The sequence below is a fragment of the Leuconostoc sp. DB-1 genome, from assembly GCF_013414845.1.
GTDB classification, from domain to species: Bacteria; Bacillota; Bacilli; order Lactobacillales; family Lactobacillaceae; genus Leuconostoc; species Leuconostoc mesenteroides.
The window spans coordinates 1,432,501-1,490,171 of record NZ_JABFNJ010000001.1 but is presented as its reverse complement, the minus strand read 5'-3'; the positions used below and the strand labels follow the sequence as shown (position 1 = coordinate 1,490,171).

The window sequence follows — 57,671 nt, the reverse complement described above, 5'->3', positions numbered from 1 at the left end:
ACTATGAACGTATGCAAAACGTTGGATGGGCTTATTCAATGATTCCTGCGATCAAAAAATTGTATAAGTCAAAAGAAGATCGTGCGCTAGCCTTGCAGCGCCATTTGGAATTCTTCAATACGCATCCTTATGTTGCTTCACCAATTCTTGGTGTGACACTAGCTTTGGAAGAAGAACGTGCCAATGGTGCGCCAATTGATGATACTGCTATTCAGGGTGTTAAGATTGGTATGATGGGTCCTTTGGCAGGTATTGGTGATCCGGTCTTTTGGTTCACAATCCGACCAATTCTGGGTGCACTGGGTGCATCATTGGCAATTAGTGGTAATATTCTGGGACCAATTTTATTCTTTGTTCTTTGGAACATTATTCGTATGGCATTCTTGTGGTATACACAAGAATTTGGTTATAAAGCTGGAAGTGCCATTACGCAAGATTTGTCTGGTGGGTTATTGAAGGACATTACAAAGGGTGCTTCAATACTTGGTATGTTCATCTTGGCTGTCTTGGTTGAGCGCTGGGTATCGATCAAATTTATTCTTGAACTGCCAGCAAAGAAGTTGGCAAAGGGTGCCTACATTAATTTCCCAAATGGGAATGTTACCGGCGCACAGTTGCAGAAGATCTTAGGTGAGCAAGCTTCCGGATTATCATTGACAAAGTTAGCCCCTAATACGTTACAGAGTAACTTAGACAGTTTGATTCCTGGGTTGATGGGACTCTTACTGACATTCTTGGCAATGTGGTTGTTGAAGAAAAAAGTATCACCAATCGTTATGATTATTGGTATCTTTATCTTTGGTATCGTAATGCATGCCTTAAACATAATGTAATAGCATTCATGTTAAAAGTGCTTGTCAATCTGGCAAGCACTTTTAATGGTACATAGAAAATAATAGGGGAACATATTCATGGTACAGTCTTTAAACGCAAAAGCAGAATATACAACGCAAGGCATTTCTTATCTAGGTATTGGGGCGAAGTATGGTAAGATTCTAGTAGGAGATCAGGCGTTCGAGTTCTTTAATGATAATAATGTTGAAGATTATATTCAAATTCCTTGGGAAAACATAAGCGCTGTCTACGTACACGTCACAGGGAATCGAGTTAGTCGCCGATTTAAAATTAAAACAGATAAAATTGATTTAGATTTTTCTGCTAAGTCGTCGGGCAGTTTACTTAAAGTGATGCGTGAGCATCTAGGAAACGACAAAATATTACGAACTGCATCCTTATGGGATACTATTCGGTCACGATTCAAACGCAAATAAATGAATGCCACAAACAATGAGGATATTAAATGAAAATACTTAAAAACTATCAAGCACTACGTTATATTGTTATTGTAATGGCACTCGAAATCGTAGCAATCAGCATTAACTTTTTTTATGCACCGGCAAAAGTTGCTGCTGGTGGCGCAACTGGATTGGCTATTTTAATTAACGAATTGGTGGGTTTTGATCGAGCAGCTACTGTGTTGATCGTCAATTTGATTATGATTGTTTTGGCAGCTGTTTTTTTGGATCGTGGTACCACAGCGCGAATTGCTTTTGGCAGTATTGTTTTGCCGGTGTTATTGAAAGTTACACCAAGTTTTCAAGTTTTACAAGATCGAACCTTTGCGGTGCTTGTTGGTGGTAGTATTTTTGCTGTTGGTGTAGCATTACTTTATCGAATTGATGCTTCTAGTGGTGGAACTGCAGTGCCTCCGATGATTTTTAAGAAGTATTTTCGCATTTCACCAGCTTTATCTCTGCTGGCAATTGATACAGTTGTTTCGTTAGGGAACTTGGTAACGCAAGGGTTAGAAGCACTGATTTTGGCGCTTTTTTCATTAGTTATTACTGCGGTTGTGATGAACTATATCGAAACTGGTTTGGATCGTCGTAAAATGGTCCACATTACAACAAATGATCGCATTGATGATTTGAAAAAATATTTGCTCGATGGTGACAAGGGCTTCACAATTATGGATGTTCGTGGCGGTTATATGGGTGATGGACGTGAAATGTTGATGGTGGTCCTTGATAATCATGAGTATAATCATTTTTTGCGTGGCATTCATCAAGTTGATCCGGAGGCTTTTACGATCGCTTATGATATTTCTGAGGCGCATGGAGGGACTTTTCTTTGATGACGTGACAACTAGATCACGTCTTTTTTGTTGACATTTTTGATGATAGTGTTATACTTAAAATTGTAATTAGCACTCACGTTTAAAGAGTGCTAAAAAAGAAAATCTCGGAGGTATGAATCCATGTTGAAGCCATTGGGTGATCGTGTGATTATTGAAGTAACGGAAGCTGCAGAAGAAACTGTCGGTGGGATTGTTTTGGCAAGTAATGCCAAGGACAAGCCTGTTACTGGTAAAGTTGTAGCTGCGGGTACGGGTTATGTCTTAAATGATGGCACAGTCCGTGATTTGACAGTTAAAGTCGGTGATGAAGTCTTGTTTGATAAGTATGCAGGACAAGAAGTGTCATTTGAAGGGCAAGATTACTTAGCATTGCACGAAAAAGACATAGTTGCAGTTGTCGAATAATTATCAAATCAAAGGAGATATTTAAATCATGGCTAAAGAATTAAAGTTTTCAGAAGATGCACGTGCAAAGATGAAGGCCGGTGTTGACAAGTTAGCTGATACAGTTAAAACGACTATTGGACCAAAGGGTCGTAATGTTGTTTTGGAACAATCATATGGTGCACCAACCATTACCAATGATGGTGTAACAATTGCTAAAGCAATTGAACTAGAAGACCATTTTGAAAATATGGGCGCTAAGCTTGTCGCTGAAGTTGCTTCAAAGACAAATGATATCGCAGGTGATGGTACAACAACCGCTACTGTTTTGACTCAAGCAATTGTCGGTGAAGGTTTGAAGAACGTGACTGCTGGTGCCAACCCAGTTGGGATTCGAACAGGCATTGAAAAAGCAACTGCAGCAGCCGTTGCAAAGCTGCATGAAATGTCACACACAGTTAATACTAAAGATGAAATTGCTCAAATTGCATCAATTTCAGCCGCCAATGAAGAAGTTGGTGAATTGATTGCTGAAGCAATGGATAAAGTTGGTAATGACGGTGTGATCACCATTGAAGAATCAAAGGGTATCGAAACAACACTTGATGTTGTTGAGGGTATGCAATTCGATCGTGGTTACATGTCACAATACATGGTGACTGACAATGACAAAATGGAAGCTAACCTAGATAATCCATACATCTTGATTACTGATAAGAAGATTGGTAACATTCAAGATATTTTGCCAGTATTGCAAAGTGTTGTTGAACAAGGACGTGCTTTGTTGATCATTGCTGATGATATTACCGGTGAAGCCTTGCCAACATTAGTTTTGAACAAGATGCGTGGTACATTCAATGTTGTTGCGGTTAAGGCACCAGGATTTGGTGATCGTCGTAAGGCACAATTGGAAGATATCGCTATCTTAACTGGCGGTACAGTAATTACTGAAGATCTTGGTTTGAATTTGAAGGATGTTACAATTGATCAACTTGGTCAAGCTTCAAAGATTAACATCACAAAGGATAACACAACAATTGTTGAAGGTTCAGGTGATAAGGGTGCTGTCGCATCTCGTGTTGACACAATCAAGCAACAAATTGCTGAAACAACTTCTGATTTTGATCGTGAAAAGTTGCAAGAACGTCTTGCAAAGTTGGCTGGTGGTGTCGCTGTTATTAACGTTGGTGCAGCCACAGAAACTGAATTGAAAGAACGTAAGTACCGCATTGAAGATGCTTTGAATGCAACGCGTGCTGCTGTCGAAGAAGGTTTCGTTGCCGGTGGTGGTACAGCCTTGGTAAATGTTATTGCTGCTGTTTCAGCTTTGTCAGAAGAAGGCGACGTTCAAACTGGTATCAATACTGTTATTAAAGCATTGGAATCACCTGTTCGTCAAATCGCTGAAAATGCTGGCTTAGAAGGATCAGTGATTGTTAACAAGTTGAAGGAACAAAAAGAAGGATTTGGTTACAACGCTGCTACTGATGAGTGGGTAGACATGATTGCCGCTGGTATTGTGGACCCTACTAAGGTAACACGTTCAGCATTGCAAAATGCCGCCTCTGTTTCAGCATTGTTGTTGACAACAGAAGCTGTCGTTGCTGAAGAGCCAAAAGATGATGCACCAGCCGCTATGCCACAAGGTGGTATGCCAGGTATGATGTAATATTATTAGTAAAATTAAAAGACCGATCTTGTAATAGATTGGTCTTTTTGTATTCCTTATTTTTTAAAGAATTTGGTTATATATATTTGAAACGCTGGTAATTTTGTTTAATTGTGCAATTGACTAACGAAACTAATTTATTCGAATCTGGGTACGCTATTAATAAATGTGCTTGTAACTTGATCATGAAAAGTGAAACATTACTATAAGCATTGAAGTTATCAACTTTGAGGTCATTAAGCAAAGTAATCCAATTATTAAGCTCATCATCGGATATTATATTTTTATTAATCAAATGCAGAACTGGAACGACCATTCGACCAGGTTCATCAGCTGTGAATAGAAATGAATTGTGTAAAATATTTTTGATGGCGTTAATGACAAGGATGCTGTCATTGTGTGTAAAAGTAGTGAAATCAACAACTTCATCGAGCAAATCTGCAATATGGGCAATGCCATGAGCCCAACCATCATTTGTTAGACCACGAAAATCATGTTCGTTCTGAATATAATCAATACTTTGTTCAATAATCTGACGTTGTTGACTTTGAGATAAAAATGAATGATTATTATGACGGTATGATAGTGAGGCTAGAAAAAGTGCTGTAAAGCTACGAGTAAAGATACTTAGTTTATCGTTTTTATTATCGATATTTTGTAATAGATAACTGTTATCAAGCAAGAAACTCGACACCTTTTGTTCTTGATTTACTGATAACTTCCCGGTTGTAGTCCAGTCAGAAAAGAGACTGTAGATGAGTGTGTCTCGTAATTCAGAATCTAACGAGCCAATGTTTTCAACCATTTCAAAAAGTAGTTTGTTAGAAATAATCGAAGGGCTATTTTGTTTAATCTGAAGAAGCTGTTCTTTTAGAGTCATATTTAAATTGACGCCTCATCTTTTTCTAAGCTAATGCACCCATTGGATCCCATGGAGACAACAATGTTGGCTTTGAATTATCATAAATATTGACTAGTTCTGAGCTTAGATATTCCTTCTTGACAACAATTTGATAAGCATATTCGCTCATCCAATCGTCTGACATTGTGAAGTAGCCTTTCTTACCAACTTTCTCGCCCCAAGAATTCTCGACTTTCCACTTTGTTGGTTGGTCATTTTCATCTAAATCTACACCTGTCAAGACCATTGCGTGTGTCATTAGACTTTCGCCGTAGTCAAGACGCTGTGCTTTGGTCATCGTTGAGTCAACGTTAAATAAATCATCGGAAGCAAAAATACCGCTGGCCATGAGACCACTCTCTCGATCAACTTGAGGACCCATATCTACACCAAACCAGACACTTTGACCATCTTTGAGTTGTGAAATGGCGAATGCTTTCATTTTGTTGATATCCACATTAAGGTGTTTGACGTCACGACCACCAACAACATTACCCAACATGTCAACATTATAAGTGGCATCAAATGGTTTGTCAGCAGTTGGTGCGTTAATGACAGAAATATACTCATCTAAGTCCCAACTAACAAATTTTTGGTAATAACCCTGTGGTGTTAATTGACGTTCAACGTGGAAGTTGTGCAGCTCATCTCGGTATTCAAAGTCGAATTGAACAGGTGGCTCACCCAAAGTTAGTGACAACAAGCGGTAGACGTTAGCTAACATTTCATTGCGTGCATTAGAGATCTTGTCTTTTGATGCTTGCTGGGCTACTAGCCCACGCAGGACAGTTGCATCGTGCCTTAGAAGCGTATTGAGCGTGTTGTTGAGTTCTGCAGTGGCAGAAGAAGCTTTTGATTCAGGATAAATGCTTTGTGGCACCAGACCGTATTTTTCAATGATAGAGACAATCATGTCCCACTGTCCACCGTCTTGTTGAGGCGTAGTCAATAAGAAGGCAACACGACGTGAGTCAAGAGGCTCAGTTGCCGTTTTGAGAACATTTTCATAAAAATAATTGGCTTTTTCAAACTTGTCCCAGAACAACGTGTAGCTTTGGGAAAGTTGAAATTCATCACTAATGTGAAACCTATCTTTAATATCATGGCGCATCGTGTTTAAGGCGGCAAACATCCAGCAACGCCCCGATTGCTTTTGGTTAGCAACTTTTCCAGTGTCTAGATCAATTGAGAATATTGGTGTGTTAATATTTGCAATCTCTTGGTCAAAACTCGCGCTGTGAATACCATTTTTGGTAACAGCTCGACGAATAATATTGTTGTGTTTATCGTCTGTTGCTGTACGAAAATCTTTAATTTGTTGATTTGTAATTTCTGTTGACAAGATAGCAGCTCCTTTTATTTATATGAGTATAATATAAATAATATATCGCTTTTTGATAGTTGCTTCAAGCATTGTGAATTCGATTCAATGGCTTTTTAGAGATATGGTATGATAATTAACGAGGTATTTTGAGATGAATTTTTATTCCGTTGACTATTTAATAAAACAAACAAATATAAACGACACTATTGGTAAATATTTAATGGTTGTTGTTTTTGTTTTGATGGCAGTCGGTGCGGTGGCTTCAGTTAGAAATCGTTTGCAAACTCGCTATCGCGAATTAAGCATTATAGCGTTGTTGCTTTTTTTATTCCTAGCTGGTGCACGTTATACAGATTATCAGCAAGCTAAATCGCAGGACGATCAGAAGACACAAATGGCTGCTTTTGTAACTAAGTTTGCCAAAACGCAAGGTGTTTCTAAAGATAAATTATATTTTAATTCGACAACAGTGAGTGATGGTATGTTAGTAAAAATGGACAAAAAGTTCTATCGGCTCACAATTAGTGCTGATCAACAGTCTTATAGCCTGACACGTGCATACCTAATTAACTCGAAAGTGAAGGTGGTCAAATGAGTATTTATCTACCCATATTAACTAAGCTAGCAATTGGGTTGGTAGCTTTAATAATTCAGATTAATGTTATGGGAAAGGGCAACTTAGCACCGACAAACGCGTTAGATCAGGTTCAAAATTATGTTTTGGGTGGTATTATTGGCGCAGTTATTTACTCAGACACCATCACAGTTTTTCAATTTACGATTGTATTGATTATTTGGACAATGTTAGTAATGACATTCAAGTTTTTAAAAGAACATAATCGTTACGTTAAACTATTAATTGATGGTCAGCCTAAGGTTGTCGTTGAACGAGGAAAAGTGAACATCAAAAACGTCCTGTCTTCTGGCTTATCAGCGAATGATTTAATGTTTAAATTGCGATCACAAAGTGTCTATGATTTGTCTCAAGTTAAAAGAGCTGTGCTTGAAATAAATGGACAGCTGACAGTAATCTTAGCCGGTGAGGAGAATATGAAATATCCTATTATATTTGATGGGCAAATCAACATGGATGTATTGGACATCATTGATCGTGATGAGTCATGGTTAACTGATATTGTACAAAATCAAGGTTATGACAGTATTAATGACATATTCGTTGGCGAGTACATCGACGGAAAAGTTCGCTTAACACCGTATGAAAGTAAGTGATAGTACACACTAATTCAAAAGTTAACATTTATTGTAACGACACGATGCGGTGTCGTTTTTTGTTTTCTGATACAATAAATGTCAGAGGATTTATAAAATGATGACATATAAGCAGTTTTTAGACTTGGTGGAGATTCGGGTTGTTGTACCGAGTATTGCACCACTATTGGTTGGTTTAGCATATAGCCGGTGGCAGTATGCTCGTGTTAATTGGGTGAATACACTATTGTTAATTATTGCGACGGTTGCAGTACATTTAGCCGTTAATACTTTCAATCGTTATGAGGATAATAAACGCCAAAAAGAGAACTCTTTTTTGAGGGAGTCTGATGATGTTGAAGCAATTACTGATAAACAAGTATTGCATGTTGCAGAAGGCCTGGCATTGATAGCAGTGCTTGCAGGAGTTATTGTCGCTTTGCGAACGGATTATATAACTTGGATTATTGGAATTGTTAGTTTTTTAATTGGTTATTTTTATTCTGCCGGACCAAAACCGATCACAAATACACCATTTGGTGAAATTGTGTCTGGAATAACAATGGGCTATTTTATTTTCGTGGCTCAAGTATATGTAAACACACGCATGGTGCCGACAGGGAATGTACTGTTTCAATGGTTTATTGTCAGTTTACCATTGACTATTTTTATTGCAGAGATTATGTTTGCTAATAACATTGCTGATTATGATGAGGATCAAGCAAATGATCGACATACGTTAGTTCACTACATAGGCATTAAAAATGCGAAAAAAATATATGTCTTTTGGGCAATTTTAGCTTTTGTTGAAATTATACTCGTGACACTAGTTGGCTGGTTGCCAACAACTTCTTATACTTTATTAATTTTACTGCCGATTATTATCAAAAATGCACGTGCATTTGTGAATCATCCTGTCAAAAAAGAGACATTCATTTTAGCCATTAAAAATTTAGTTGTCGTTTTTATGGGGATGCTGGTTACTTTATTAGTAGGCATATTGTTATAGTTAGTAGAAAGTACTTTAATTAGTGATTAAAGTAAAGAAAATGGAATGGGTTACATTTGCTTAACGACTGTCATTTGTAAGGGGTGAAATTTTTTCTGAAATCTATGCATTATATGGGCTTAATCGCGTGCGTTAGCTCGTGAAATAGGGTACAATTATAGATGAAATAAAATTTTGGAGGATCTTATGAAGATTTTTGCTTACGGCATTCGTGATGATGAAAAGCCATCACTTGAAGAATGGAAAGCGGCTAACCCAGAGATTGAAGTGGACTACACACAAGAATTATTGACACCTGAAACAGCTAAGTTGGCTGAGGGATCAGATTCAGCTGTTGTTTATCAACAATTGGACTATACACGTGAAACATTGACAGCTTTAGCTAACGTTGGTGTTACTAACTTGTCATTGCGTAACGTTGGTACAGATAACATTGATTTTGATGCAGCACGTGAATTTAACTTTAACATTTCAAATGTTCCTGTTTATTCACCAAATGCTATTGCAGAACACTCAATGATTCAATTATCTCGTTTGCTACGTCGCACGAAAGCATTGGATGCCAAAATTGCTAAGCACGACTTGCGTTGGGCACCAACAATTGGACGTGAAATGCGTATGCAAACAGTTGGTGTTATTGGTACAGGTCATATTGGCCGTGTTGCTATTAACATTTTGAAAGGCTTTGGGGCCAAGGTTATTGCTTATGACAAGTACCCAAATGCTGAATTACAAGCAGAAGGTTTGTACGTTGACACATTAGACGAATTATATGCACAAGCTGATGCAATTTCATTGTATGTTCCTGGTGTACCTGAAAACCATCATCTAATCAATGCAGATGCTATTGCTAAGATGAAGGATGGTGTGGTTATCATGAACGCTGCGCGTGGTAATTTGATGGACATTGACGCTATTATTGATGGTTTGAATTCTGGTAAGATTTCAGACTTCGGTATGGACGTTTATGAAAATGAAGTTGGCTTGTTCAATGAAGATTGGTCTGGTAAAGAATTCCCAGATGCTAAGATTGCTGACTTGATTGCACGCGAAAATGTATTGGTTACGCCACACACGGCTTTCTATACAACTAAAGCTGTTCTAGAAATGGTTCACCAATCATTTGATGCAGCAGTTGCTTTCGCCAAGGGTGAGAAGCCAGCTATTGCTGTTGAATATTAATATGATGGAATTCCCAGATTCAGTGTTTGGGAATTTTTTATCCGAGGGGTTTGTGAAAGAATAATCAAACAATTTTGATTATAGTATCGTAGTTTTGGGAGAGAGTGTGGCGCAGCGAGGGATGTGTCACAAATATGAATTGAAAAGAGGAAATGATAGTATGTCTATCAAAGCAGAAGGCGAGAAGTGGTCTGCCAAAGAATCGCAGGATTTGCGTAATGAAGAATATGCACGTAAAGCGAAAGAAAATGCCCCCGTTGAGTTTAGTGGTCAAACTGATTTACGTTTGAAAGATTTCTTTTTTAAGGTTTTGTCAGGTTCAGCGCAAGGTATTTTAATTGGTGTTTTGCCATCAGCTGTTATGAAGTACATCATTCAGTATTCAGGTCTGGGTACTACGGCATTTGGCGCTAATTTGAGTGCTATTTTAACGTTATTCACATCATTGATTCCATTTTTGATTGGTATGGCGGTTGCTTTACAGTTCAAAATGAAGAGCTTAGATGTTGGTGTTGTTGCGATAGCGACAGCCGTAGCTTCTGGATCAATCAAGTGGGCCGTCGCACCCAAGGGGTGGCTTAATCCAGTGACTGGCCTCAACTCTGTAGCACCTGCTAACGTTTATATAGCATCTGGTGCTGGTGATGTGATCAATGCAATGATCGTTTCCGCTATTGCGGTTTTCGTTACTTGGCTTGTTGCCCGCTACCTAAAAGGATTTGGATCAGTTGCTATTATTTTAAGTCCTATCCTTGTTGGTGGTGGCGTTGGTTTGGTCGGTAAAATGATTGCGCCTTATGTCGGGGATGTTACTACTTGGATTGGTCAATTAGTTGAAACATTTACTAAATTAGCACCTATACCTATGGCAATGTTAATTGCAATGGCTTTTGCCATTATCATTATTACACCAGTTTCAACTGTTGGAATTGCTTTGGCAATTAGTCTATCAGGAATTGGGTCTGGTGCGGCTGCCATGGGTGTTGTTGCTACAACCATTGTGCTATTGATTAATTCATGGAAAGTCAATAAGCCAGGTGTAACAGTTGCTATTGCATTAGGTGCCATGAAAGGTATGATGCCATCAGTCTTTGCAAAGCCGGTGACAATGCTATCTTTCTTGTTAGCAGCCGCGATTTCTGGTATTCCAGTTGCGTTGTTTAATATCCAAGGAACACCAACAACAGCTGGATTTGGTTATATTGGATTGGTATCACCAATTCAATCAATGGTCAAAGATCCTACTGTACCTTCAACAGTTATGAATCACTTCATTAATCCAGCGATTGCAGTTCTGGCATGGTTGGTTATTCCCATCATTGCAGGATTCATTGCACAATTTGTGTTTAGTAAACTATTGAAACTTTATACACCAATGGATTTCCAACAAGAGTTATAATAATTAGTTAATAAAGGATACATCTAAGAGTTTAGCTTTTAGGTGTGTCTTTTTTAGTGTCTTCAAAAAAAGGACTTGGTGTTTGAGTAATTGTTAAAAACTTATCAAAATTTTTCAAAGTAATATTTTGATGTAGGTACGTAGCAATACTATAGGCGTGCCTAACTTTGTTATTATTATTCTCAAACACCCCAGTCCAAAATAGTAGCCACGTTTGAAACTTAAAGTCATCGGTGTTAAATTTATATTTTTTAATTTTATCTAATAGATATCTAGTAAAGTCATCTTTTTTTTGTATAATACTTGTTTCCAAAGCGTTAATCAATATTTTGCTCACAGTTTCAACGGATGCCGTTGGCATATTATTCGTAGCGTACTGTTTAAGTATGTCAAATATGTAAGGTGTGATTCTTTCAACATGTATCATGTTAACTACATTCGCCAGTAAACATAAGTCATAGAACTGCCAGTAACTAATATTAAAAAAGTAATCAATCAATTCATTCTGATCGTCGATTGATGCGACTAGGAAATCTAAGTGATACAAAGTAGACAGCGACATTAAATAATAATGACGCATGAATGGGTCGCTAGGATTCTTGATTGTATCATTTTGTAATAATTGCGTTAATTGATTCAATTTTTGACGATCATTGTCTTGATAATATTGACTTAAAACAGTTGTCAGGGTTTTTAAGTTGTTTTTTTTTTTCCAAAAGCAGCCGAAAAATATTCTTCAAATGAAATGTTTAGGGCGTCACACAGTAAAAGTATGGTGTGATCAGTTGGTTCTGTCTTATTGTTCTCTATTCTAGACACCATTGATTGTGATCCAATTAAAACACCCAACCGTTGTTGAGATATTCCTAGTATTTTCCTAATTTCTTTGATAACAGATCCTTTTTTATTATTCATATCCTCAGTAACCTATAATTATTTAATTTTTTATATTTTATTTAAAAGCAGTGACTTATTATATATTAAAATAACCTTAATATTTTCTAATTATTCAATTCTGCATAATTTATTTTAAATATTTGTTTCATTATATATTAAAATAGTTAGTTTTAATGATTAACGTTTGTAAAAAACATTTGTTGACAAAACATTCTTAGTCATAAATGTTTAGGATCTCACAAGCACAAATAACCGTTTTGATTAGAGAATATAGTAGTTATTTGTACCAAAAAGGGAAAGAATGAAGGGAAGAAGTAAATGAGAAATAGAAATGCAACAAGCGTTTTCCGGAAAAAGATGTATAAATCTGGGAAAATGTTAGTCATTGCAGGGAGTGTTTCAATAATTGGTGTTACCAGTTTTATTCAACAAGCACAAGCTGATGTTTCACAAAACAATGGGGTAGTAGTGGCCACGGCAGTCGATCAATCGAATTTGGATGCGACTACGTCTGACAAATCAATCACAACAGATGATAAGGCTACAACAACAGCAGATACATCAACAGATGATAAAGCTACAACAACAGCAGATACATCAACAGATGATAAAGCTGCAACAACAGCAGATACATCAACAGATGATAAAGCTGCAACAACAGCAGATACATCAACGGATGATAAAACAGCAACAACAGCAGATACATCAACGGATGATAAAGCTGCAACAACAGCAGATACATCAACGGATGATAAAACAGCAACAACAGTCGGCACATCTGATAATAACAATTCAACTACAGCGAGCGATAAAGATGTCAGTTCATCGGCACAAAAAAGTCAAACGATTGATAACAATTCGAAGACGGCCGATACTACTGCAGCATTAGAAGCTAGTTCAAAGAATCTGAAAACGATTGATGGCAAAACATATTATTACGACGATGATGATCAAGTAAAAAAGAACTTTGCTACCGTAATTGATGGTAAGGTACTTTATTTTGATAAAGAGACTGGCGCATTAGCTGATACAAATGACTATCAATTTTTAGAAGGATTGACTAGTGAAAATAATACTTATACGGAGCATAATGCCTCAGTTAGTACAACTTCTGATAGTTATACAAACGTTGACGGGTACCTAACAGCCGACAGTTGGTACAGGCCTAAGGACATATTAGTCAACGGTCAAAACTGGGAATCATCAAAGGATGACGATTTACGACCATTGTTAATGACTTGGTGGCCAGATAAGGCAACACAAGTAAACTATTTGAATGCTATGAAGTATTTAGATGCCACTGAAACGGAAACTGTTTATACTTCAGATGACAGTCAAGACGCTTTGAACAAAGCAGCACAGAACATTCAAGTGAAAATTGAAGAAAAAATTAGTCAAGAAGGCCAAACACAATGGCTAAAGGATGATATTTCAAAATTTGTTGATAGCCAATCAAATTGGAACATTGCTAGTGAATCAAAAGGAACTGATCATTTGCAAGGTGGTGCATTGTTGTATGTCAATAGTGATAAAACACCAGATGCCAATTCTGATTATCGATTACTTAATCGCACACCAACAAATCAAACAGGCACGCCTTTGTATACGACAGATCCAACTCAAGGTGGTTATGACTTCCTCTTGGCCAATGATGTGGATAATTCAAACCCAGTTGTTCAAGCAGAACAACTAAATTGGATGTATTACTTGTTAAACTTTGGATCAATTACTAATAACGATGCAGATGCTAACTTTGATAGTATTCGAGTAGATGCTGTTGATAACGTTGATGCCGACTTATTGCAAATTGCAGCTGATTATTTCAAGGCAGCATATGGCGTCGATAAGAGTGATGCAATTTCGAATCAACATGTTTCCATTCTTGAAGACTGGAGTGACAATGATGCTGAATATGTGAAAGACAATGGCGACAATCAATTGTCAATGGATAATAAATTACGTTTGTCATTAAAATACTCACTCACTATGCCAGCAGTCGATCAATATGGTAATAAAAGAAGTGGATTAGAACCATTTTTGACAAATAGTTTGGTTGATCGTACAAATGATTCGACAGATAATACCGCACAACCAAATTATTCTTTTGTTCGTGCACATGATAGTGAAGTACAAACAGTTATTGCTGAAATTATTAAACAAAGAATTGATCCGGATTCTGATGGCTTATCACCAACGATGGACCAATTAACAGAAGCATTTAAAATTTATAATGCTGATCAATTGAAAACAGATAAAGAATTCACACAATATAACATTCCAAGTACTTATGCCACAATACTAACGAACAAAGATACAGTGCCACGTGTGTACTATGGTGATATGTATACAGATGATGGTCAATACATGGCAACAAAGTCACTTTATTACGATGCAATTGATACTTTGCTGAAGTCTCGTATCAAGTATGTTTCTGGCGGGCAAACAATGTCTATGAAATATATGCAAGGTGATAGTAGTATGGCTGCTGACAGTTATAGAGGCATTTTGACATCAGTTCGTTATGGTAATGGTGCCATGACTGCTACCGATGCAGGGACAAATGAAACACGTACGCAAGGTATTGCAGTAATTGAAAGTAATAACCCAGATTTGAAGTTGAGCAGTACAGATCAAGTAGTTGTAGATATGGGCATAGCGCACAAAAACCAGGCTTATCGTCCTGCTTTGTTAACAACTAAAGATGGCATAGATACTTATGTATCTGATAGTGATGTCTCACAAAGCTTAATAAGATATACAAATAGTAATGGGCAACTTATTTTCAATAGTTCAGATATTGTTGGTACAGCAAATCCACAAGTTTCTGGATACTTGGCGGTCTGGGTACCCGTTGGTGCTTCAGATACTCAAGATGCGCGAACTGAAAGTAGTACAGCAACAACTACTGATGGACAAACATTGCATTCAAATGCCGCACTTGATTCTCAAGTTATTTATGAAAGTTTCTCTAACTTCCAATCTACACCAACCACAGAAGCTGAATATGCTAATGTGCAAATTGCAAACAATACTGATTTATACAATAGTTGGGGAATTACGAACTTCGAGTTTCCACCACAATATCGTTCAAGTACGGATAGTAGTTTCTTAGATTCAATTATTCAAAATGGTTATGCATTTACTGATCGTTATGATCTTGGATTCAATACACCAACGAAGTATGGTACTGTAGATCAACTCCGTACAGCTATTAAAGCTTTGCATGCGACAGGTATCAAGGCAATGGCAGATTGGGTACCAGACCAGATTTATAATTTGACAGGTAAAGAAGTGGTTGCGGTACAACGTGTCAACAACTCAGGAATCTATAATCAAGATTCTGTAATTAATAAAACATTGTATGCTTCACAAACCGTTGGTGGCGGAGAATATCAGGCACTATATGGTGGAGAGTTCCTTGATGAAATCAAGAAATTGTACCCTTCTCTATTCGAAAAAAATCAAATTTCAACCGGCGTACCAATGGATGCTAGTGAAAAGATAAAAGAATGGTCCGCTAAGTACTTTAACGGTACTAACATTCAAGGTCGTGGTGCTTACTATGTCCTTAAGGACTGGGCTACAAATGAGTACTTCAAGGTAAGCACTTCAAGCAACAGCAGTGTATTTTTGCCAAAGCAGTTGACGAATGAAGAATCAAACACTGGATTTATTTCAACTGATGGTGGGATGACATATTATTCTACAAGTGGATACCAGGCAAAAGATACATTCATCCAAGATGACAAATCTAATTGGTATTACTTTGACAAGAATGGTTATATGACATATGGTTTCCAGACAGTCAATGATAATAATTATTACTTCTTGCCTAATGGTATTGAATTACAAGATGCTATCTTAGAAGATAGTAAAGGAAATGTTTATTATTTCAATCAATATGGCAAACAAGCTGTTGATGGATACTACATGTTGGCTAATAAAACTTGGCGTTACTTTGACAAAAATGGTGTTATGGCTAATGCTGGCTTAACAACCGTGACTGTTGATGGGCAGGAGCATATCCAATACTTTGATAAGAACGGTATTCAGGTCAAAGGGACTTCCGTGAAAGATACAGACGGAAAGCTACGCTACTTTGACACTGATTCTGGTGATATGGTGACGAACCGCTTTGGTGAAAACACAGATGGTACATGGTCATACTTTGGTGCTGACGGTATCGCTGTAACTGGTGCACAGACAATTAGTGGGCAAAAATTGTTCTTTGATGCTGACGGACAACAGATTAAAGGTAAGGAAGCGACTGATAAAAAGGGCAAAGTGCGTTATTATGATGCTAATTCTGGTGAAATGATCACTAATCGTTTTGAAAAGTTATCAGATGGATCATGGGCGTACTTTAATAAAAAAGGTAACATCGTAACCGGCGCACAAGTCATTAATGGTCAACATTTGTTCTTTGAAAGCAACGGTAACCAAGTTAAGGGTCGTGAATACACGGCTACTGATGGGAAGATGCGCTACTACGATGCAGATTCTGGTGATATGGTGACGAATCGCTTTGAACGAATATCAGACGGATCATGGGCATATTTTGGTGCTAATGGTGTTGCTGTAACTGGGGAACAAAATATAAATGGACAACAACTGTATTTTGATGCCAATGGTCATCAAGTTAAGGGAGCCGCAGTAACACAAGCTGACGGTAGCCAAAAATATTATGACGCAAATTCTGGAGAGCTGATTAAAAGCTAACCGAATTTAGCTAATAACACAAAAAAGTGTCATCAATTAATTGGTGGCACTTTTTTATGCTAATATTTTTTCAACAAGATGCGTTATTTGACCAAGACCAAACGCTTCAATAAAGTGAAACCGCCGTTCCCAACGTTCTTGTTTTAAGGGGATTTCTGAGAAATAAAAATCTACTAAAATTTGGATAGCATGTAAATTAGCTTCCGTTTCATCTGATAATTTTGAAAGAGGAGAAAACGCGTAAGTATCGTTGCTTCTTGTATAAATTAAATGAGATATTTCATGCGCAATTCGAAAATAGCGACTGAAATTTGTTTTGTAATTATTGTTGATGATGATAGCTCTTTTACGACCATTGGCCACATCTGGGTCAAGTTCTGTGCCATCAATATGTATTAATGTCAAACCATTTTTTTGCACGATTTGTTCAAGATAGTTTGAAATTCTGTCATCTATGTACACTGAAAATTAATCCTCTTTTGTTTTTTCATCGACATCTGGCAAGGTGCGGAGTATGGACAAAATTGCTTCGCGATATTCTGGGGATAAAGGTTTTCCTTCAAAAGACAAGAGCAAATCATCATCGGCAAATTGTTTGCCAAGATCTACACTATTGGGGTGTTTAGGTGCAGTATGGGAAGTAATTCCGGCAATATGTAATATTTCATCTTTTGATATTCTCAGTCCTTTAGCAATGCGATAAAGTGTTTCGACTTTAGGAATATTTTTATTGCCATTTTCAATCTGAGATAAATAGGCGGATGAAAAATTACCTTGTAGGGCAGCTTGACGAACAGTATAATGCTTTTTTTCTCTAATATGTTTAATTTTTTGGCCGAACTGTTCTTTTGTTACCATATATGCAAGCCCTCCTGTTAGTTGTTTACTTTTATTATATACAAATGAAAAACAAACATAAACACAATAAGTTGCAAAACAGAATATAAAACGTTTGACAATGTGATACAACGCCTATATAATGACACTATGATAAAGAATGGGGAAGATAAATGTCACTAACACTACAATTTCGAGATGCTACTTCAGTCAGAAAGGAAATCGCAATACGTGGGGAAAGTATTGCGATTTTTTCCAAAAGAATAGGGGTCAATTATTCATTGATGACAGAATATTTAAATAATAAGAAGCATCCATCACCACCAACGGCTAAAAAAATTGCTAAAGGACTTGATAAAGAAATCAAGGATATTTTTTTCATTTAAATGTTTGCTAAAGTTATACAATTATTGTTTAACGTTTATCAAAATGATATAATGAACACTTACAATAATTACTCGGGGGAGCATATGGAAAATAGAAAAGATCAATATAAATTATATAAGTCAGGGAAATTATGGATAACTGCAACGGTTGCTGTGGTGTTGTTTAACGCATCTGTAACAGTTGTCAGTGCTGATGATGGAAAGACTACAGAGCAAAGCAGTTTAGTTCAAAATGATAAAGATGTCGCTCTCGTATCAGAGAATCCATCGGACAATCAGACATCTATGGCGGTAGATGATACGGAAATTGTCAGTGCTGTTGAATCGGCTGAAAGTGTGGGGGTTGTTGTTAAACAGGAACCCACCCGAAGTAATATAGTGAGTGATTCTGAGAATACGGAGGATATTGCTAAGGTTAAAAACGATATTGCAAGTGACTATGAACAACAAATTGCTGAACTACAGAATGCTGAAAAGACGCAACAGCAAAATAATCAACAATTTAATCAACATACTGAAGAATACGAATCAGCTTTACATAAGGGGAAACAGCAAAATAAGGATGGCAAAACACAGATTGCAACATCAGCTGCTAAACAAGCATTGGATTTTGATACTTCAAAACCGGCGGATGAGAGTAGTCCAACGTCGAATATAGAACCCAGCAAAATCTGCACGGGTATTGGTTCACATTCAAATCTCAGCGATAGTACGAAAGTATGGGAATATGTAGGGCCACAGGTATTGAATGCTACAATCGAAAAAACGTGGTCACGTTCAGGAAGTATCGAGGATGCTGATGGCAATAAGCGAAGTGTCGATTTTCACGAAATTTTCCATGATTTTCAATTACAAAATGGCAATTGGAATGACACTAACAACTATAAGGAGTCTGGCATTCCGCATTTAGCTATCAGTAGTAATGCCGTTGATAACATATGGGCAACGAATCTAAATTGGCAAACAACTTTCTGGTTTACCTATAGTGATAGTCATGAAGTTGTACCGATTTCTAAGGTTCCTGGTTCAAATGAGGAACCTAAAGTATATTTCTTGTCTGGATCCTTAAGTTCGACAAATTTTGCTGGTCCAGAGTGGGATAACTGGAACGGTAATCGCAAAGAGTATGTTCAAACGAATGACGCCAAAACAGCTATTATTAATGAGCAATCAACAATTGGCTTAGATTATATCAGCGCTGATGGCATTGCAGACAATGCCCCTAATGGACTTGCCTATGTAAACACAAGTGCTGATTTCCAATCCCCAAATTGGGATGAGGATACTAACCCACAACATTATGCTATTGAAGAAGGTGTATCTTTTACAGATTTTACAACGGATAAACCAACATTGTATATTGGTGCAGTTCCGATGAATAAAAATGCGCGTTGGTGGCATGAGAATCATAATATGAATTCTGATGAACTAGCATTTTTGAAAAAGCCGGAAAAGATTGATCCAGTTACGGTTACTTATCATTTAAATACTATAACGTACGAAAAAAACAATAATATTCAACCATTAGTAGCAGAAATTACTGATTCAGATCCCGAAGTTCATCAGGAAAATGAAGTATCAAATGATACAAGAACACCTGAAAATAATCAGAAGGGTTATGGTGCAGCAACTAGCCCAGCTTTGACAGAATCAAGCGTGAAAAATCAATCTGAAGTCACAGTCCACTATGTTCTTAAGAGGATAAATGGCAAAGAATTACAGTCGACGCAAACTATTAAGGGAACTAGTGGTCAATCTTATTACGATGAAGTAGGTAATTTCATTAGCAATAATTCAGACGAAGATGTAACCACATATGAGATTCCAGAAACATTTAATCAAGAAGTGGCAGGCATTACCAATTCTAATGATGGATTACTACATTATACTTATACAGCAGATGGTAATGGCGGTGTATTTACTGAGCAAAAAAATATTTCTAATCCAAAACAGAATGTTTGGGTGATTTATACTTATTCTGTTGATGGCAAGAACGGTCAAGACGGAAAAGATGGCGTAAACGGCATCGATGGTCAGAACGGTGTCGATGGCAAAAACGGCGTAAACGGTATAGACGGTCAGAACGGTGTTGATGGAAAAGACGGCGTAAACGGTATAGATGGTCAGAACGGTGTCGACGGAAAAAATGGCGTAAACGGCAAAGATGGTCAAAATGGTGTCGATGGCAAAGATGGCGTAAACGGTATAGACGGTCAGAACGGTGTAAACGGCAAAGATGGTCAAAATGGTGTCGATGGCAAAAATGGTGTAAACGGCATTGATGGTCAGAACGGTATAGACGGTCAGAACGGTGTAAACGGCAAAGATGGCGTAAACGGCAAAGATGGTCAAAATGGTGTCGATGGCAAAGATGGCGTAAACGGTATAGATGGTCAGAACGGTGTCGATGGCAAAGATGGCGTAAACGGCATCGATGGTCAGAACGGTGTTGATGGCAAAAATGGCGTAAACGGTATAGACGGTCAGAATGGTGTCGATGGCAAAGATGGCGTAAACGGCATTGATGGTCAGAACGGTGTCGACGGAAAAGATGGCGTAAACGGTATAGACGGTCAGAATGGTGTCGATGGAAAAGACGGCATAAACGGTCTTGATGGTAAAGATGGCGTGAACGGTATCGATGGTAAAGATGGCGTGAACGGTATCGATGGTAAAGATGGCGTGAACGGTATCAATGGTAAAGATGGCATAAACGGTATAGACGGTCAGAATGGTGTCAATGGCAAAGATGGCGTAAACGGCATTGATGGTCAGAACGGTGTCGACGGCAAAGATGGCGTAAACGGCAAAGATGGTCAAAATGGTGTCGACGGAAAAGATGGCATAAACGGTATAGACGGTCAGAACGGTGTCGATGGCAAAGATGGCATAAACGGTATAGACGGTCAGAACGGTGTCGATGGCAAAGATGGCGTAAACGGCATTGATGGTCAGAATGGTGTCGATGGCAAAAATGGCATAAACGGTATAGACGGTCAGAACGGTGTTGACGGAAAAGATGGCATAAACGGTATAGACGGTCAGAACGGTGTTGACGGAAAAGATGGCGTAAACGGTATTGATGGTCAGAACGGTGTCGATGGCAAAGATGGCGTAAACGGCATCAATGGTCAAAATGGTGTCGACGGAAAAGATGGCGTGAATGGTATCGATGGCAAGAACAGTTTAAATAATCAAGAGGCCTCAAATAGTATTGAGGACAAAGATGTTGCAGACAGCATTGATACTAAAAAAGGGCGAGACAATACGGAGAACTTTAAAAGTAATACCTTAAGTACATCCAAAACAAGCGGTGATGCCATAGAGGAAATGATAGTCAAAGAAGAGTGCTCACCTACTGAAAACAACAATCAAGTTCAAGAAAAGCAAGTTTCAGCTAACGATGCAGATAACGTACCTAATCAAGGGTTAGAGAGTTATTATCAAGCCGATCACAATTCTGATCAAAGCACTTTTTCAGCCGATCAATTAAAGAAAAATGATTTAGCTGCTATCATTGGGGAGACAAGTAGTTACCACAAAAGTGAGCAAAACCAGAATGAAGGAAAGACATTGCATACGGATAATTTAGAATCAAAAGATAACGCCAATGATGTAGTTTCTCAAAAAGATATTGAAAAACAGAAAATAAATCAATCCAAAAATAATGGGTTACAGCTCCCTAAAACAAATGGACACCGATATTTTGCATCGGCATTGGAAGCCGTTTTACTAGCGATGTTGCTTATAATTTCTAAAGTATACAAAAAGATTAGAATATGATGTAATAAATAACAATGATATTTATTTTTAATTACTTTATATTTATTATTACCAACACGATTTATTTATAAAAATACTAATTTCATTATTTCGTATATTTATTACGAGACATACTAGTCTTGTTAAATACCTCTTTTATATATTATGTGATTTTATTTTATTTTTTTATTATTTTATAATCAATAAAATTAATGACTAATTAATAATAATTAACATTGTTAACTTATCACTAGATAAGTTAACAATGTTTTTTTATAAAAAATTAATGTTTATAATATTAATATAATTCTCTGATTGACTGTTTTTACAATGTTTTTTAAAAATATGTCGATTGTGTATTGAAATTTTTACTGTTTTTACAAATAAATTAAGTTATAATTTTTCAATGTAATAGAAGAGAATATTATAAGGAGAAAATTTATGCCATTTACAGAAAAAGTAATGCGGAAAAAGCTTTATAAAGTTGGGAAAAGTTGGGTAGTTGGTGGGGTTTGTGCTTTTGCATTAACCGCCTCATTTGCTTTAGCAACACCAAGTGTTTTGGGAGACAGTAGTGTACCTGATGTGAGTGCGAATAACGTTCAATCTGCTTCAGATAATACAACGGATACGCAGCAGAACACTACGGTTACCGAAGAAAATGATAAAGTACAGTCTGCAGTTACTAATGATAATGTAACAACAGCTGCAAGCGACACAACGCAATCTGCTGATAATAATGTGACAGAAAAACAGTCAGATGATCATGCACTTGATAATGAAAAAGTCGATAACAAACAAGATGAAGTCGCTCAAACCAATGTTACTAGCAAAGATGAGGAATCAGCAGTTGCTTCAACTGACACTGATCCTGCTGAAACGACAACTGACGAAACACAACAAGTTAGCGGCAAGTACGTTGAAAAAGACGGTAGTTGGTATTATTATTTTGATGATGGCAAAAATGCTAAAGGTTTATCAACGATAGACAACAATATTCAATATTTTGACGAGAGTGGTAAACAAGTCAAAGGACAGTATGTCACAATTGATAATCAAACATATTATTTTGATAAGGACTCAGGTGATGAGTTAACTGGTCTGCAAAGCATTGATGGGAACATAGTTGCTTTTAACGATGAAGGGCAACAAATTTTTAATCAATATTACCAATCTGAAAATGGTACAACATACTACTTTGATGATAAAGGACACGCTGCTACCGGTATTAAGAATATCGAGGGCAAAAATTATTATTTTGATAATCTTGGGCAACTAAAAAAAGGCTTCTCTGGTGTGATTGATGGTCAAATAATGACATTTGATCAGGAAACAGGGCAAGAAGTTTCTAACACAACTTCTGAAATAAAAGAAGGTTTGACGACACAAAACACGGATTATAGCGAACATAATGCAGCCCACGGTACGGATGCTGAGGACTTTGAAAATATTGACGGCTATTTAACAGCTAGTTCATGGTATCGTCCAACAGATATTTTACGTAACGGAACAGACTGGGAACCTTCTACAGATACAGATTTCAGACCAATATTGTCAGTGTGGTGGCCAGATAAGAACACCCAGGTCAATTATTTAAATTACATGGCTGATTTAGGGTTTATCAGTAATGCGGACAGTTTTGAAACTGGGGATAGCCAAAGCTTATTAAATGAAGCAAGTAACTATGTTCAAAAATCAATTGAAATGAAAATTAGTGCGCAACAAAGTACAGAGTGGTTAAAGGATGCGATGGCGGCTTTCATTGTCACGCAACCACAGTGGAATGAGACTAGTGAAGATATGAGCAATGACCATTTACAAAATGGCGCATTAACTTATGTCAACAGTCCACTGACACCTGACGCTAATTCAAACTTTAGACTACTTAATCGGACACCAACAAATCAGACTGGTGAACAAGCGTATAATTTAGATAATTCAAAAGGTGGTTTTGAATTATTGTTAGCTAATGACGTTGATAATTCAAACCCTGTAGTACAAGCTGAACAATTAAATTGGTTATATTATTTAATGAATTTTGGTACGATTACGGCCAACGACGCGGATGCTAATTTTGATGGTATTCGTGTAGATGCAGTCGACAATGTGGATGCTGATTTGTTACAAATTGCTGCCGATTATTTCAAACTAGCTTACGGTGTTGATCAAAATGATGCTACTGCTAATCAGCATCTTTCAATTTTGGAAGATTGGAGTCACAATGATCCTTTGTATGTAACAGATCAAGGAAGCAATCAATTAACCATGGATGATTATGTGCACACACAATTAATCTGGTCTCTAACAAAATCATCTGACATACGAGGTACAATGCAGCGCTTCGTGGATTATTATATGGTTGATCGATCTAATGATAGTACAGAAAACGAAGCCATTCCTAATTACAGCTTTGTACGCGCACACGACAGCGAAGTGCAAACGGTTATTGCCCAAATTGTTTCCGATTTGTATCCTGATGTTGAAAATAGTTTAGCACCAACAACAGAACAATTGGCAGCTGCTTTCAAAGTATACAATGAAGATGAAAAATTAGCAGACAAAAAGTACACACAATATAATATGGCTAGTGCTTATGCGATGTTGCTAACCAACAAGGATACTGTTCCTCGTGTCTATTATGGCGATTTATATACAGATGATGGTCAATATATGGCAACAAAGTCACCATACTATGATGCGATTAACACTTTGCTGAAGGCTAGAGTCCAATATGTTGCTGGTGGCCAATCGATGTCCGTTGATAGTAATGACGTGTTAACAAGTGTTCGCTATGGTAAAGATGCCATGACGGCTTCTGACACTGGAACATCTGAGACGCGTACTGAAGGTATTGGAGTCATCGTCAGCAATAACGCGGAGCTACAATTAGAGGATGGGCATACTGTCACATTGCATATGGGGGCAGCTCATAAGAACCAAGCTTATCGTGCTTTGTTATCAACAACTGCAGATGGATTAGCTTATTATGATACTGATGAAAATGCACCTGTGGCGTACACAGATGCTAACGGCGATTTGATTTTTACGAATGAATCAATTTATGGTGTACAAAATCCACAAGTTTCTGGTTACTTGGCAGTTTGGGTTCCGGTAGGTGCGCAACAAGATCAAGATGCACGAACGGCCTCTGATACAACAACAAACACGAGTGATAAAGTGTTCCATTCAAACGCTGCTCTTGATTCTCAAGTCATCTACGAAGGTTTCTCAAACTTCCAAGCATTTGCTACAGACAGCAGTGAATATACAAACGTAGTCATCGCTCAGAATGCGGACCAATTTAAGCAATGGGGTGTGACAAGCTTCCAATTGGCACCACAATATCGTTCAAGTACAGATACAAGTTTCTTGGATTCAATTATTCAAAACGGGTATGCATTCACGGATCGTTATGACTTAGGTTATGGCACACCGACAAAATATGGAACTGCTGATCAGTTGCGCGATGCTATTAAAGCCTTACATGCTAGCGGTATTCAAGCCATTGCCGATTGGGTGCCGGACCAAATTTATAATTTGCCAGAGCAAGAATTAGCTACTGTCACAAGAACAAATTCATTTGGAGATGACGATACAGATTCTGATATTGACAATGCCTTATATGTTGTACAAAGTCGTGGGGGTGGTCAATATCAAGAGATGTATGGTGGTGCCTTCTTAGAAGAGTTACAGGCACTCTATCCATCCCTATTTAAAGTGAATCAAATCTCAACTGGCGTTCCAATTGATGGCAGTGTAAAGATTACTGAGTGGGCGGCTAAGTACTTCAATGGCTCTAACATCCAAGGTAAAGGTGCTGGATACGTATTGAAAGATATGGGTTCTAATAAGTACTTTAAGGTCGTTTCGAACACTGAGGATGGTGACTACTTACCAAAACAGTTAACTAATGATCTGTCAGAAACTGGCTTTACACACGATGATAAAGGAATCATCTATTATACATTAAGTGGTTATCGTGCCCAAAATGCATTTATTCAAGATGATGATAATAACTATTACTATTTTGATAAAACAGGTCATTTAGTAACAGGTTTGCAAAAGATTAATAACCATACCTACTTCTTCTTACCTAATGGTATCGAACTGGTCAAGAGCTTCTTACAAAACGAAGATGGTACAATTGTTTATTTCGATAAGAAAGGTCATCAAGTTTTTGACCAATATATAACTGATCAAAATGGAAATGCGTATTACTTTGATGATGCTGGTGTAATGCTTAAATCAGGGCTTGCAACGATTGATGGACATCAACAGTATTTTGATCAAAATGGTGTGCAGGTTAAGGATAAGTTTGTGATTGGCACTGATGGTTATAAGTATTACTTTGAACCAGGTAGTGGTAACTTAGCTATCCTACGTTATGTGCAAAACAGTAAGAATCAATGGTTCTATTTTGATGGTAATGGCCATGCTGTCACTGGTTTCCAAACAATTAATGGTAAAAAACAATATTTCTATAATGATGGTCATCAAAGTAAAGGTGAATTCATTGATGCAGACGGTGATACTTTCTATACGAGTGCCACTGATGGTCGCCTAGTAACTGGTGTTCAGAAGATTAATGGTATTACCCATGCTTTTGATAACACAGGAAATTTGATCACAAATCAGTATTATCAATTAGCAGATGGTAAATATATGTTGTTAGATGATAGTGGTCGTGCGAAAACAGGGTTTGTATTGCAAGATGGTGTACTAAGATACTTCGATCAAAACGGTGAGCAAGTGAAAGATGCTATCATTGTGGATCCAGATACTAACTTGAGTTATTATTTCAATGCAACACAAGGTGTCGCTGTAAAAAATGATTATTTCGAGTTTCAAGGTAATTGGTATTTAACAGATGCTAATTATCAACTTATCAAAGGTTTTAAAGCAGTTGACGACAGCTTACAACATTTTGATGAAGTCACTGGTGTACAAACAAAAGATAGTGCTTTAATAAGTGCTCAGGGTAAGGTTTACCAATTTGATAATAATGGAAATGCTGTGTCAGCATAAGCTTTCTGTATATATAGTGAAAAGCCAAAGGTCCTTTTGACCTTTGGCTTTTTGATTTAATTGTCTATTTGAATTTCCTTGATGATATCGGCTAATTTAATTTTATTCATTTCTTTTTCGGCAGCTTCTTGTACTTGATTATAGTATTTATCCAAAGTTGTCTGAATGTGACTACCAACATTACAATTTTGATTTGTTTTGGTGTCAATTTTGAGAAATGAGGTGTCTTCCTCCACAGCGCGATAAATATCTAATAAACTAATTGTGTCGGCTGGACGAGCTAATTTTGGATCTGCACGTCCATTACTAGATAATAAACAACCATCATTTTTGAGCTGTGACATAATCCGTCGAATAACCACGGGGTTAGAGTTAACACTCTTAGCAATTTGTGTGCTTGACAGGTCAGTGCCTTGATTAATGACGATATAAGTTAGAATATGTATAGCATCGCTTAACTTAGTAGAGTATTTCATGGTTATGTTCACTTTCTAGTATCTTTTCGATACTTTTTTCTTGACAAATTTTCATTATCCGTAGTATGATTTACCTGTAACAAATATTGTTACAGTCTATAATTAAAAGTATACTACAAAATGAAAGAGGTGTCACACATGGTTAATCAAGATTATATTGAAACAATTAAGAAAAGGCGATCGATTTATGCATTAGGCAAGAATGTAGCTGATAACAATGAGGACATTGCCCAATTAATTCAGTCAGCAATTAAAGAATCACCAAGCTCTTTTAACAACCAAACGGTCAGAGCTGCGATTTTATTTGGTGAATCATCTGATAAATTATGGGAAATAGTTGCCGAAAGATTAAAGTCAGAAGTTCCTGATGAAGAAAGTTACAAAGCAACTCGTCAAAAAGTTGATAGTTTCAAGGCGGGCGTTGGAACAATCCTGTTCTTCACGGATGATGATATTGTTCAGCAATATCAAGAACAGCTTTCTTTATATGCGGAAAACTTTCCAATTTGGGCTGATCAAGCAAATGGTATGGCCCAGATTAATGTTTGGCAAGCCTTGGCAGCAAATGACATTGGTGCCAGCCTGCAACACTATAATCCTTTGATAGATGACGACGTACATACAGCATTTGATATACCTGAATCATGGAACTTACGTGGTCAGATGCCATTTGGATCAATTGAAGCACCAGCAGGTACTAAAGAATACATGACGGATGATGCACGCTTTAAGATCTTTAAGTAATTAGTATTAAGAAAGAAGGCAAACATGGCAATTAAAATTGGTGTTATTGGCGCAACAGGTATGGCTGGCTCTGCAGTATATCAAGAAGCTTTCGATCAGGGATTTGATGTTACCGCGATTGTAAGATCTACTGTCAAAGCGCATAAAACACTTGGTCAGGACGCAAAAGTCTTGGAAAAAGATGCGTTTGCATTGACTAAAGAAGAATTGTTGCAGTTTGATGTAATTATTAATGCATTTGCTACAGCTCCTGCGCTGGCATATCGACATATTGATTTAGCAGCCTATCTTATTGGACTGTTCCGAGAAACAACTGTTCCACGTTTAATCTTTATTTTAGGTGCAGGCAGCTTGATGACTGGGGAAGACAACCATTTACTATTAGAGGATTTAAAAAAATTGCCAGATGCTGCTTCTTGGGTATCAATACCAGATAATCAGAAAAAGGAACTAGACTTTTTACGAAATATTGATAATGTCAATTGGACTGGTGTATCACCTGGTATTACTTTCCAAGCAGGCGAAGCAACCCAATATAAGTTAGGAACAGACTATCTGCTTTTTGGTGAAGATAACGAATCCGTTACAAATAGTGGTACGATGGCCAAAGCAATTGTGTCAGAAATTATTAAACCAAGTTCGGAAAAAAAGCGTTTCACAGTGGTTAATGCTTAATAGTTTGAACAAAAGAGCGACCTTCTTATGAGTGTTGCTCTTTTGTAATATAAAAATAACGTGTAGTATAAAAAGTGAAATATTTTAGTTGGTAAGGGAGAAATTTATGTTGAAATTTTTGTTGGCTGTCGTTGTAATTGGAACGATTGCAGGGGTTATTTCTGGAATGGTTAAAATCGGCTGGGAAGCGATTTTACCACCAAGAACACAAGAACGTGATGAAACTAATCCGCCACAGCGGTTGCTGCAACAAATGGGTATACCACGAAAATGGACGCACGCCTATTTTTATTATGCTACTGATCAAAAAGTGCACTATGTAGCGCTAATCATGCACTTTTCTTTTTCGATTGCCTTCGGTGTATTGTTAGTTTTGCTTGATCAATATTTCCCTATTGTTACGTTTGGACAAGGTAGCGTGTATGGTATTGTGATTTGGATCATTTTCCATATTATTATTTTACCAGCTACGAAAACCATTCCATCCGCTTTAAAACAACCGTTTTCAGAACATTTCTCTGAATTTTTGGGTCACATTGTATGGGGTTGGTCAATGTATTTAATAATGATTGCACTGATTGTGGTAACTAATTGGTTACCACATTACTAAATATTACACATTTAGTTAAACGCTTATCAAAGTTTTGTATATTAAGTATTTTTAGACCACGTTTTTATCACCATTTGTAATATTTACGTAATATTTTGGCGGCACAATGGATTACATGATGAAGAGAATAATAATAATAAGTGCCCTATTAACTGGTTTATCTTTAGTTGTTTTGGGAACGCAACTTGAAACAGAAAACCAGCCTGCTGAAGCCGCCAGTATGAATCAAACCGTGAATGTCAAAGCAGTTAGTTCTGCCATTTCATCATTTACGGATGTTAAGCTTACTAAAGTTGAAGCAATACCTAAAAGAGTAGTAACTTCTAGTGAGAAAAATGAAGTTAAAGCGAATTTACAACCAAGTGAAGCACAAGAAAAAGCTGCAGATATAGCGCAAGTAACCAGTGTATCTTCTGCAACAACGACTGCCGAAGTGTCAAAAACAGCTGCTACAGTGAATGAGACGCAACCAACACAGGTCGTTGCAGAAAGTAATCAGTCAACACAGAATACAACCGTAACAGAAACACCGGTTGCATCATCAGACATACAATGGTTAATCCAACATGAAAGTGGCGGAAACGTCAATGCTCAAAACGGTGCATACTATGGTATTGGTCAGCTGTCTGAAAATTACTACGCGCAATATGTTCCAGGAAAAGATTATCATGGTAATTATGCAGTCCAGTTAGAAGCAATGCAGAAGTATATCTCTGCTCGCTATGGAACTGTTGCTAATGCTATTGCTCATTGGCAAGTTAATAATTGGTATTAGTCAAACACGTAACACGATATACGTGTTTTTTTGTTATAATGGGAAAAGAATAAAATAAACGGACGATGGGACATAATGCGCTTAGAACACTTTACACCAACATATATGGTTGAACGAATTTACGATTTAACTGTTGAAGATTTGAAAGCGCGTGGTATTAAAACCGTACTCGCGGATTTAGATAATACATTGTTAGCGTGGAACAACCCAGATGGAACGCCTGAATTAAAGCAGTGGTTACAAGATTTACGGGATGGTGGTATTGAATTAATTGTGGTTTCTAATAATACTACGAAACGCGTCGAAAAAGCAGTTAAACCACTTGATGTCAAATTTGTTTCATGGTCGTTAAAACCATTGCCGCGAGGTATCTTGCATGTATTGCGCACGCATCATTTAAAGCGACAAGAAGTCATTATGGTGGGAGACCAACTGTTGACTGATGTCTGGGCAGCGCATAGTGCTGGCGTACGTAGTGTACTTGTACAACGCTTAATTGAGTCAGACATGTGGCAAACATGGTTAAATCGTCGGATTGAGAAATATGTCAAAAAAATTGTGTTTCAAGCACATCCACACTTAAAATGGGAGAAAACGTTACGTGACAACTGAAATTACTGATGAATATGTTCAAGAACAATTAAATGAAGGATTGCGCTGCATTGGCTGTGGCGCTTTGATGCAAGTCGAAGATAAAGACAAAATAGGTTACTTGCCAATGAGCGCCCTCAAAAAATCCATTAGCAGTGAAGAATTATTTTGTCAACGTTGTTTTCGTTTACGTCACTATAACGAAATTCAGCCAGTAGAACTTACTGATGATGATTTTGCCAACTTGCTTCATCAAATTTCAGATACCAAGGCATTGATTGTTTATGTTATTGATGTGTTTGATGTAACTGGTTCTGCAATTTCTGGATTACCTCGCTTTGTTGGAAAAGATAATCCAATTTTAGTAGTAGCTAACAAGGTTGATTTATTACCTAAGCTATTAAATAAGAATCGTTTGAAAAATTGGCTGCGCACTGAATTGAAGGCACAAGGTATTCAACCCGTCGACGTCTTCTTGACGTCTGCAACCCGTCCCAAAAATTTAGACGACTTATTGGATACCATCGATAATTTCCGTGACGGACGTGATGTCTTCGTCGTTGGGGTTACCAACGTTGGTAAATCAACATTAATCAATCAAATTATCAAGTCTCGCACAGGTATTCAAAATTTGATTACTACATCGAGATTTCCAGGGACCACACTTGATCGCATTGAAATTCCATTGGAAGATGGTCAGCAACTAATTGACACACCAGGAATTATTAAGCGCGATCAGATGGCTCATGTGCTAACCGATAAGGACTTAAAGTTTGCACTACCAAAAAATGAAATTAAGCCACGGACGTATCAATTAAATCCAGAACAAACAATTTTCATTGGCGGTCTGGCACGTTTTGATTTTATCAGTGGTGCGCGTAGTGCCATAACGGCTTATTTTGAAAATAACTTGAATTTGCACCGTACGAAGCTTATCGGTGCGGATGATTTTTATGAACAGCATGCAGGTGGGCTGCTAGTACCAGCACCAAGTCAGCTACAAAATCTAATCAAACACGAATTCAGCATTACTGAAGACAGTGACATTGTCTTTTCAGGTTTAGGTTGGATTAGCGTACCGGCTGGTATAAAAGTAGCTGGTTGGGCACCAAAGGGCGTCAGCGTCCTCATTCGAAAGGCAATGATTTAATGCAATTAACAGGAAAACAAAAACGTTATTTACGTTCACAAGCAAACACGTTATCGCCAATTTTTTCAGTTGGGAAAAATGGATTGACTCAGAATTGGGTTGATGAAATTGTTCTGGCACTGGCTAAAAGAGAGCTAGTCAAAATTAGTTTGCAGCAAAGTGCTGACGAAACAGCAAAAGAAGTTGCTGATTTTATTGAAGCACATTCAGATATTACGGTTGCACAGACAATTGGTCGTACGGTTGTTTTGTATTTACCAGCAAAAGAAGACAAATATAAGAAGATTTCATTAGATCTAGCAAAAATCTGAGGAGATGGCTATGATTGGAACATCAACAACTGCACTAAAACATCAATTAGAACTAGAACCAAGTGAGACCAAACATCGTATTGGAATTTTTGGTGGTACCTTTAATCCACCGCACGTTGGGCAGTTGGTTTTAGCAGAATGTGTTGGGAAACAGCTTGGACTTGAAAAAGTTTATTGGATGCCTAATGCACAGCCGGTTGATGCTACTCATGCTAGCGCAATTGAACCGTCTTATCGAATGCAATTGGTTCACATGGCAATTTTGGATAATCCTTTTTTTGAACTTGAATTATTGGAAATCCGTAATGGCGGTGAATCTCATACTTACCAATCAATGAAAGAACTTGTGGATACGCATCCAGAAAATGAATATTATTTTATCATGGGTGCAAATACAGTGAGAAAGTTACCCACTTGGGATCATATTGATGAGTTAAGTCAAATTGTTACGTTTGCTGCAGGTGTCCATTCTGGACAAGAGACAACGTCCGATTATCCCGTGCTATGGTTTGATGTTCCAAACATTAGCGTCAGCGCTTCAGAAGTACGGACGCGAATTCGTATGAATCAGAGTATTAATTATTTGGTGCCAGAACGTGAAGCACTATTTATTCGAGAGTACGATTTGTATAGAGGCATATATGACTAAGTATTTTAATGGTACAATTACTGATTTAGAAGCAAAAATTTCCGAAAAATTATCTGATTATCGTTACCAGCATGTTTTGCGTGTACGAGACTATGCAGTGAAATTGGCCAAGGCCAATGATGTTGATGTTGACAAGGCAGAAGTTGCTGCTTTGGTCCATGATTATGCCAAAGAGCGATCAGATAATGATTTTTTAAAGGTTATTGAAGCCCAGCATATGGATCCAGATTTGATTAACTGGGGAAATTATGTCTGGCATGGTATTGTCGGGGCGGAAATGATCCGTAACGAGCTAGGAATTGTTGATGAAGATATATTAACTGCTGTCCGTCAGCACACAACAGGTGCGGGCGCTAGTATGAATAAGTTGTCACAAGTTATATTTATGGCAGATTATTTAGAATTAGGTCGTGATTTCAAAGGGGTAGAGGAAGCCCGTACGATTACTGACCAAAGTTTAGCGCAAGGCATTAAATATCAAATCGTTCATACCTTAGCACGTTTGATTCACAAAGAAACACCAATTTATCCTAAATCACTTGAAACGTATAATTATTGGGTTAAGAAAGAAAAATAAAATATGACAACAACAGCATTAAATGTACAAGATACTTTAAATACTGCCGTGGAGGCAGTTGATAATAAGAAAGCAAATAATATTGTTGCACTTGATATGCGCAAAGTGAGCTTAATGGCAGATTACTTCGTCATTGCAGACGCTGCGTCTACACGACAGGTGCAAGCTATTGCTACGGAAGTTAAAGATAAAATACAAGAAGCGGGCGGATCGGTTCGCTTTATGGAAGGATTCCAAGCAGGGGAATGGGTTCTTATGGACTTAGGGAATGTTATCGTCCACATATTCTCGACAGAAGGTCGCGATTTTTACAACCTAGAACGTTTGTGGAATGATGCCCCCTATGTTAATCTTGATAATCTATTAACAGAAAATTAAGCAAAATCGAGGCCACTGTCTCGATTTTTTAGTTTGTAAGAACAATAATATAACCGTTCAGACCGACACCATGTTAAAATTAAAATTATGAATAATGAAATAAATAACAATTACTCTACATTTGCGGAAAAATATGACCAACTGTTTGATTCAGAATTATATCAAGAGTGGGTTGATTTCGTGACAAAAAATAGTAAAGCTACATCTATTATGGATTTAGGTGGGGGTGCTGGACGATTAGCAGTTTTATTAGCACAGCTTGGCTACACTGTTGATGTGCTAGACTTGGCACCTGAAATGCTGTCATTGGCACAAAAGCATGCTAATGATGCAAACGTTGACTTATTTTTGTTGCAAGCTGACATGCGTGACTTTTCTGATTGGAAAAAGGAATACCCTATCATTGTTAGTTTTGCAGATGCTTTAAATTATTTACCAAATTTATCTGATTTTAAATTAGCTATTCAACAAGTGTATGACCATTTAGCGGTTGGCGGACAATTTTTATTTGATGTGATAACACCTTACCAGGTTAACGTGCTGTACGATAATTATTACTACAATAATGATGACGACGATGAAAACATTTTTATGTGGACTAGTTATCCTGGTGAGCAAGAGAATAGTGTTGACCATGACTTAAAGTTTTTTGTGTATGATGAGGCAATTGACGCTTTTAAGATTATGCGCGAAATTCATCATGAGCAAACCTATGATTTAAAGACATATCAAGAAACCTTAAGAAGTGCTGGTTTTCATAATATTGAAGTTTTTGCGAACTTTGGACAAAATAATATTGATGAAAACACAGAACGTTGGTTTTTTAGGGCGGTGAAATAATGCAAGCAGTCGGAATAATAACGGAATATAATCCATTTCATAATGGGCATATTTATCATATTCAACAAGCCAAGAAATTAACTGGTGCGGATGTAGTTGTGGCCGTTATGTCTGGTAACTTTGTGCAACGTGGTGAACCAGCCTTATTTGACAAATGGCAAAGAACACAAATGGCTTTGGAAAATGGTGTGGATTTAGTCATTGAGTTACCCACTTTTTTTGCAGTGCAACCAAGTCATATTTTTGCTGATGGAGCGATTCAATTATTATCCGCTCTTGGTGTCGATAATATTGTATTTGGCAGTGAGCATCCAGAGGTTGATTTTCTATCCATAGCTAAACAAGCACCAACTATTGCAGAAGGACAAGAATTTAAGAATCATACGCAAACCTTTGCTAGTGCGTATGCTAAACAATTAGAGGCTGAAACTAGCTTTAAACTGGAAGAGCCTAATGATATTCTAGCGCTTGGTTATGCTAGTGCTATTCTAAACCAGCAGGCTAACATTGGCATTATACCTATTCAACGCGCTGAAGCAAATTATCATGATGCCAACTTTACAGACGAACAATCGATTGCCTCAGCGTCATCTATTCGTTTAGCTTTACACAAGGGAAAAACTGAAAAAATCAAAAATGTGGTGCCTGAAGCGACCAAAGTAGCATTGGCTACCGCTGCCAATACTATTGATTTCGAAAGTAATTTCTGGTCAATGCTGAAGTACCGGTTAACAACAGATACAGTTGGTCAGCTAGGTCAAATTTATCAAATGGCCGAAGGGTTGGAGCATCGTTTTGCTAAAACAGCTCTAAATGATTCTGGTCCACAAAGCTATCAAAGCTTTATTAAATCGACCAAATCTAAACGTTATACGTTTACTCGAATACAGCGTACATTATTATATACTTTGCTTAATATTAAGGTAGACCAGATGCAAGCAGCTATGCAGGACCCATACTTGCGTATTCTAGGATTTACTTCAACGGGGCAGCAATACTTAAATGAAATTAAAAAACAAGTAACATTGCCCCTTATCAGTAAAGTTGATTCAAGTTTGGCTAAAAGTAATCTGCGCTTAGATTATAAAGCTGGTAAAGTGTGGCAATTACTGGCAAATGAAGGTGCGCCGACACAAGATGTGACACGAATGCCATTATATTGGGAGAAATAGTATGAAATATGCAAAAAATCAATTATTAAAATACCGTCAAAGTCCGTTAATTATCGAAGAAACTTTGAATTTGGAGGAACAAGCTAAAAGTCGTTTTTCAGAAACTGTCTTAGCGTTATCACCCCTTGAAGTTACGGGGAGCATTAACTATTTAGATAATGATGATATCACTTTAGACGTGAATGTTCTAGGAAATATCACAGTACCATCTTCACGGTCATTAGACCCCGTGGTTGTGCCAATTAATTTAGCATTTTCTGAATTATACATTGAAGATGAGAGTCGTCTCAAGGATTTTGAAGAAACCGAGGCTGTTTTTGTACTTGAGAATGATTCCTTAAATGTGGACGATGCTATTTTGGATAATGTTATAGCAACTTTGCCTTTACAGATTTTAACGCCTGAGGAAGAGACCGGCGATAATTTGCCCTCCGGAAAAGATTGGCATGTTATCAGTCAAGAAGCTTATGAAAATGAGAAAATGATAGAAGACGAACCCAAAATTGACCCTCGATTGTCAAAATTAGACGATTTTTTCAAAGAATGAGAAAACACTTGCAAGAGTTAAACAAATGCTCTAAAATAAAGGGAAGTAATACAAATAGACTCGGCTTCTGCCGATTTAAAACATTGAGGACAAAAAATGAGTAAAGTATTGATTGTTGAAGATGAAGAAAACTTGGCAAAGTTTGTTGGTCTTGAGCTTAAACATGAAGGATATGAAGCTGAAACGGTGAATGATGGTCGTTCTGGGCTAGATTTAGCATTAGAAAATGATTACGATGTTATTTTGCTCGATTTGATGTTGCCTGAACTAAACGGTTTAGAAGTTGCACGTCGATTGCGTGAAGTTAAAAAAACACCAATCATTATGATGACTGCTCGTGATTCAGTGATTGATCGTGTTTCTGGATTGGATTATGGCGCTGATGATTATTTGGTAAAGCCATTTGCAATTGAAGAATTATTGGCTCGTATTCGTTCGCTTTTGCGCCGTATTGCAATTGAGACTGAAACAAACGATAAGCATCGTTCAATTATTAACTTCAAAGACCTCCGTATTGAAAAGGAAAATCGTATTGCACGTCGCGATGATCAAATTATTAATTTGACAAAGCGTGAATACGACTTGCTATTAACATTAGTAGAAAATATTAATGTGGTTCAATCTCGTGAGCAATTATTGAAAGAAGTTTGGGGTTTTGATTCTGAAGTAGAAACGAATGTTGTTGATGTGTATATTCGTTACTTGCGTAATAAGATTGATGATCCTGAAAGTAAGGCATCATATATCCAAACGGTACGTGGTACTGGCTACGTGATGCGCAGCTAATTCTAATTAATTATGGACAATAATGAAAAAGAAACAACTAAAAAAGCTGTACGCCGATTCTCACTGCGCTGGCAGTTAGCACTTGGAATGGCGTCCGGCTTTTTTGTTATATTTATAGTATTTGCTTTATTGCTTTCTGGGTTGATAAAGCATCACTATGGTGCACTGCCGAATGAAGTTATTTTTTGGTTGTGGGTTATTATTGCTTTCGGTGGTTTGGCAATATTCATATTTGCACTTATCTTAACTAAAGTAATTTTACGACCAGTCCGATTAATTGAAACCACCATTGAAGCTTTTGAAGATGATCCGATGACAGAAGTACGTGCCAGTGAAGTTGGTGCAAATGATGAGTTTTCTGATTTAACACGTATTTTAAATCGCACAATTGACCGTCTACAAGCATTAATCAGTGCGCAACAGCAATTTGTTTCAGATGTTTCCCATGAACTCCGTACGCCGGTAACAATCGTGAAAGGCCACATGGAACTTCTGAATCGCTGGGGTAAAGATGATCCAGAGGTCTTGGAAGATTCAATCAAATCCTCTCTGGCAGAAGTACAACGAATGGAGACACTGATTAACGAAATGCTCAATTTAACACGTGCTGAGCAAATTCCAGTTGACAACGTGAAAGAAATTACTGATGTTGGCGGTACAATGCATCGTGTTTATGACAACTTTAAAATGATACATCCTGACTTTTCTTTTACCCTAGATGATGATTTATCAACGAAGGCAAGGGTTAAGATTCGTCAAGATCATATGGAACAAATTCTAATTATTCTAGCTGACAATGCTGTAAAGTATTCTCTAGATCGTCATGAAATTCATTTTGCCTTGTCACAGACCGCAAATCGTGTTGAAATTGGCGTACAAGACTTCGGTGAAGGGTTGAAACCGGAAGATGCAAAACGTGTCTTTGATCGTTTTTATCGCGTTGATAAGGCGAGATCACGAGCCAAAGGGGGAACTGGGCTGGGACTAAGTATTGCTCAACGTTTGGTAGAGGCTTATGGTGGTACAATTGCATTAGAAAGTGCAGAAGGCTCAGGGTCAATTTTCACAGTATATTTACCTTTGTACGTTGAGGAAAAAAATGAAAGCAATTGAAGTTGATGTTTTTGGTTTAGTACAAGGTGTTGGTTTTCGGTGGTTTGCACAACGAACTGCACAGCAACACAATATTGTTGGTTGGGTAAGTAACCAAACAGACGGTTCTGTTAAAATACAAGCTCAAGGTTCACAAAGTGATTTAATAGATTTTTTGTCGATGCTCGAGAAGGGGCCAGGCTTTTATAGTCGCGTTGACAAAGTTATCACAACAAATATTCCATTGTTTGAAACAAATGACTTTGCTATTCGTGGGTAATTCTTGCTATAATAGTATCTTGTAATTGTGCGCAACTTTTTTAACATGATTTTCAAGGAGAAACCCTGATTATGAAACAATTAAAACGCGTTCTGACGTTTGCGTTTGTTATTTTTGATATTATTTTGCTTACTGGTGGTTATAATCAACACAGTAGAATGTATCGTTGGATTGGTCAGCCATTGGCTGAATTAATGACTAATATCGCTCATTTTATCGGTGGTGTAAACGGTATTGGGTGGGCAATTATCGTTATAACTGCAATTTTCCGCTTGATTTTGTTACCATTTTTCTTGAATCAACAAGTTAATACAACTGTCAATCAAATTAAAATGCAGAAGTTGAAGCCGGAAATTGATAAATTACAAACTTTATCTCGTAAGGCAGCTACGACAGAAGAACAACAAAAAGCTAGTATGGCGATGATGTCATTATATCGAGAAAATGATGTCAGTGTTATTGGTGGCATTTCATTTTTGACAATGGCAATGCAATTGCCTATTTTCTCAGGATTATATTCTGCTATTTTGCATGCACCAGCTTTGCAGGGTGCATCCTTCTTAGGATTTGACCTTGGGAAACCACAATTAGTTTTTGCCATCGTTGCCGGTATTATTTATCTAATTCAGGCTTGGTTAATGATGCAACATATGCCTGAGGAACAACGTAAGACATCAGCTGCAATGATGTTTGTTAGTCCTGTAATGATTTTTGTTTTTGCTATGATTGCAAGTGGTGCTATTGGCCTATACTTCGTTATCGGCGGTATATTTGCTTTAATCCAGACATTAATTCAACACTATCAACGTCCTGGTTTAGAAAAACGCGTTACAGCTGAATTTAAAATTCAAAAGACTGCTGATGATTTAATGGCAGAGGATATTAAAGTACCAAATGCCAATGCAGGAAACACAAAAGTTACTGATGCGCCAAACGTTGTAAAAAATCAAAACAAAAAGAATCGCAATGCTGGGAAGCAACAGCGGTCGAAGTAAGTACGTCAATTTTTTGACGTACTTTTGTCAGTTCTTAGAAAGAACAGAAAGAAATACACATGGAAAGAATTATTTCAAATCAAAATGCACGTGTGAAAGCATGGGCAAAACTTGCAACAAAGAAAGGTCGTCAAGAGAATCATACTTATTTGCTCGATGGCTTGCATTTAGTTGAAGAGGCGGTTAAGGCTGGTGCAAAATTCCATGCAATAATGGCTACAGAAAAACAAATGGCTGACTATCTCCCAAATGTGCCTCATGGTGTTCCGGCTTTTGAAATCAGTGAAGAAGTTGCCAAACATATTGCTGGTACGAATACTCCACAAGGTATTTTTGCAGAGATTAGTTTACCTGAAAAGACATTTGATCCCAGCTATGTTCACGATGGTGCATGGTTGTTGTTAGATAAGATTCAAGACCCTGGAAATGTTGGCACATTAGTGCGAACAGCAGACGCAGCAGGTTTTAAAGGTGTTGTTTTAGGTGCTGGCACAGCTGATGCATTTGCTCCCAAAGTTGTACGTGCTATGCAAGGATCTCAATTCCATTTAGAAGTCTTGAATGGAGACTTAAGCGAGTGGGTTGCTGCCTTGGCAACTAATAATCTTCCAGTTTATGGTTCACAATTAAATGAAAAAGCAAAATCATATCGCGATGTTGAACCAAGCACACAATTTGGTTTAATTGTTGGTAATGAGGGACAAGGCATGTCAGCTGATTTAGCAGAAAAAACAACAGCCAACTTATACATTCCTATTCAGGGACAGGCTGAAAGTTTGAATGTAGCTATTGCTGGTGGTATTCTAATGTTTAGTTTGGCATTGGGAAACTAATAACATTTTGCCAAAATTGGCGATTTAGCGTAAAATTTGCTATAATAAATGTTAACGATTTAATAGAGGATATAACTGTGGAAAAACTACTTACTATTGCTCTAATTGTTGTAGGCTTTTTGCTTATTATGACAGTTATGATGCAACCAAGTAAACAACAAGATGCATTATCAGCATTATCAGGTGGCGCAGGAGATTTGTTCGCAGAACGTAAGTCGCGTGGATTTGAAGCTGTTATGCGTCGTACAACAGCAGTGCTTGGGGCATTATGGTTTGTCATTGGATTTGCCTTAATGTACATTTCAGCACATTAAAAAAATCAGTTTACGCTTTTTTCGTAAACTGGTTTTTTTTATCTCAATTTATAGTAAATAACATACATACTACATGGTAGTAAATTAAACTAACAAGGAAAACATATGGAACTAGAACAATTAAAATCACAGCTTACTGGCTTCTTGAAAGCTAACCGTGAGCAAATATTTACCGCACAAAACTTAGCTGACGGCTTAAGAATGACAGATAGCCAAGAATACAAGCAGGTTGTCAATGCTTTAAACGCTAGTGTACGTGACGGGGATGCTATCGACATCAAAAATGGTTATCAATATAACAAAAATGCTGGCTATACAATTGGCGAGTATCGTGCTAATGATAAGGGCTTTGGGTTTGTTAAATACGATGACGAATTACCTGACTTTTTTATTAACCCAGAAAATACACTACAAGCAATGCAGGGCGATACGGTACGTGTTTCAACATTAAAACCATCACCAACACCAGATCGTGGACCAGAAGGTAAAGTAGAAGAGATTCTTGAACATGCTTACGAGCGTATAGTAGGTACTTTTTCATTAGGTTCAGAAGCTCGCAACATGATTGGTGAATTACACCTCAGCGACAAGAAAACAATGAATTTTAAAGTGTTAGTTAGCGGTGACGGATTAACACCTAATGATGGTCAGGTAGTCGTAGCGGGAGTTACTCGTTTTCCTGATAAAATCCATCCACGAGAAATAATTGCTACGGTAACCGAAACACTTGGATATAAAGATGAACCAGGAATGGACATCTTACAAATCGTCTACAGTAAGAAAGTTCCAAATGAATTCCCGCAAGAGGTGTTAGATGATGCACTCGAAATTCCAAGTGAAGTTTCCGAATCTGAATGGGCTGGCCGAGAGGACATCACAGAGCAAACATTAGTTACAATTGATGGTGCTGACACGAAAGATATTGACGATGCTGTAGTTGCTTGGAAGTTAGACAATGGCAACTACCATCTGGGTGTGCACATTGCAGATGTTTCACACTATGTGACGGAAGGTTCTAGTATTGATGCTGAGGCTTATAATCGCGGTACATCTGTCTATCTGACTGATCGTGTTATTCCAATGCTGCCTAGAAATATATCTAACGGTATTGCTTCATTAAATCCAAACGTTGTGCGTTTGGCAATGTCTGCAGAGATGGAAATTGATCCACAAGGAAATGTAGTGAATCATAGACTTCATACCTCAGTTATGAAATCTCATGCTCGTATGACTTACGATGCAGTCAATAAAATTTTAGAGGGTGATGTTTTCGTCCAAGATGAGTACGCAAAATTAGTACCCATGTTTAAAGTGATGGGTGAGCTACATGAAATTCTGTATAATATGCGTAAAAAGCGTGGCGCAATAGAATTTGATGCACCTGAGGCACAAATTATTGTTGATGAAGATGGTAAAGCCACTGATATTAAGTTGCGAGAACGCGGTACCGCTGAACGAATGATTGAATCCTTCATGCTAGCGGCCAATGAAACCGTTGCCGAGCATTTTGATAAACTTAAAGTACCATTCTTGTACCGTATTCACGAGACGCCTGATGCTGATCGTGCTAAGTCGTTTTTTGAATTTTCAAAGGCTTTAGGGCACCCAGTTGTTGGTGATCCAAGTAAAGTAACACCGATCATGTTACAAAAGTTAATGGAAGATGTTGCTGGTGATCCTGCTGAACAAATGATTTCTACGATGATGTTGCGCGCGATGAAGCAAGCGAAATATTCACCGGATCCAGTTGGACACTTTGGTTTGGGTGCGGAGTATTATACTCACTTTACTTCACCAATTCGACGTTACCCCGATTTGACAGTTCATCGGTTGATTAAATGGTATGAGAGACATGGTCATGGTGTTCAAGCACAAGAAAAGTATGCTAGTCATCTTGGTAAAATTGGTGAAGATACAAGCTCACGTGAGCGTCGAGCCATTGATACTGAACGTGACGTTGATGCTTTGAAGAAGGCTGAATACATGATGGATAAAGTTAACCTTGAGTTTGATGGAGTAGTCAATTCAGCGTTGAAGTTTGGCTTGTTCATTAGTCTTGAGAATACAGTTGAAGGACTGGTTCATATTTCGAACTTAACTGATGATCATTATGAGTATGATGAGTCTCATGCTGCATTAATTGGCCGTTCGAAGCATCGTATTTTCCAAATTGGGCAAAAAGTACGAGTCAAGGTTTTGCGTGTTAATAAAGATGAGCGCGTAGTTGATTTTGTATTGGTTAATCCAGAAGATGCGCCAACGACAGATATTCGTGTAGCTTCAAAGGCACATGGTAAGTTCGGTAAAGGTCGCAATCGTGATGAGAGGCGTAAAAACGAGCGCCGTGGTAAATCAGAAGGACCACGTCCAAAGAGAGCACCCTTAGATAGTAAACAGGGGCATAAACAGGATAGCAAACGTAACTTTTAAGGTGGTTTGTCATGGCAAAAAAGAAACAAAATACTGAAAATTATCTTGCTCAAAATCGTAAAGCGCGATTTAACTATGCCATTGCGGAAACTTTTGAAGCCGGTATCTCATTAACGGGAACGGAAATTAAGTCAGTTCGGGCGGGTCAAATTACCATAGGGGATGGATTTGTAACGGTACACAATGGTAATGCTTTACTAACCAATGTGCATATTTCCTCTTATGTGCAAGGGAATCAATTTAATGTTGATCCATTACGGACTAGACAATTATTGTTGCACAAACGAGAAATTCGAGTTCTTGAGAAAGCAACGCAGGAACAAGGTGTAACCATTGTCCCTTTGAAGGTTTATTTAAAACATGGCTTTGCTAAAGTTTTAATCGGTATAGGTCGTGGAAAGAAAAAATATGATAAACGAGAAGATATTAAAAAACGTGATCAAGAGCGAGAATTAAGCCGTCGATTTAAAAATTAGGAGCTAAAACGCTCTTTTTTATTTTTGTAAAACAACTCATCGGTCTCTGGAATACTCTATTGACCCGTCATGAATTAACATATATACTTAATATATGTGAAATCTAATATTCACAAGCTGAAAGGATATACTAACATGGTAGTTACAATCATTTCAGTGTTTTTCGCAATTGTGATTGGTCTTGGTATTGGATACTATGTGCGCAAGTCACAAGACGCGCATAAAGTTATTTCTGCCGAGCAAATGGCAACTAACATTCTTGAACAAGCAAATAATGAAGCTAAAAGTTTGAAACGTGCAGCAGAAGTTGATGCTAAAGATTTGGCACAAACTTATCGAAATCAAGTTAATGATTCGTATAATGATCGTCAAAAGCATCTGCAGCAACAAGAACAAAGGCTAGAAGATCGCATCAATAACCTCGATAAAAAAGATGCGGCCTTGAATCAACGTGATGCATCATTGATTCAAAAAGAAAATCAAGTACAGACACGCCTTGATGACGCAGATAAAAAAGAAGTATTAGCACAGAAGTTGTTGACTACACAACAAGACAAGTTGGAAGAAATTGCTCAACTGTCTCCTGATGAAGCTAAGAAACAAATTTTAAGTGAAACTAAAGCAAGTTTGACTCGTCAACGAGCAGCCTTGATTAAAGAAGCGGAAGAAGAAGCAACTAGCGAAGCTGAGAAGCGTGCTCGTAATATTATTGTGCAAGCTATTCAACGTTCCTCAGCTGATTCTGTTGCTGACGTGACTGTCTCTGTTGTCAATTTGCCAAGTGAAGATATGAAGGGAAGAATTATTGGTCGTGAAGGCCGTAATATTCGTACTTTAGAATCCCTAACTGGCATTGATTTAATTATTGATGATACACCAGAATCAGTCGTTTTGAGTGGATTTGATCCTGTTCGACGTGAAATCGCAAAAATGGCATTAGATGCCTTAGTTGCGGATGGTCGAATTAATCCGTCTCGTATTGAAGAAATGGTTGAAAAATCACGACGTCAAATGGATGAAACGATTCGTGAAAAGGGTGAACAAGCTGTCTTTGAACTAGGATTACGAGGCATGCACCCAGACTTAATTAAGATGATAGGGCGTATGAACTATCGAACTTCATACGGTCAAAATGTGCTCCAGCATTCAATCGAGGTCGCAAAACTTGCGGGAATGATGGCAGCAGAGCTTAAAATGGATGTTGCGCTTGCGAAACGCGCTGGATTAATACACGATATTGGAAAAGCAGTTGATGCTGAGGTCGAAGGTTCCCATGTGGAATTAGGCGTCAGATTAGCTGAGAAGTTTAATGAGAAGCTAATTGTAATCAATGCAATTGCTTCTCATCATGGTGATGTTGCAGCAATCTCGCCGATTGCTGAGTTAGTAGCTGCGGCTGATGCTATTAGCGCTGCTCGTCCGGGGCTCGTAGCGAGTCACTAGAAAATTATGTGCAACGTTTAAAGGATCTTGAAGCGATTGCAAATAATTATCAGGAGGTTCACACAGCATATGCTATTCAAGCAGGTCGAGAAGTGCGCGTGATTGTTGAACCTACAAAGGTTACAGACTTGCAAGCTAAAGTATTGGCACACGACATTAAGTCGGATGTCGAAGAAAAACTGGAATATCCCGGACATATTAAAGTTACGGTTATTCGAGAAACACGTGCAATTGACTATGCACATTAAGCCATGATAAATAATACACTAATAAAAAAGTCGTTCGTAGAGCGTCTTTTTTTGTTATAATTAATACAAGTGAGAATGTTTTAAATTTTTCATAAAAAGTTAAACAAAGTATAATCATAACTATGATATTTAGCGGAGGATTTTATGGAACCAGGACAATTAGCATTAATTATATTTGCCGTAGCCTTTCTACTTTTGGTGATTTTTATTGGCATATTCTTGTTACGTCTAACACGTTCATTGGGTGTTATAACAATGGATGTCGATACGATCGCACGTTCAAGTAATGAGATTTTGGGAAATGCTAATGTATTGCTAAATGATATCAATGGCAAAGTTAAAACCCTTGATCCAACGGTACAGGCAATGGCTGATTTATCAGTAACTGTGTCAAAACTAAATAATTCAGCGCAAAATGTGACTCACAAGTTTTCAGGTGTTAAGGCCGGTGCAACTGGTGTGGCGGCTGCTATGACTAAAAACGCAACAAAAGCGGCTATGGGTAAGTTTAGAAATAAAAAGAAGACGGAGGTCTAATTATGTCAAAGACAAAAGTATTTATTGCAGGTGTTTTAGCAACTACGGCAGCATATGTTGCTTATAAAGCATTGCCTAAAGATAAGCAGGATGAATTGTCAGCCAAAGCACATAATACGGGTGCATTGCTACGTGATAAGGCTTATGATGCTGCTTACAATGCAGCGGATGTAGCGGCTGATGTGACAGAAAAAGCCAAAGAAAAAACCGCTGCCTTGAAGACGGATAGTCAAGAAAAATATGCTGACCAAATTGACGCTGCAACTGAAAAAATTAAGGATTTAACAGATCAAGCAGCGCCATATGTTGATAAAGCTAAAGATTTTGTTACTCCTTATATTGAAAAAACACAAGATGCACTTACTGATTTACGAGATAAATTCGCCAGTGAGGATATCGAATTAACACAAGATGATGTTGATTTGGAAGAAGCTTTGGCTGATTTGGCCGATGATGAAAATGTAAAAGATGCTGAAGCATCATCGATTAAAGATGACGATACTTCAGAAACAACAGCAAAACCAGAAGCATAAATAAAAAAGCAGAATGTCTATAATAGGCGTTCTGCTTTTTTAGTGTTGGCAAAATGTAGTTTAGCGTAGTGTTTCAAATCAATACCTCGTCGTAATAATTCCGCAGCAACAGTATCAACTTCACGTCCTGCACCAATAGGCAGCTTGATACCAGCTTCGACACTTAATTTAGACATGGCGTCTAATTCTACTACACGAGCTAAGATAGAAGCAGCGGCGACACTCAAATGATATTGCTCTCCTTTAGTAGTGAAGTATACATTTTCATGGATTATCCGTTGTTGCTTGGCATTCTTGAGATAATTAAAGTATGTGCTTTGTTGTGCAAATTGATCAATTAAAATGGCTTGGGGTGTGATTGGGAAAATTTTATCCAATACTTTACCTAAGGCAAAATTATGAGAAATTGCTTTCATCTGGTTCACATTATGCAATGGCTGCAGTTGATTATATTTTTCAGGCATTAAATTAACAACATGATGAGGTAGCTTAGCAATAATTTGAGGAGCAATTTTTTTCATTCTGTCATCTGTTAAGGTTTTGGAGTCAGCAATACCTAGTGCTCGCACCCACTCTAAGTTTTCTTGGGATACATAAACGGCGGCTGTTGTTAGTGGACCAAAATAGGCACCAGCACCTACCTCATCAGAACCTAGAACCGACCAGTTAGCGAAATCAGCTGGAAGAGTTGTGCTCATTTTTTTAGGCGTGTCAAGACTGTGAATTGAATTTGATTGCCACTTAGCAGCCTCAGCACTAGCAGTTTTGCCTTGAAACATGACTTTACCAGAGTAGTAGCCAGTTACAGTGGCAGATCCACTACTAATTGAGAACAAGGCTCCAGTAGGCACTTTCTTACTGGAAAATTGACTATAATAATGAGCCATTTGTTTTAATTTTTGATTATTGACTTGAATAACTTTTTGCATATTAGCAGTATAGCAGTTTTTGGCACTGTGTGTTTAGAAAAAAATTCATCTTATTATTATTGGTTTTCTACTTGTTAGTGATAACATTCTCAAAATCAGTTTGAGATATGTTAATATTATATAATCGCAGTATGGGTTATTGCTGTTGAATTATAGTCACATGGGGAGAAAATAAAGTATGTTAAAAACTAAGTCACTATTAATAGCCATAATAATAGTAGTAGTTTTTGGTGGGGTAGCTATTCTGTTGTGGGAGTTCACGACGGGGGCAGATTACACAGTGATGAATAAAGATGATGAAAGGAAATTTTATCAGGTTCTTCATAAAACTGATGTGTCTGATAAAATCCTCCAATTTAAAATTAATGATAAAGTGATTAAAGGGGATTCAATACTTTTGAATTTGCCAGAAAATAATAATAAAAAGGTTAGCATTTTAGTTGATAATAATCATATTGATAGGATATTTAAAGTTGGAGATATAATTACGGTAAAACTTAATCGTAGTGTAAAAATTAGAGATAATTTCTATGTTGTGAGCGCCGATATTAAATAATTCATGAAATGAAAGGATAGTCTCCAGTTTTTCCAGTGCTCATTAACTAAACTAACGGTGTTGGTAGTTTTTCCGCGCAATTATGGGATTTATTGTATAATTAAAGTATGACAAAACAACAAAGAAGACAATACAAGGCAACTATTGCCGGTAAAACATATGTTATTTCTGGGGAAGCGAGTCTGCCCCATTTTAAATCAACAGAGGAATTACTTAATAAACAGATTAAGCAAATTAAAGTTGTTGCTCCAAAGTTGTCACAATTGGATCAGGCGATTCTTTTGACATTCAATTCAATATCTGATCAGTTGTATAAACAAGCGGAAATTGATGAATTACGTGAAAAAATAGCTGAAATGCAAGCAGAAATTAATTTGCTACAATCGCAAAAAGAAAGGCTGAAGCCTAAAAAAAGTGCCGTTTCAAGTATTATCGCTACAGCTAAGCAAGAAAGCCGTACGCGCGCATCAAACAAAATATTTAAGGAAACTGACAAATGATTTTATTAGGATTGGCAATAATTTTTATTTTAATTACTATTAGAATGGGTTATCGCATGGGATCAGTCAATGCGGTGCTTCGTTTTATATTGTGGGTAATTGTTTGGTATATTGCCATTAAATTTTCTAAGCCGTTTGGACAGCTATTAACTGATTTTGTCTCGGGGCAATTTGTGCGAACGACAATACCACAGAGTGTTGTTGGTGACGGTTCACAATTTTTAGCATCAGGATTAGTATTTACAATAATATTCATCCTGGGTGGCATTGTTAGTCACTGGATATTAAAATCTTTTAGCGTTGTCCGACACATTCCATTATTGGGATGGTTTGACGCGATCCTCGGTGGTCTGCTGTATGGTATCATGGGCGCTGTTATAGCATTTTTTGCCCTAGAACTACTGTCTGTAATGCCTAACGTCTGGATCCAAGACCAATTCTTAAAAACGCCGCTATTAAACGATATATTAGACAATATGCCATTTTTTGCTAATCAAATATATAATTGGTGGCTATAGAATCTGACATAGAACAGAATCTAGTAACATTTTTGTTCTAGATATTTGGGAAGATAAAATGAATCAAAAAGTACTACAAACATTAGAATATGACAAAATCAAGTCACAACTGAGTGATTTTTTATCAACGCCCATTGGACGACAAGAAGCAGACGCGCTGCAGCCAATTACTGATGTACATATAATTAATTATTGGCTCCAAGAAACAGCAGATGCGATGATGATTGATCGTTTGAAAGGCGGCATCCCGCTAGCTAAATTAGCCGATATCACACCGCATTTGAAAAGACTAAATATTCAAGCAAGTTTAAGTGCTACTGAATTAGCTGAAATAGGAAATGTTTTACGTAATACAAGTGCTATTTCTAATTTTTTCATACAGATGAAAGATGAGTCAATTGGTGAATCTTTAGAAGTGCTTATTGAACAAGCTGAGCAATTAGAAACGTTGCCTGAGGTTACCAAATCAATTCAAACTGCTATTGACTCAACTGGTCGTATTAATGATGAAGCATCATATGAGTTAAAATCAGTTCGAGGCAAAATAGTCGGTCACGAAAATGCCATTAAAAATAAGATGCAGGAATTTACTAAAGGCAAAACTGCACAATATTTGAGTGATCCGATTGTTACTATTCGAAGTGATCGGTATGTTTTACCAGTAAAAGCAGAGTATAGAAGTCAATTTGGTGGTGTTGTTCATGATCAAAGTCAAACAGGATTGACACTTTATATTGAACCACAAGCTGTTGTTGAATTGAGTAACAAACTAAGCGAGCTTCGCGTGAAAGAAAATGCAGAAGAGCAGCGAGTGTTGCAAGAACTATCAGCAGAATTAGAGCCACATACAAATGAGATTCAACAAAATGTTCGAATTTTAGGGCACTTTGACTTTGTTAATGCCAAAGCGCGGTTAGCAGCCCGCTTAGATGCTATGCAACCAACTGTCAGCGTAGAGAACCACATTAGCTTGCGACAAGCTTGGCATCCACTGCTGGATAAAAAAATTGCAGTAGCTAACGATATAAGCCTTGGGGATAGCTACAAAACTATCATTATTACTGGTCCTAACACTGGTGGTAAAACGATCACGATTAAAACGCTTGGGCTATTACAATTAATGGCTCAATCTGGATTATTTATAACGACAAGGCAACCCTCTACGATAGGTATTTTTGATGAAGTTTTTGCAGATATTGGTGATGAACAATCAATTGAGCAAAACTTGTCTACCTTCAGCTCTCACATGGCCAACATTGTGTCAATGCTTGACCACATTGATGATAAAACATTAGTTATTTTCGATGAACTGGGCGCTGGAACTGACCCGGCAGAAGGGGCGGCACTAGCAATTGCTATATTAGACAAAGTTGCTAGCCTAGGGGCGTATACGATAGCTACGACACACTATCCTGAGTTGAAGTTATACGGTTATAATCGACTAGAAACTAAAAACGCTTCCATGGTGTTTGATGTGGAAACATTACAACCAACTTATCAATTCTTGATGGGTGTGCCAGGACAATCTAATGCTTTAGCAATTGCGAAGCGTTTAGGATTTGGCGAAGATGTCATTGGTGCAGCGATGGCTTTGACTGACGAATCGGATCAAGACTTGAATAATATGATTGCTGATTTGGTTGCACAGCGAGATGAAGTCAAAAAAAATAATGAAGAACTTAGATCACAACTAAAGGCGACGGAAGAAAAGTCAGAAGCCTTAAGCGAAGAACAAAGTAAGTTGGAAAAAGAGCGCGCGCATGTTATTTTAGACGCTAAAAATGAAGCTAATCATATTGTCGCAGCAACCAAAAAACAGGCAGAGCAATTGATTAGTGAAATTCGTAAAGAGCGTTTAAGAGCAGGACAGCGTGGTGAGTTAACTGAGCAAGAACTGCAAGCCAGAAAAGGAAAGCTAGATCAGTTACGGCAGAATGACTCTTTGGAAAAAAATAAAATTTTGCAAAAAGCAAAAAAGGTAAAAGAATTAGCCCCTGGGGATGAAATTACCGTCCGTTCTTACAGCCAGCAGGGTACTTTAGTCAAAAAGCACAAGAATGGTCAATGGGAAGTGGAGATGGGCATTTTAAAAATGCTTGTTGATGAAGACGATATTGTTAAAACTGAAGCAACTGTGAAGGCTCAAAAAGGTAAAGCTAAGAAGAAACAACAAAAAATTATTCGAAAAACAACAAGCAGTGGATCAACGCGGGCTTCTGTAAAATCGTCATTGGACTTGCGTGGTGTACGTTATGAAGCTGCTTTAACCGAGCTAGATCGATATTTAGATACGGCAGTATTAGCAAACATTAGTCCTGTTGAAATTATACATGGAAAAGGCACAGGTGCGTTGCGTCAAGGTGTTACCGAGTTTTTGAGATCTGATCGTCGCGTGAAGTCGTATCATTTTGCTAGTGCAAATGCAGGTGGTGACGGTGCAACGATTGTGGAATTGAAGTAATTTAACTATTGATTAAGAAGAAGGCTTTCTCGTCGAAAGCCTTCTTCTTTCGTAAGAACGGGTAATAAATTGGGATTAATACGACGAACATTGATTGTTCAATTTGATTGATTTTTTATAGTATACTTGTATTGAAACTATTTTAAGGAAAACACATGGCAAAAGAAAAATTTAACTCTCAAGAATTTTTATCATCATTATTTCATTATGCGCACGGATTTAACTTTAATCATATTATTTTTGATGCAAACAGATATAGGGTCTCAGTTAGTTTGATGCGCAGGTCAGCAACATACGGGAATGCAGAAATGTTTTATGTGTCTGCGGATCCAAAGGAATTTGCCCCAGTGATGTCAGCTATTAATAGTGCAATTGAAATTGCCGAATTAGAGGGCAAGCAACAGGCAACCGTTGTCACACCTAATTTAGAGCGTAACGAGCAAGTATTTCAGTTCAAGTTACGCGAGTTTGGTAGTGGGAAGTACAATCTAGATTTGAGTATTTAAAAAGGAGGATGTGTTGAATGCAGATCACGAATTATAAGTGATTTAATTTGATACTTTTATGATATGAAACAAGGGAAATCAGCGCAAATAAAAAAAATGCGTCATATAAAATCAAAGCAGAAATTCACTTCAAAAAGTGTATTGCCAGAATTTAACTACAATGATTTTGCGGGCTTTTTGCGTGCACGATATTATTTGACATACAATACTAAATATTCTACAGAAACATTTGAAGTAGCTTCTTTTTTCTTGGATGACGTGATTGCTACGATTGTGCAACAAAATTTTACAAAATTTACTAGCAACGAACGGGCCACAGTTAATTTGAACGAGGTTATGCAAGCAGCATTAGTGAATAGCGATGATCGTGATTGGCGTTACTTTGTACTGTTGGTACCCGTCTTGTATGATATGCAACAATTCTTGGTAAAAGAAAGTAGTGTTAACAAGAGATTTATCGCTCACGCACCAAAATTTGATATTAATTTTTGGCGTATGATTATGCGCACGGTAATCGCGATTAATTTTTTCAAGTGGCAAGGTAAAGATGTTGCGGAAATGATGAAAACGTCAAACGCCATTGATGAACTGCAATTTAAGTTTTTGTCAGAAAGTGAAGATGATGATGACTTTAATCTTGAAATTATTAATGAAACATTCCGCGGACTATCACCTAAAATGAAGCCTTTGAAGAATACTGATGATGTGCAAAAATTGCAACCATCGTTGTCACCAGACGAAATGCAAACAGAAATTGAATTTGCTGATAAAAGTCTACAAAAGTTCCAAGAAGCTTCTGTTAAAGATGTTGTCAGTGATAATGTCATTAATATGCTTCATGCCTTTCACGAGGGAATGGCACGCGAGTTTAATGCAACTCACAAATTATGGCGAGCAAATTTGTTAAATGCATTTGCTGAAAAACATCTGTTAGATTATTGGACACCACAGTGGCGTGATTTAGATGGCATTGGTGGTGAGGTCAAATCTTATTTAACTTTTTTGAGTAGTAAAAAAGCCCTCACAGGATTAGGTGACCTTGTAGCAGGGACTCTTGATATTGATCGTTATATTGATGTAATTGCGATTAATTCTTTACTTGAAAAGTTAGATATGAAAGATATAGAGAAACTTAGTTAAAGCACAACTATGATTGTGCTTTTTTACGTACACATATGGTTGGCTGACAGTCAATTAAATGAAATGTGTCGAATCATTCCTGGTGTTATATTAGAGAACTTATGAGTCTTATAGGATTGCACAAAAAGCTGGCCATGATTATTTTGGTAAATGTATCCAGACAACTGCGTAATGCGCTCATTGAACAAAGAATCATTGAGCTGAACGGTTACAGGATCAGTTGTATTTAGCGCTAGTTCTAATCGTACAATGATTTCCTGTGCATTTAATTGGCGCTTTAAAGGCACTGCTTTTTTTGAAGCAACGTATTTAATAAGTTTTTGAAGTAAATGATGTAATGGTGCTTGAAATTGATGTTGGACAATATAATTTTGCATACCAGTCTTCTCCACTCGTTATTGTATAAATTTATTATACGAACAAATGTTCAAATAAGCAAATCATGGAAAGTTTCTTAAACGTTTCTTGAATATTATTATGATCATTATGTTGATAAATAGGCATATTCTGTTTATAAAGTCTATATTTGTCTATACGAACAAATATTCACTACAGTGGCTGTATTTATGTTAACATTGATATTGTGGCTGTACATTGCTATAATATTCTTATTAGTTTATAAAGAGGAATATTATGACTCAGCGTGGTTTATTAATCGTACTTTCAGGACCCTCAGGTGTCGGAAAAGGCACTGTACGTAAAGCAATTTTTGAAGAAGAAAGCATTGATTTTCAATATTCGATTTCCGCTACAACACGTCAGCCCCGTGCTGGAGAAGTAGACGGTGAAGATTATTTCTTTGTAACCCGTGAACAGTTTGAAGAAAAAATTAATAATGGTGACATGTTAGAGTATGCAAAATATGTCAGCAACTATTACGGAACACCTAAAAGCTTTATAGACGAGACGTTGGCGAGCGGGCGTGATGTTTTTTTGGAAATAGACGTACAAGGTGCCTTGCAAGTTAAATCAAAAATGCCAGAAGGTATTTACATATTTTTGACACTTCCGGATTTGGCAAATCTACGCGACCGTTTGGTCGGCCGTGGTACAGATTCTGCTGATGTGATTGAAAAACGAGTTGCAGCGGCGCGTGACGAACTTAAAATGATGATTAATTACGATTATGCTGTTGAAAACGATGTGGTTTCAAACGCAGTTGAACGAATCAAATCAATCATTACAGCAGAACGCCTACGCGTAACGCGTGTATTTGATAAGATACAATAAGGAGAGAGACATGTTACTATATCCATCAGTTGATAAGCTATTAGAAAAAGTTGACTCACGCTATAAGCTAATTGCTTTAGGCGCAAAGCGTGCTCGTGAATTGGATGCTGGTTTACCAGCAACTCAAGAAACATTTGAATCGAATAAGTCTGTTGGGCAAGCGTTAGAAGAAATTGAAAATGGCGCTGTCATTATTGACCCCAAATTTGAAGACGAAGTATAAACGCCACTAGGCGTTTTTTATAATTTTAGGAGAAAATTCATGGTAGATTATCCACAATTAGACGCTGCTAATTATAGTGGCCCTGTTGCAATTTTTAAAACAAATAAGGGTGATATTAGAATTAAATTGTTTTCTGATATTGCGCCAAAAACTGTCGAAAATTTCATTACACATGCAAAAAATGGATATTACAACAATGGCATTTTTCATCGTGTGATCAGTGACTTTATGATTCAAGGTGGCGATCCTGAAGGAACCGGTATGGGCGGTGAAAGTATTTGGGGCGGCAGTTTTGAAGATGAGTTTAGCGATCGTTTGTTTAATACGTATGGGGCTCTTTCGATGGCTAACGCTGGTCCTAATACGAATGGATCGCAGTTCTTTATTGTACAGGCATCTAATTTTCCATCACAAATGGTTTCGGCATTGCGTGATTTACCGGCAGAGGTAGCTGATTTTTATCGACAAAAAGGTGGTACACCATGGCTTGATGGCAAACATACCGTGTTTGGTCAAGTGATTGAAGGATTAAATATTGTCGATGAAATAGCGAAAGTAAAAGTTGATATGGCGGATAAGCCACGTGTAGACGTAGTTATCAATACGATTGAGATAGCAGGTGCATAACCTGCTTTTTTATTGTTCAAAAGAACGAACAACTAAGAGACCATGATATAATGAAACATAGAGGCAAAATAATGAAGTATTCTGTAGGTCAAAAACTAAAAGGACGCATAACAGGGATTCAACCATATGGGGCATTCGTATCATTAGACGATCACACACAAGGATTAATTCATATTTCGGAATGTAAATCTGGTATTGTCCGTGATTTGAATGGTGAATTAAAAGTGGGCAAAGAAGTCAATATCGTAATTATGGATATTGAACAGTATAATGGCAAAATAAGTTTATCATTGCGTCAAGATGAAATGATAAACACTAACAAAAAAATGATGGGCAAAAACCACAATTTTAAAAAACGTTTTTGGACAAACTATCATTTAGAATACGGCTTTACATCTATTGCTAATAAACAGAATGAATGGATTGAAGAGGCACTTGAGCGTCTCGGAAAGTGAGTAAATATGTCGTTGATAGCAGTTACAGCAATTGCAGTGAAAGATAATCTACCTTATTTTTTGGTACAAAAAAAGAAAATGGCTACCAGTTCTTCACTACAAAGATGCATAAACACAATAATGATACATCCTTGGGAGCAGCACTACGCGGTTTAAAAGAGTTGGGGGCAGTAAATTTTGATGATTGGCGTCTTGGTGAATTGACTAGCGTGGAAGTTGAGGGTGAGTTGTTATCAATTTATTCTTTTGAGGTAAAAGATACTGAGAATATTGAACAAGAATTAAATTTTAAACTTAAATTCATGCCGGCCAATAAGATTCATGAGCTCTTAAAAACCTTAAAAACCACATTATTTGTCAGTTTTGAAGAAAATTGAAAAAAAGGTTGACTTTTTTAATAAAGCGAGTATAGTTATAGGAGTTGTTTCTTACGAAGCAGCAACGTAAGAGCAGTGAGGTCGACGAAAACTTCTTAAAAGAAGTAGTTGACAAAGCGAAACGAGCGTGGTAAGATAATATAGTTGTCTCAGCGACAACGAGTAGCACATTGAAAACTGAACAAAACTTTGAACAAACGAATCTGTAGCTGTTACGTAAAGTAACAAAAACAAATTTGCGAAGTCAATTCGTAACAAACAATAAACGGATTACGTTATAGAGATATAGCGAAATATAGTCAGTTTAATCGAAGAGCAATCTTCAAATTTTCAAATTGAGAGTTTGATCCTGGCTCAGGATGAACGCTGGCGGCGTGCCTAATACATGCAAGTCGAACGCACAGCGAAAGGTGCTTGCACCTTTCAAGTGAGTGGCGAACGGGTGAGTAACACGTGGACAACCTGCCTCAAGGCTGGGGATAACATTTGGAAACAGATGCTAATACCGAATAAAACTTAGTGTCGCATGACACAAAGTTAAAAGGCGCTTCGGCGTCACCTAGAGATGGATCCGCGGTGCATTAGTTAGTTGGTGGGGTAAAGGCCTACCAAGACAATGATGCATAGCCGAGTTGAGAGACTGATCGGCCACATTGGGACTGAGACACGGCCCAAACTCCTACGGGAGGCTGCAGTAGGGAATCTTCCACAATGGGCGAAAGCCTGATGGAGCAACGCCGCGTGTGTGATGAAGGCTTTCGGGTCGTAAAGCACTGTTGTATGGGAAGAACAGCTAGAATAGGAAATGATTTTAGTTTGACGGTACCATACCAGAAAGGGACGGCTAAATACGTGCCAGCAGCCGCGGTAATACGTATGTCCCGAGCGTTATCCGGATTTATTGGGCGTAAAGCGAGCGCAGACGGTTTATTAAGTCTGATGTGAAAGCCCGGAGCTCAACTCCGGAATGGCATTGGAAACTGGTTAACTTGAGTGCAGTAGAGGTAAGTGGAACTCCATGTGTAGCGGTGGAATGCGTAGATATATGGAAGAACACCAGTGGCGAAGGCGGCTTACTGGACTGCAACTGACGTTGAGGCTCGAAAGTGTGGGTAGCAAACAGGATTAGATACCCTGGTAGTCCACACCGTAAACGATGAACACTAGGTGTTAGGAGGTTTCCGCCTCTTAGTGCCGAAGCTAACGCATTAAGTGTTCCGCCTGGGGAGTACGACCGCAAGGTTGAAACTCAAAGGAATTGACGGGGACCCGCACAAGCGGTGGAGCATGTGGTTTAATTCGAAGCAACGCGAAGAACCTTACCAGGTCTTGACATCCTTTGAAGCTTTTAGAGATAGAAGTGTTCTCTTCGGAGACAAAGTGACAGGTGGTGCATGGTCGTCGTCAGCTCGTGTCGTGAGATGTTGGGTTAAGTCCCGCAACGAGCGCAACCCTTATTGTTAGTTGCCAGCATTCAGATGGGCACTCTAGCGAGACTGCCGGTGACAAACCGGAGGAAGGCGGGGACGACGTCAGATCATCATGCCCCTTATGACCTGGGCTACACACGTGCTACAATGGCGTATACAACGAGTTGCCAACCCGCGAGGGTGAGCTAATCTCTTAAAGTACGTCTCAGTTCGGATTGTAGTCTGCAACTCGACTACATGAAGTCGGAATCGCTAGTAATCGCGGATCAGCACGCCGCGGTGAATACGTTCCCGGGTCTTGTACACACCGCCCGTCACACCATGGGAGTTTGTAATGCCCAAAGCCGGTGGCCTAACCTTTTAGGAAGGAGCCGTCTAAGGCAGGACAGATGACTGGGGTGAAGTCGTAACAAGGTA

56 protein-coding genes, 1 rRNA gene and 2 pseudogenes (2 of these 59 only partly in view) are annotated in these 57,671 nt (G+C 37.7%); 50 read left to right on the top strand and 9 right to left on the bottom strand.

What is annotated here, in order from left to right:
• From HFP47_RS07330 to groL, 5 genes are all read left to right on the top strand, one after another.
• On the top strand, positions 1–833 hold the 3' portion of the coding sequence (locus HFP47_RS07330) for a PTS system mannose/fructose/sorbose family transporter subunit IID (protein ID WP_011680364.1). It extends 82 nt beyond the left edge of the window; the window shows 833 of its 915 coding nt (coding positions 83–915); its start codon lies off the left edge, out of view; its stop codon occupies positions 831–833.
• Between the two features lie 78 nt (positions 834–911).
• The gene (locus tag HFP47_RS07325; protein WP_002815784.1) at positions 912–1,271 is read left to right on the top strand and encodes a DUF956 family protein; all 360 of its coding nucleotides are present in this window, start codon (positions 912–914) and stop codon (positions 1,269–1,271) included.
• A gap of 29 nt (positions 1,272–1,300) precedes the next feature.
• Positions 1,301–2,134, top strand: a complete 834-nt coding sequence (locus tag HFP47_RS07320) for a YitT family protein (protein ID WP_179876284.1) — start codon at positions 1,301–1,303, stop codon at positions 2,132–2,134.
• Positions 2,135–2,257: 123 nt separating this feature from the next.
• A complete protein-coding gene (gene groES, locus HFP47_RS07315) occupies positions 2,258–2,542 on the top strand; it encodes a co-chaperone GroES (protein WP_002815782.1) in 285 nt (94 codons plus the stop codon).
• Between the two features lie 28 nt (positions 2,543–2,570).
• On the top strand, positions 2,571–4,190 hold the full coding sequence (gene groL / locus HFP47_RS07310; RefSeq protein ID WP_011680362.1) for a chaperonin GroEL: 1,620 nt from the start codon (positions 2,571–2,573) through the stop codon (positions 4,188–4,190).
• Between the two features lie 76 nt (positions 4,191–4,266).
• Here groL and HFP47_RS07305 read toward each other — a convergent pair whose 3' ends face one another.
• Together HFP47_RS07305 and HFP47_RS07300 are read right to left on the bottom strand one after the other, a co-directional pair.
• Positions 4,267–5,070, bottom strand: coding sequence for a DUF2785 domain-containing protein (locus HFP47_RS07305; RefSeq protein WP_096639526.1), 804 nt, complete (start codon positions 5,068–5,070; stop codon positions 4,267–4,269).
• A 25-nt stretch (positions 5,071–5,095) separates the two neighbouring features.
• A complete protein-coding gene (locus tag HFP47_RS07300) occupies positions 5,096–6,433 on the bottom strand; it encodes a C1 family peptidase (protein ID WP_096639525.1) in 1,338 nt (445 codons plus the stop codon).
• A gap of 133 nt (positions 6,434–6,566) precedes the next feature.
• On the opposite strand from HFP47_RS07300, the gene HFP47_RS07295 reads away from it, so the two are divergent.
• The 5 genes from HFP47_RS07295 (at position 6,567) to HFP47_RS07275 (ending at position 11,214) form a co-directional block, all read left to right on the top strand.
• Positions 6,567–7,010, top strand: a complete 444-nt coding sequence (locus HFP47_RS07295; protein ID WP_011680359.1) for a DUF3290 domain-containing protein — start codon at positions 6,567–6,569, stop codon at positions 7,008–7,010.
• Positions 7,007–7,645 carry a DUF421 domain-containing protein gene (locus tag HFP47_RS07290; protein WP_014325094.1) on the top strand — a complete coding sequence of 213 codons (639 nt, stop codon included), beginning with the start codon at positions 7,007–7,009 and terminating at the stop codon, positions 7,643–7,645. The genes HFP47_RS07295 and HFP47_RS07290 overlap by 4 nt, the downstream gene beginning before the upstream one ends.
• A 100-nt stretch (positions 7,646–7,745) precedes the next feature.
• Entirely contained in the window at positions 7,746–8,633 is an 888-nt protein-coding gene (locus HFP47_RS07285) for a prenyltransferase (RefSeq protein WP_179876406.1), read from the top strand.
• A 186-nt stretch (positions 8,634–8,819) separates the two neighbouring features.
• A complete protein-coding gene (locus tag HFP47_RS07280) occupies positions 8,820–9,815 on the top strand; it encodes a D-2-hydroxyacid dehydrogenase (RefSeq protein ID WP_011680357.1) in 996 nt (331 codons plus the stop codon).
• Between the two features lie 160 nt (positions 9,816–9,975).
• The gene (locus tag HFP47_RS07275) at positions 9,976–11,214 is read left to right on the top strand and encodes a PTS transporter subunit IIC (RefSeq protein WP_011680356.1); all 1,239 of its coding nucleotides are present in this window, start codon (positions 9,976–9,978) and stop codon (positions 11,212–11,214) included.
• 31 nt (positions 11,215–11,245) lie between these two features.
• On the opposite strand, the gene HFP47_RS07270 is transcribed toward HFP47_RS07275, so the two are convergent.
• Both HFP47_RS07270 and HFP47_RS07265 read right to left on the bottom strand, forming a co-directional pair.
• Positions 11,246–11,902 carry an XRE family transcriptional regulator gene (locus HFP47_RS07270; RefSeq protein WP_218925571.1) on the bottom strand — a complete coding sequence of 219 codons (657 nt, stop codon included), beginning with the start codon at positions 11,900–11,902 and terminating at the stop codon, positions 11,246–11,248.
• Positions 11,903–11,907: 5 nt separating this feature from the next.
• Positions 11,908–12,129, bottom strand: a complete 222-nt coding sequence (locus HFP47_RS07265) for a helix-turn-helix domain-containing protein (protein ID WP_179876283.1) — start codon at positions 12,127–12,129, stop codon at positions 11,908–11,910.
• A gap of 300 nt (positions 12,130–12,429) precedes the next feature.
• Between HFP47_RS07265 and HFP47_RS07260 the strand changes: the two genes are divergently transcribed.
• On the top strand, positions 12,430–16,830 hold the full coding sequence (locus HFP47_RS07260) for a glycoside hydrolase family 70 protein (protein WP_179876282.1): 4,401 nt from the start codon (positions 12,430–12,432) through the stop codon (positions 16,828–16,830).
• Between the two features lie 54 nt (positions 16,831–16,884).
• Here HFP47_RS07260 and HFP47_RS07255 read toward each other — a convergent pair whose 3' ends face one another.
• On the bottom strand, positions 16,885–17,292 hold the full coding sequence (locus HFP47_RS07255) for an ImmA/IrrE family metallo-endopeptidase (RefSeq protein ID WP_011680352.1): 408 nt from the start codon (positions 17,290–17,292) through the stop codon (positions 16,885–16,887).
• A 6-nt stretch (positions 17,293–17,298) separates the two neighbouring features.
• On the bottom strand, positions 17,299–17,688 hold the full coding sequence (locus HFP47_RS07250) for a helix-turn-helix domain-containing protein (protein ID WP_050884272.1): 390 nt from the start codon (positions 17,686–17,688) through the stop codon (positions 17,299–17,301).
• A 152-nt stretch (positions 17,689–17,840) separates the two neighbouring features.
• On the opposite strand from HFP47_RS07250, the gene HFP47_RS07245 reads away from it, so the two are divergent.
• From HFP47_RS07245 to HFP47_RS07235, 3 genes are all read left to right on the top strand, one after another.
• Positions 17,841–18,053, top strand: coding sequence for a helix-turn-helix transcriptional regulator (locus HFP47_RS07245; RefSeq protein WP_011680350.1), 213 nt, complete (start codon positions 17,841–17,843; stop codon positions 18,051–18,053).
• An 84-nt stretch (positions 18,054–18,137) separates the two neighbouring features.
• Positions 18,138–21,836: a KxYKxGKxW signal peptide domain-containing protein gene (locus tag HFP47_RS07240; RefSeq protein ID WP_179876281.1), complete on the top strand. Its 3,699-nt coding sequence runs from the start codon at positions 18,138–18,140 to the stop codon at positions 21,834–21,836.
• 420 nt (positions 21,837–22,256) lie between these two features.
• Complete coding sequence (locus HFP47_RS07235; RefSeq protein ID WP_179876280.1) at positions 22,257–26,840, top strand: glycoside hydrolase family 70 protein; 4,584 nt, start codon at positions 22,257–22,259, stop codon at positions 26,838–26,840.
• A 56-nt stretch (positions 26,841–26,896) separates the two neighbouring features.
• Here HFP47_RS07235 and HFP47_RS07230 read toward each other — a convergent pair whose 3' ends face one another.
• Entirely contained in the window at positions 26,897–27,316 is a 420-nt protein-coding gene (locus tag HFP47_RS07230) for an Rrf2 family transcriptional regulator (RefSeq protein WP_011680347.1), read from the bottom strand.
• A gap of 138 nt (positions 27,317–27,454) precedes the next feature.
• Here HFP47_RS07230 and HFP47_RS07225 point away from each other — a divergent pair, with 138 nt between their 5' ends.
• The 24 genes and pseudogenes from HFP47_RS07225 (at position 27,455) to HFP47_RS07110 (ending at position 46,302) form a co-directional block, all read left to right on the top strand.
• Positions 27,455–28,060 carry a nitroreductase family protein gene (locus tag HFP47_RS07225; RefSeq protein ID WP_011680346.1) on the top strand — a complete coding sequence of 202 codons (606 nt, stop codon included), beginning with the start codon at positions 27,455–27,457 and terminating at the stop codon, positions 28,058–28,060.
• Positions 28,061–28,084: 24 nt separating this feature from the next.
• The gene (locus HFP47_RS07220; RefSeq protein ID WP_010283757.1) at positions 28,085–28,735 is read left to right on the top strand and encodes an NAD(P)-dependent oxidoreductase; all 651 of its coding nucleotides are present in this window, start codon (positions 28,085–28,087) and stop codon (positions 28,733–28,735) included.
• Positions 28,736–28,841: 106 nt separating this feature from the next.
• Entirely contained in the window at positions 28,842–29,345 is a 504-nt protein-coding gene (locus HFP47_RS07215) for a DUF1440 domain-containing protein (protein ID WP_025268456.1), read from the top strand.
• Between the two features lie 106 nt (positions 29,346–29,451).
• Positions 29,452–30,120, top strand: a complete 669-nt coding sequence (locus HFP47_RS07210) for a peptidoglycan-binding protein (protein ID WP_179876279.1) — start codon at positions 29,452–29,454, stop codon at positions 30,118–30,120.
• Positions 30,121–30,195: 75 nt separating this feature from the next.
• Positions 30,196–30,732, top strand: a complete 537-nt coding sequence (locus tag HFP47_RS07205; RefSeq protein WP_011680344.1) for a YqeG family HAD IIIA-type phosphatase — start codon at positions 30,196–30,198, stop codon at positions 30,730–30,732.
• Entirely contained in the window at positions 30,722–31,861 is a 1,140-nt protein-coding gene (gene yqeH, locus HFP47_RS07200; RefSeq protein WP_011680343.1) for a ribosome biogenesis GTPase YqeH, read from the top strand. Before HFP47_RS07205 ends, yqeH begins: the two co-directional genes overlap by 11 nt.
• Positions 31,861–32,172, top strand: a complete 312-nt coding sequence (gene yhbY, locus HFP47_RS07195; RefSeq protein ID WP_002815764.1) for a ribosome assembly RNA-binding protein YhbY — start codon at positions 31,861–31,863, stop codon at positions 32,170–32,172. The genes yqeH and yhbY overlap by 1 nt, the downstream gene beginning before the upstream one ends.
• Before the next feature lie 10 nt (positions 32,173–32,182).
• Positions 32,183–32,821: a nicotinate-nucleotide adenylyltransferase gene (locus tag HFP47_RS07190; RefSeq protein WP_179876278.1), complete on the top strand. Its 639-nt coding sequence runs from the start codon at positions 32,183–32,185 to the stop codon at positions 32,819–32,821.
• Complete coding sequence (yqeK, locus tag HFP47_RS07185) at positions 32,814–33,398, top strand: bis(5'-nucleosyl)-tetraphosphatase (symmetrical) YqeK (RefSeq protein WP_050884267.1); 585 nt, start codon at positions 32,814–32,816, stop codon at positions 33,396–33,398. Before HFP47_RS07190 ends, yqeK begins: the two co-directional genes overlap by 8 nt.
• 3 nt (positions 33,399–33,401) lie before the next feature.
• Positions 33,402–33,776: a ribosome silencing factor gene (gene rsfS, locus HFP47_RS07180; protein ID WP_179876277.1), complete on the top strand. Its 375-nt coding sequence runs from the start codon at positions 33,402–33,404 to the stop codon at positions 33,774–33,776.
• Positions 33,777–33,863: 87 nt separating this feature from the next.
• Complete coding sequence (locus HFP47_RS07175; RefSeq protein WP_179876276.1) at positions 33,864–34,616, top strand: class I SAM-dependent methyltransferase; 753 nt, start codon at positions 33,864–33,866, stop codon at positions 34,614–34,616.
• Positions 34,616–35,788 carry a nucleotidyltransferase gene (locus HFP47_RS07170; protein ID WP_025268451.1) on the top strand — a complete coding sequence of 391 codons (1,173 nt, stop codon included), beginning with the start codon at positions 34,616–34,618 and terminating at the stop codon, positions 35,786–35,788. The genes HFP47_RS07175 and HFP47_RS07170 overlap by 1 nt, the downstream gene beginning before the upstream one ends.
• A gap of 1 nt (position 35,789) precedes the next feature.
• On the top strand, positions 35,790–36,335 hold the full coding sequence (locus tag HFP47_RS07165) for a DUF177 domain-containing protein (RefSeq protein ID WP_042251436.1): 546 nt from the start codon (positions 35,790–35,792) through the stop codon (positions 36,333–36,335).
• A gap of 96 nt (positions 36,336–36,431) precedes the next feature.
• Positions 36,432–37,121 carry a response regulator transcription factor gene (locus HFP47_RS07160; RefSeq protein ID WP_011680336.1) on the top strand — a complete coding sequence of 230 codons (690 nt, stop codon included), beginning with the start codon at positions 36,432–36,434 and terminating at the stop codon, positions 37,119–37,121.
• 12 nt (positions 37,122–37,133) lie between these two features.
• Positions 37,134–38,234, top strand: a complete 1,101-nt coding sequence (locus HFP47_RS07155; protein WP_011680335.1) for a cell wall metabolism sensor histidine kinase WalK — start codon at positions 37,134–37,136, stop codon at positions 38,232–38,234.
• Positions 38,221–38,493, top strand: coding sequence for an acylphosphatase (locus HFP47_RS07150; protein ID WP_042251442.1), 273 nt, complete (start codon positions 38,221–38,223; stop codon positions 38,491–38,493). The genes HFP47_RS07155 and HFP47_RS07150 overlap by 14 nt, the downstream gene beginning before the upstream one ends.
• Positions 38,494–38,564: 71 nt before the next feature.
• On the top strand, positions 38,565–39,488 hold the full coding sequence (gene yidC, locus HFP47_RS07145) for a membrane protein insertase YidC (RefSeq protein ID WP_025268448.1): 924 nt from the start codon (positions 38,565–38,567) through the stop codon (positions 39,486–39,488).
• A gap of 59 nt (positions 39,489–39,547) precedes the next feature.
• Positions 39,548–40,321, top strand: coding sequence for an RNA methyltransferase (locus HFP47_RS07140; RefSeq protein ID WP_042251446.1), 774 nt, complete (start codon positions 39,548–39,550; stop codon positions 40,319–40,321).
• A gap of 77 nt (positions 40,322–40,398) precedes the next feature.
• Positions 40,399–40,635, top strand: a complete 237-nt coding sequence (gene secG / locus HFP47_RS07135) for a preprotein translocase subunit SecG (protein WP_002815749.1) — start codon at positions 40,399–40,401, stop codon at positions 40,633–40,635.
• 105 nt (positions 40,636–40,740) lie between these two features.
• Positions 40,741–43,065: a ribonuclease R gene (gene rnr / locus HFP47_RS07130; RefSeq protein WP_179876275.1), complete on the top strand. Its 2,325-nt coding sequence runs from the start codon at positions 40,741–40,743 to the stop codon at positions 43,063–43,065.
• 11 nt (positions 43,066–43,076) lie between these two features.
• Positions 43,077–43,541, top strand: a complete 465-nt coding sequence (gene smpB, locus HFP47_RS07125) for an SsrA-binding protein SmpB (protein WP_025268446.1) — start codon at positions 43,077–43,079, stop codon at positions 43,539–43,541.
• A 135-nt stretch (positions 43,542–43,676) separates the two neighbouring features.
• A pseudogene (gene rny, locus HFP47_RS07120) lies at positions 43,677–45,232 on the top strand (ribonuclease Y).
• A gap of 144 nt (positions 45,233–45,376) precedes the next feature.
• Complete coding sequence (locus HFP47_RS07115) at positions 45,377–45,769, top strand: DUF948 domain-containing protein (RefSeq protein ID WP_002815745.1); 393 nt, start codon at positions 45,377–45,379, stop codon at positions 45,767–45,769.
• A gap of 2 nt (positions 45,770–45,771) precedes the next feature.
• A complete protein-coding gene (locus HFP47_RS07110) occupies positions 45,772–46,302 on the top strand; it encodes a hypothetical protein (RefSeq protein WP_011680330.1) in 531 nt (176 codons plus the stop codon).
• A 17-nt stretch (positions 46,303–46,319) separates the two neighbouring features.
• Here HFP47_RS07110 and rnhC read toward each other — a convergent pair whose 3' ends face one another.
• Positions 46,320–47,231 carry a ribonuclease HIII gene (gene rnhC / locus HFP47_RS07105; RefSeq protein WP_042251451.1) on the bottom strand — a complete coding sequence of 304 codons (912 nt, stop codon included), beginning with the start codon at positions 47,229–47,231 and terminating at the stop codon, positions 46,320–46,322.
• Between the two features lie 178 nt (positions 47,232–47,409).
• Between rnhC and HFP47_RS07100 the strand changes: the two genes are divergently transcribed.
• From HFP47_RS07100 to HFP47_RS07075, 6 genes are all read left to right on the top strand, one after another.
• Complete coding sequence (locus HFP47_RS07100) at positions 47,410–47,787, top strand: hypothetical protein (RefSeq protein WP_096639514.1); 378 nt, start codon at positions 47,410–47,412, stop codon at positions 47,785–47,787.
• Between the two features lie 107 nt (positions 47,788–47,894).
• Entirely contained in the window at positions 47,895–48,287 is a 393-nt protein-coding gene (locus tag HFP47_RS07095) for a cell division protein ZapA (RefSeq protein ID WP_011680328.1), read from the top strand.
• The gene (locus HFP47_RS07090) at positions 48,284–48,805 is read left to right on the top strand and encodes a CvpA family protein (protein WP_179876274.1); all 522 of its coding nucleotides are present in this window, start codon (positions 48,284–48,286) and stop codon (positions 48,803–48,805) included. The genes HFP47_RS07095 and HFP47_RS07090 overlap by 4 nt, the downstream gene beginning before the upstream one ends.
• 58 nt (positions 48,806–48,863) lie before the next feature.
• A complete protein-coding gene (locus tag HFP47_RS07085; RefSeq protein ID WP_060461506.1) occupies positions 48,864–51,266 on the top strand; it encodes an endonuclease MutS2 in 2,403 nt (800 codons plus the stop codon).
• 155 nt (positions 51,267–51,421) lie between these two features.
• On the top strand, positions 51,422–51,772 hold the full coding sequence (locus tag HFP47_RS07080) for a hypothetical protein (protein WP_010279689.1): 351 nt from the start codon (positions 51,422–51,424) through the stop codon (positions 51,770–51,772).
• 63 nt (positions 51,773–51,835) lie between these two features.
• Positions 51,836–52,912 carry a hypothetical protein gene (locus tag HFP47_RS07075; RefSeq protein WP_011680325.1) on the top strand — a complete coding sequence of 359 codons (1,077 nt, stop codon included), beginning with the start codon at positions 51,836–51,838 and terminating at the stop codon, positions 52,910–52,912.
• 50 nt (positions 52,913–52,962) lie between these two features.
• On the opposite strand, the gene HFP47_RS07070 is transcribed toward HFP47_RS07075, so the two are convergent.
• Positions 52,963–53,289 (bottom strand): hypothetical protein, encoded by a 327-nt coding sequence (locus HFP47_RS07070; protein ID WP_010291209.1) that lies wholly within the window; start codon positions 53,287–53,289, stop codon positions 52,963–52,965.
• Between the two features lie 256 nt (positions 53,290–53,545).
• Here HFP47_RS07070 and gmk point away from each other — a divergent pair, with 256 nt between their 5' ends.
• The 6 genes and pseudogenes from gmk to HFP47_RS07040 all read left to right on the top strand — a co-directional run.
• Positions 53,546–54,142 carry a guanylate kinase gene (gmk, locus tag HFP47_RS07065; RefSeq protein ID WP_011680324.1) on the top strand — a complete coding sequence of 199 codons (597 nt, stop codon included), beginning with the start codon at positions 53,546–53,548 and terminating at the stop codon, positions 54,140–54,142.
• 10 nt (positions 54,143–54,152) lie between these two features.
• Positions 54,153–54,365, top strand: a complete 213-nt coding sequence (rpoZ, locus tag HFP47_RS07060; protein WP_011680323.1) for a DNA-directed RNA polymerase subunit omega — start codon at positions 54,153–54,155, stop codon at positions 54,363–54,365.
• 39 nt (positions 54,366–54,404) lie between these two features.
• Entirely contained in the window at positions 54,405–54,992 is a 588-nt protein-coding gene (locus HFP47_RS07055; RefSeq protein ID WP_011680322.1) for a peptidylprolyl isomerase, read from the top strand.
• Positions 54,993–55,063: 71 nt separating this feature from the next.
• Positions 55,064–55,447, top strand: coding sequence for a CvfD/Ygs/GSP13 family RNA-binding post-transcriptional regulator (locus tag HFP47_RS07050; RefSeq protein WP_011680321.1), 384 nt, complete (start codon positions 55,064–55,066; stop codon positions 55,445–55,447).
• A 6-nt stretch (positions 55,448–55,453) separates the two neighbouring features.
• Positions 55,454–55,824 (top strand): annotated as a pseudogene (locus HFP47_RS07045) (hypothetical protein).
• Between the two features lie 331 nt (positions 55,825–56,155).
• A 16S ribosomal RNA gene (locus tag HFP47_RS07040) occupies positions 56,156–57,671 on the top strand (it continues 35 nt past the right edge of the window).

Bases quoted from the DNA above. Each gene is read 5' to 3' on its own strand.
- HFP47_RS07080 (WP_010279689.1), top strand. From the start codon at position 51,422: ATGGCAAAAGAAAAATTTAACTCTCAAGAATTTTTATCATCATTATTT.
- HFP47_RS07165 (WP_042251436.1), top strand. From the start codon at position 35,790: ATGAAATATGCAAAAAATCAATTATTAAAATACCGTCAAAGTCCGTTA.
- HFP47_RS07055 (WP_011680322.1), top strand. From the start codon at position 54,405: ATGGTAGATTATCCACAATTAGACGCTGCTAATTATAGTGGCCCTGTT.
- HFP47_RS07225 (WP_011680346.1), top strand. From the start codon at position 27,455: ATGGTTAATCAAGATTATATTGAAACAATTAAGAAAAGGCGATCGATT.
- HFP47_RS07190 (WP_179876278.1), top strand. From the start codon at position 32,183: ATGATTGGAACATCAACAACTGCACTAAAACATCAATTAGAACTAGAA.
- HFP47_RS07115 (WP_002815745.1), top strand. From the start codon at position 45,377: ATGGAACCAGGACAATTAGCATTAATTATATTTGCCGTAGCCTTTCTA.
- smpB (WP_025268446.1), top strand. From the start codon at position 43,077: ATGGCAAAAAAGAAACAAAATACTGAAAATTATCTTGCTCAAAATCGT.
- HFP47_RS07095 (WP_011680328.1), top strand. From the start codon at position 47,895: ATGACAAAACAACAAAGAAGACAATACAAGGCAACTATTGCCGGTAAA.
- HFP47_RS07155 (WP_011680335.1), top strand. From the start codon at position 37,134: ATGGACAATAATGAAAAAGAAACAACTAAAAAAGCTGTACGCCGATTC.
- rsfS (WP_179876277.1), top strand. From the start codon at position 33,402: ATGACAACAACAGCATTAAATGTACAAGATACTTTAAATACTGCCGTG.
- HFP47_RS07250 (WP_050884272.1), bottom strand. From the start codon at position 17,688: ATGGTAACAAAAGAACAGTTCGGCCAAAAAATTAAACATATTAGAGAA.
- HFP47_RS07070 (WP_010291209.1), bottom strand. From the start codon at position 53,289: ATGCAAAATTATATTGTCCAACATCAATTTCAAGCACCATTACATCAT.
- HFP47_RS07280 (WP_011680357.1), top strand. From the start codon at position 8,820: ATGAAGATTTTTGCTTACGGCATTCGTGATGATGAAAAGCCATCACTT.
- HFP47_RS07290 (WP_014325094.1), top strand. From the start codon at position 7,007: ATGAGTATTTATCTACCCATATTAACTAAGCTAGCAATTGGGTTGGTA.
- rnhC (WP_042251451.1), bottom strand. From the start codon at position 47,231: ATGCAAAAAGTTATTCAAGTCAATAATCAAAAATTAAAACAAATGGCT.
- yidC (WP_025268448.1), top strand. From the start codon at position 38,565: ATGAAACAATTAAAACGCGTTCTGACGTTTGCGTTTGTTATTTTTGAT.
- HFP47_RS07175 (WP_179876276.1), top strand. From the start codon at position 33,864: ATGAATAATGAAATAAATAACAATTACTCTACATTTGCGGAAAAATAT.
- yqeK (WP_050884267.1), top strand. From the start codon at position 32,814: ATGACTAAGTATTTTAATGGTACAATTACTGATTTAGAAGCAAAAATT.
- HFP47_RS07205 (WP_011680344.1), top strand. From the start codon at position 30,196: ATGCGCTTAGAACACTTTACACCAACATATATGGTTGAACGAATTTAC.
- rnr (WP_179876275.1), top strand. From the start codon at position 40,741: ATGGAACTAGAACAATTAAAATCACAGCTTACTGGCTTCTTGAAAGCT.
- HFP47_RS07320 (WP_179876284.1), top strand. From the start codon at position 1,301: ATGAAAATACTTAAAAACTATCAAGCACTACGTTATATTGTTATTGTA.
- groL (WP_011680362.1), top strand. From the start codon at position 2,571: ATGGCTAAAGAATTAAAGTTTTCAGAAGATGCACGTGCAAAGATGAAG.
- HFP47_RS07090 (WP_179876274.1), top strand. From the start codon at position 48,284: ATGATTTTATTAGGATTGGCAATAATTTTTATTTTAATTACTATTAGA.
- HFP47_RS07075 (WP_011680325.1), top strand. From the start codon at position 51,836: ATGAAACAAGGGAAATCAGCGCAAATAAAAAAAATGCGTCATATAAAA.
- HFP47_RS07110 (WP_011680330.1), top strand. From the start codon at position 45,772: ATGTCAAAGACAAAAGTATTTATTGCAGGTGTTTTAGCAACTACGGCA.
- HFP47_RS07050 (WP_011680321.1), top strand. From the start codon at position 55,064: ATGAAGTATTCTGTAGGTCAAAAACTAAAAGGACGCATAACAGGGATT.
- HFP47_RS07160 (WP_011680336.1), top strand. From the start codon at position 36,432: ATGAGTAAAGTATTGATTGTTGAAGATGAAGAAAACTTGGCAAAGTTT.
- groES (WP_002815782.1), top strand. From the start codon at position 2,258: ATGTTGAAGCCATTGGGTGATCGTGTGATTATTGAAGTAACGGAAGCT.
- HFP47_RS07210 (WP_179876279.1), top strand. From the start codon at position 29,452: ATGGATTACATGATGAAGAGAATAATAATAATAAGTGCCCTATTAACT.
- HFP47_RS07305 (WP_096639526.1), bottom strand. From the start codon at position 5,070: ATGACTCTAAAAGAACAGCTTCTTCAGATTAAACAAAATAGCCCTTCG.
- HFP47_RS07245 (WP_011680350.1), top strand. From the start codon at position 17,841: ATGTCACTAACACTACAATTTCGAGATGCTACTTCAGTCAGAAAGGAA.
- HFP47_RS07265 (WP_179876283.1), bottom strand. From the start codon at position 12,129: ATGAATAATAAAAAAGGATCTGTTATCAAAGAAATTAGGAAAATACTA.
- HFP47_RS07085 (WP_060461506.1), top strand. From the start codon at position 48,864: ATGAATCAAAAAGTACTACAAACATTAGAATATGACAAAATCAAGTCA.
- HFP47_RS07325 (WP_002815784.1), top strand. From the start codon at position 912: ATGGTACAGTCTTTAAACGCAAAAGCAGAATATACAACGCAAGGCATT.
- HFP47_RS07285 (WP_179876406.1), top strand. From the start codon at position 7,746: ATGACATATAAGCAGTTTTTAGACTTGGTGGAGATTCGGGTTGTTGTA.
- HFP47_RS07150 (WP_042251442.1), top strand. From the start codon at position 38,221: ATGAAAGCAATTGAAGTTGATGTTTTTGGTTTAGTACAAGGTGTTGGT.
- HFP47_RS07295 (WP_011680359.1), top strand. From the start codon at position 6,567: ATGAATTTTTATTCCGTTGACTATTTAATAAAACAAACAAATATAAAC.
- HFP47_RS07100 (WP_096639514.1), top strand. From the start codon at position 47,410: ATGTTAAAAACTAAGTCACTATTAATAGCCATAATAATAGTAGTAGTT.
- yhbY (WP_002815764.1), top strand. From the start codon at position 31,861: ATGCAATTAACAGGAAAACAAAAACGTTATTTACGTTCACAAGCAAAC.
- HFP47_RS07235 (WP_179876280.1), top strand. From the start codon at position 22,257: ATGCCATTTACAGAAAAAGTAATGCGGAAAAAGCTTTATAAAGTTGGG.
- HFP47_RS07275 (WP_011680356.1), top strand. From the start codon at position 9,976: ATGTCTATCAAAGCAGAAGGCGAGAAGTGGTCTGCCAAAGAATCGCAG.
- HFP47_RS07230 (WP_011680347.1), bottom strand. From the start codon at position 27,316: ATGAAATACTCTACTAAGTTAAGCGATGCTATACATATTCTAACTTAT.
- rpoZ (WP_011680323.1), top strand. From the start codon at position 54,153: ATGTTACTATATCCATCAGTTGATAAGCTATTAGAAAAAGTTGACTCA.
- HFP47_RS07220 (WP_010283757.1), top strand. From the start codon at position 28,085: ATGGCAATTAAAATTGGTGTTATTGGCGCAACAGGTATGGCTGGCTCT.
- HFP47_RS07240 (WP_179876281.1), top strand. From the start codon at position 18,138: ATGGAAAATAGAAAAGATCAATATAAATTATATAAGTCAGGGAAATTA.
- HFP47_RS07260 (WP_179876282.1), top strand. From the start codon at position 12,430: ATGAGAAATAGAAATGCAACAAGCGTTTTCCGGAAAAAGATGTATAAA.
- HFP47_RS07215 (WP_025268456.1), top strand. From the start codon at position 28,842: ATGTTGAAATTTTTGTTGGCTGTCGTTGTAATTGGAACGATTGCAGGG.
- gmk (WP_011680324.1), top strand. From the start codon at position 53,546: ATGACTCAGCGTGGTTTATTAATCGTACTTTCAGGACCCTCAGGTGTC.
- HFP47_RS07140 (WP_042251446.1), top strand. From the start codon at position 39,548: ATGGAAAGAATTATTTCAAATCAAAATGCACGTGTGAAAGCATGGGCA.
- HFP47_RS07170 (WP_025268451.1), top strand. From the start codon at position 34,616: ATGCAAGCAGTCGGAATAATAACGGAATATAATCCATTTCATAATGGG.